This window comes from Streptomyces sp. NPDC001530 (genome assembly GCF_042894545.1).
In the GTDB taxonomy this organism is placed as follows: domain Bacteria; phylum Actinomycetota; class Actinomycetes; order Streptomycetales; family Streptomycetaceae; genus Streptomyces.
Genome location: NZ_JBIAVS010000003.1, coordinates 1 through 49650, shown reverse-complemented (window position 1 = coordinate 49650; position 49650 = coordinate 1). Strand labels below are relative to the sequence as shown.

The following is a 49650-nucleotide window of genomic DNA, read 5'->3' as shown; positions in this document are numbered from 1 at the left end:
GGTCTGTGCGTCAAGGCGATCGTCGGCATGTTCGTACTGATGTGGTGGATGCTCCACGCCGGCTACTGGATCCTGCGGGCCGTGTATTGGGAGGCACCGCGGGCGGGCTACCGGTGGTGGCAGCGGCACCAGGCGGCGTCTCCGCGCTGACGGCGCGACGAAGGTCCCGCCCCAGATTGTGGGGGCGGGACCTTCGTCGTGCGGGGGGTCAGGTGTCGCGTTCCACGGCGCGCCGGCATCCACGGCATTCAGTGATCGTCCCGAGGGTGTAGCCGGAGGCGAGGTAGCCAGTCTTCCCGCAGGCGGCTTCGAGCAGGTCCCACCAGCGTTCGTCGTCGGGCCGACGGGTGCGATGCCAGGTGCGGCCGTTGACGAAGCGGACGCGGTGGATCGGGAACTCGTCGGCGATCGTCGGGGCCGGGGCGCTCATCGGGCAGTCGCGTCACTGTTCTCGGCGGTGGTCGGGTAGTTCACCGCGCAGAAGAGGTTCTTGCTGGCGTGGGTGCATTCGCCGGACAGGCATCGGCGGGACCGGTAGCGCGTGCAGCGGCCGGTCTCGTGGTCGCAGCGGCCCTTGCGGCAGTCGGCAGGCAGGTACGGGTAGTCGTTCACGGTCATTCCTCGTCTCGGTCATACATGTCATCCCAGTAGCGGTCGTCGTACCGGGCTGCGATGTGCGGGTCGTCTTCCCAGTCGCGGGCTGGGGGTTCGGCGAGCGGAATGTCGGGGGCCGCATGCGGGACCGGGATCGGGGACGGCGGGCGGGCGATCACGGCTGGTCCTCCTTGAGGATTCCGGCGAGCCAGTCGTCTCCATCAACGAATTCCGGGCGACGCTCACGCCACCAGGTCAGCGCCTCGTTGAGATTCCGCTCGTGCCACTCGCTCCATCCGTGCATTTGGATGTTCCACCGCCAGGACTCACGGACGGACTCGTAGGACTCGCGGCTGAGGTCGTGCCCGGATGTGGCGTCGATGTCGTCGAGGTTCCGACCCAGGGCGATGCATAGGGCGATCCGGGCGTCGTTCATGGAGGTGCGCTGCTCAACACCCTCGACCGTCTTCAGCGTGTCCCGCTGGCGCGCGACCCGCATGATGCGCAGGCGGGCTTCCTTGATCGGGCGGGCGGCCCGGTTTGTCTGCTGCGCCGCGAAGTTGGTCTAGGCGGCCTCCGCGTAAGCCGCCTGGAAGAAGGCGGGCTGGGCGAGGTGCTTGGTCTGCTTGTAGCTGGCGAGTCCGACGTAGAGGGCGATGTCGAACGGGTTGTAGGCGTGGACGTGGATCCACTTGCCGGTGGTGCGGTGCTGCACCCAGACGCGGACGGGGTCGGTGTCGTTGGCGGCGATGTAGGCCTTCTTGACGTGGCGGCCGTACCAGGACTGGTAGCCGTCCTTGAGGTCTGCGGCGCCGAGCCGGTCGAGGATGTCGCCGGTGCGGACGAGGGCGCCAGTGTCGAGGAGGACCGCGATGTGGCCGCTGATTGCCCGGTAGCGGAGCGCCTTGGGGGCGGTGCGGGCGGCGGCCTGGGTGCGGCGACGAATCTTGGCGGTGGCGATCATCGGGTCCCCCTTGTTCTTGGTGCTCCCCTTGTTCGGGGTGTGACTACACCGTATGCCTACTCAGATCGCGTGTCAACAGAGTTGGCACATTGCATCCGCCTACTGCAATGGCATACTGAAAGACATGGACACCCCCATGACGGATGAAGAGAAGATCGCCGAAATGGCCAAGCGCACCCAGCGCATGGCGGACGACAAGGCGTGGATTTTCAAGACGATCCCCGAGGTCTTCCCCGAGAAGCACGGCGGCGAGCAGGTGCGCGGCCGACTCACCGCCGTCGTTAAGGCCACAGGCTTCACGCGCGAGTACGTTGCCCGCATCCGAGACGGGAAGGTCAAGCCCTCTTGAGCACACGCGCAGCCGAGGCTGCGTTCCGGAGGGCCCAGAACCGGCACTCAAAGTCCGGCAACCCTTGCCACCACTTCACGTACCACCGACTCACCTGTGACGAGTACGACGGGCTGCAAACTCGCGCCGGTGGGTGCTGCGAGATCTGCCGGACGCCCGCCCTAGCGACCGGTGGGCGGCGGCTCGTTGTGGATCACTTCGAATCAACGCACCCCTATCTCCGGATCATTCGAGGGATGCTCTGCGATGCCTGCAACTCCGCCATGTCCTGCCTCGACGGAACCAAGAGATGGGGGTCCAACCGAAGCGAGCTGGAACCCAGGGCGCGCGAGTATCAAGCGAGAGTCCTACGGGATCTCCCCCTGGCCCAACTCGCCCTGATTGAGCGCGTGCAGGAACGGCGTGGACAGCTAGTTGCCGCACCCCGCCCGTAGCGCTTCCCGGATTCCGCCCCGTCTCCCCCACCCCCGCGGGCACACTGCCCATATGGCGATCCGGGTGGGCGTGCAGGCGGACAGTCAGGACGAGTGCGCGGAAGGCCTCGCCCTGCTGGTGGATGCCGGGTTCGTGCCGGTGATGCTGCCGAAGCTGCTAACGGATAGGCGGTGGATGGCCCGCGCAGTGCCTGCACCCACGACGAAGGCCCCGGTCGATGACCGGGGCCCTGGCGTTTCCGGCTAGCGGCTACGGCTGGTCGAGAGTGCTTTCGAGCATCTTGTTCTTGTCGAAGTTGCCGTCGTCGTCGAGCCAGCCGAGATCGCCCATGGCCGCGTTGAGGACGAGCACGTCATAGTCGTCGTCTTTCACGTCCTTGCATGCGGACGGCTTGCCTTTCCCGTTGGCCTTGTACTGGGCGGCGAGTGCCTTCTGGCAGTCCTTGACGATGTCGTCGTAGGACGGGCGGCTGAGCCAGTAGGCCGTCCCGCCGATGGCGAGGGCGACTGCGACGACGGCGGCCACGATCAGGTTGCGGCGCCTCTTCGCGGGCGGCTTAGGCGCGGGCGTGGGCGGGGTGTTGGGCATCGGCGGCAGGTCGTTCGTCATGGTCCCCCCAGGACTGTGTGGAGTCGGGATGCTATCGGCGGATGAGGCTGATGGAGTCCGGGTTGCCGGATGTTCCACCGGTTCGAGCGGGCGCCCCCGACCGGATGCGGCCGGGGGCGCGGTGGTGGCGCGGTCAGAGCGCCGAGTCGAACGTGATCGGCTTGACGGGCCGCCGCCCCGGCACATCGGTGATCCGTCCCGCAGCCCGGACTGCGACAGCCCCGAGCGGGTCGATGGCGGCGAGCGGCGTGTGCGGGCGGCGGACGGGGCGCGGGGCGACCGAATGGTGCGTCGCCGGGGTGATGGGGAGGTTCTTCATGGGGCTGAGTGTCCTCTCAGGGCTTGTTGATCGTCTTGGCCCACACGGCGCGGGTGTTGGTGGTGTGGTGCTCGTGATACTCCGGCCCGTTGTGGTTGTGCACGTCGGGCATGGCGGCCCGCTTGGCCTTGCCGATGAGGCAGCCGAGAGCGGTGAGCACCATGGCCGTACCGGCGAACGGGGCGATGATGATCCACGCGAACCGCTCGAGGCCGGGGACGCTGACCATCGACAGGCCCTTGAAGGCCAGCCAGGCCGCGCAGCCAAGACCGGTCGCTCCGGCTCCGACACCGATAGAAGCGACAGCAATACCGACTGCCCACTGGGGCGCGATCCGCGTGTCGGGCTGCGGGACGGGCGGGGTGTCGCCGATGCGCGCGCCGTCCTTGTGACTGGGCAGGTCCGGGTTGTCGTAGCTGGTCGGCGTCTCGATCTCGTCGATGGCGGCCATCAGACGGCGGACGGTCTCGCGGTCGGCGGACGTTGGGGTGGCCTGCCCGGCCGCGGGGGCGGTGGGCTTCGGCTCGGGCAGGACGGACATGGGGGTCGGCTCTCCTTCGGTTGCGTGCGGGCTAGTTGGTGATGCGCTCGTAGATGCCGCCACCGGAGGTGGTGACGTGGCCCTTCTTGCCGAGGGCGGTGAGGACGTTGCTGACGCTGCCTGCCGACAGTTCCGGGCCACCGTCGCCGTTGACCTTGGCGATGAGGTCCTGCTTCTGCAGTGGGCCGTCTTCGAGGGCGCGCAGGATGCGGGCGGCCGCGGTCAGTTTCGGAGCTGACGGCTTTGCGGGGGGCGCGCCGACAGGCATGCGGAGACCGGCGGTCGTGGCAGGCGTGGCGCTTGCCTCGCCTTGGTCTTCGCCTCGGAGCTTGGCGATGAGGTGGGCCGGGATGTGGGGACGTGCGGCATAGGCCTCGCCGGCCGCGTCGTGGGATTCCTCTTCGAGGCGCGGGGGCTCGCCGGGTCCGTAGAGGGCGAGGATTTCCGGGTCGAGGCCGGGGACGGGTGTCTTGCTGCCGACTCGGAAGTGCCGCATGGGTGCGGTGGGCCGGTCGGAGCCGAGGATGTAGGCGGTGCCTGCGGTGGATCCGGGTGCTGTCTCGGATTCCTCGTCGGGGGTGAAGCGGGAGCGCAGCTGCGGTGGCCCGCTGCGCTTGGGGATCGGGGCGAGCTGGGTACCCGGCGGGAGGAGGCCGTCGGAGACGAGGGACTGCATCATGCTGGACGACCAGCGCAGCAGGGTGACCGAGCCTTCCTTGAGCATCGCGCGCAGAGTGTCGGAGCCGCCGAGCTCATCGATGTGGCCGGCCTGCGCGGCGATGTTGATGCCGACTCCGACGGAACGTCCGGTGCGGCCGACTTCCTTGACGAGGTAGGCGCCAAGGTCGCGGTAGGGGGCGCCCTTCTCCAGGAGCCGGTTGGCTTCGTCGATGTGGCCGACGAGGAGCGGGTCGGGATCGTTGATGGCGAAGTAGCTGCGGCCGAGCGCCTCGTAGCGGTGAGTGCGTTCCTCGATGACCGCAACGAGGGCCAGCAGCATCAGAATGGATCCCTCCTGGGTGGTGACGTGCCAGTCCACGTTGCCTTTGGCCTCGGGCACGGACTGGCCGCCCTTGAGATCGGCGAGCCACGACACGATGCCGGAGCGCTTCTCTGCGGCGAGGCGCAGTTGCAGGGCGCGGGACTTGCCGGCGCCGGTGGTGCCGAACACTGCGGAGCGCTGGGCGCCGGAGCCAGGCTCGTAGAGGCGTTCGCGAGCTGGCCGTCCGTCGTGGTAGAGGCCCTTGGTGATGTAGCCGTCGGCGTCCATGACGAGGTCTTCGGGCCGGGCCGCGGGGATGTTGGCGAGCGGCGGCTCCTTGTAGATGGTGATGAGGGCGCGGGTGAGGCCGTCGGTTTCGACGGCGAGGCAGGCGGGGTCCAGGACGCCGAGGGCGGAGCAGAGGTTGCGCAGGTTGTAGTTGATGACGTCACCGGCGGGGACTTGTACTTCGAGTTCGACGACGTCGATGTCGGCGGGCGCGGTCATGCGATCTCTCCGGTCTTGGTGGAGCCGCGGCGGATCTTGACGAGGATGGAGCCGGGCATGGCCTTGGGTGCGACGAGGCCAGCCCACGCCTGGTGAACGTCGGCGTGCTGGCTGGCCCCTTCGGGGCTGGCGACGGTGAGCTGCCTGCGGCCCGCCCCGCGCCCTTTGACGGGGCTGATTTTGATGAGCTCGGCGGGGATGTCCATGAGGGCGGACAGGCCGTCGGTGGGGATGTCGGGCACGGGCTTGCCGCCGGGGGCGACGATCTCGGCGCGGAAGTCGCGGGCTCCGTGAACGCGCGGGTTTTCGAGGTGGCTGCCGGGGGCGTAGCCGCCGTCGCAGGCAACGTTGCGCTCCCAGAAGTTGATGAGCTGCTGTTCGGCGGTGCGGGCCACGAGGAGCGTCTGCGCGGCCGAGGCGGGTCGGACGGTCGAGGCGGCGTAGCGGGCGGGCCGCACATACCAGACCCCGACCACCCACACCCCGGCTGCAACGGGCTCCCACCAGCGGATGCCTTCGGTGCGTGTGAACACAGCCATCTCGGCGAGGAGGAGGACCGCGGGGGTGCAGTAGACGGCGGTGACAGCACCGGCCATCTCGGTACGCCAGGGCCGGGCGAGCAGCGCGCCCAGCACGGTGGCGCCGATGATCCAGGGCGCGGTGACGGTGAGGGCCTGCGACGTGTAGAGGGATGCGGTGAGGGCGGCCGTCCCGGCGAGGGTGGCGGCGCGTCCGGCCCAGTTGCGGGCCCGCTGGATTTCAGTGCGGATGGCGGGCAGGTTGATCACGGGTTCCTCCTCTCAGAGGTCAGCGGTTGCTGTAGAAGCTGCGGTCAGCCATCGGGACGGGCATGGCGTTGGCGGTGGCAGCTACGGGCCCGTAGTCGGCCTGGTGGTCGTCGGATGCCTGCTGGAAGAGGGTGGACATTTCCAGGGCGGCGGCCTCCATGGAGCGGGCGTGGGCGAGCGCGGACCGCATCACCGTGGCGGCCTGGTGGTGTTCGCCGACGGTGTCGGCGTCGACGTTGAGCGAGGCGGCGGTTTCGGCGAGCTGGTCGACGTTGGAGGCGCAGTCTTCGACGTAGCCGAACGTGGAGTTGGCGAGGCCTGCGAGGTGGCGCAGCTGCATTCCTGCGGCGGCGAGCTGGACGACGAGGATGGTGAAGCGGACGCCTTCGGCGATGACGCTTCCGGCGGCGGCCAAGACGCCTTTGGTGGCGGGCACAACATCTGACATCGGGTTACTCCTGGTGGTATTCGGCTTCGGCCGGGGCGGCATGGCCCATGTCGGCGGTGACGTCGGCGAGGGGCTTGTGGCGTGCGGCGGCGTTGGCGCCGGCGACGGCAATGGCTTCGGAGGATCCGGGCAGCGCGGCGGCCAAGGCCTGGGCAGCGGCGCGGACTTCAGCGGACTTCTCCATCAGCCGGTTCACGCGGCCGAGGAGCAGACCTGGAATCTTCAGCTCCTGGATCTTCATGGCCAGGACTTCGAGGCGCTCGTCCATCACCTCGGTGGCCACCGCGACCTGCTGGGCTTCGTCGACGCGGGCCAGGATTTCGCTGGCCGCGTCGGCGTCGGCCTCGATGAGGTCGTAGATGGTGAGCTCGGAGTCGGCGGACGGCTGGTGCAGGAGCACGGGCGGCGGAGCCGAGGGGCTGACGGGTGCGGGCATGGGCTGGGGTCCTTTCGTGCCGGTGGCGCCGGTCGCAGGCGGTAGGGCGGGGCGCGGAGGTGCGATAGCGGCGGCCGGCTGAGAGGTGGCGGGCGGGTCGTCGCGGGTGAGGGTGACGGTGTACTCGTTGCGCATCCCGGGCGGCGGCGTGAAGCCGCCGGGGCGGGTCCGGGTTCCGCCAGTGGGGCGTGTTCCGGTCTTGGTGTTGGTGCGATGCCAGCGGGCCCGCCGCGTCCACCGGAAGCCCGGCTTCGAGGACGGCTTTTTCCGGCTTCTGGTCTTGCCGGGGTTCGAGCTGGAGGGGCCGCCGCCGGTCTTGGGGGCGAACCAGATGGGTGGTGTGGTGTTCCTGCGGCGCCACCTCAGGCGGCGTGACGTGGCGGCGGGCGAGTTGGTCGGCTTGGGGTTTCCGGCCGGGCCGGTGGTGCTGGCTTTGCCTGGCTTCTTCTGCTTGGGGGTTGTCCAGAAGAACGGCTTCACGTTGTCCTTCCTGGCGCGCTTCTGCCTCTTCTTCCAGCGGCGGGCAGCGGCCCTCTGGGCGTCCTTCTTCAGCGCCTGGGCGAGTGTCGTGCGGCCGGGGCCCTGCTTCTTCAGCGCGCCCCCGCCGTTGCCCTTCTTGAGCGAGGCGGCTTTGGCGGCCTTGTCGCGCCGCTTCGCGCGGACGTCAGCGCTACCCGGCCCCTTCCGGGACCTCTTCGGGGACGAACCGCCGCCGCGGCCCGCGTCGCCCCGGCCGGGCTTGCGGTTCCGCTGCTGGCGCGGGCCGCGGGGCGCCTTCCCGCCCGAGCGCTTCCCGGTTCCACCAGTGGGCGACGTCGCGCTCTTGCGCCCGCCCGCGCCCTTCGCCGACGGCCCCTTGCCTGCCTTCGTGCCGCCCGACTTCCCCAGGCCTGTACCGGAGCGGAACGTCGCCGGCACCTTGCTGCGGCCCGAACCGCCAGAACGGCCGCCAGAACCACCAGCGCCGGAGCCCGACTTGCGGGTCGTTTTGCCGCCGAACTCCGGCCCGGACGGCACCCGCTTCGGCGAACCCGAGTTGCCGCCGCCAGAACCGTTCTTGGCTGCCGCCTTCTCGGCGATGGCGCGGTGGTGGTCGCGGCGCGCCTTCAGCCACGCCACCAGGTGGTAGCTGCCGCGCAGGGCGGCCACCGAGATGGCGGCCAGGGTGAGTAGCGAAAGGGCTGCCAGGTCGCGGCCCGCGCCCGACCCCGGGTCCACGCCCAGCATCGGGGAACGGGCAGTATCCGGTTCCGGGATGGCGGGCAGCGGCGCAGAGACCGGGGCGATCCGGCCGCTGGCCAATTGGGGGAACGTCAGGGCACCGTCGGCTCCCCCGCCCTGCGGGACAGGGTCGGCTTGAGGGCTGAAGAAGGACGGGCGGAGACCGACCCGGGGCAGGTGCAGCACGTTGGAGTCGCTGTCATCGCCGGACATCGGGCCTCCTCTCTGGTGTTGACGGAAAGTGACGGGATCGGGCATCCTCGCGCGCGCGCGTCGCGCGCGCGCCTTGAGCTCCCGTGATGGCTAGTGAAGGGGTGATGATGATGAACGTGAACGTGACGCTTCGTAGTTGACAGTCCAGGCGTGGATCGCCTCGGCAAGGGAGTGCAGGGCTCTCGTATCGCCGTCACGGACCGCCTTCGCCGCCACCGCCCGCGCATGATCGATAGCGGCGGCGAGGATCTCCCGATCGTTCCTCGCCGCCGACTGGCGGGCATTATGGAAGCGGACGAAGTTGATCCTCGACCGCTCGGCGGGCGCGGTCACCCCGTCTTCCTCTGGCTGAACAGGTCGAAGTCGAAGACGCGCGACTCCTCACGCTCCTGACCTGCAGACTCGGCCGGATCGGAAGCCGCTCCCAGCACCTGCTGCGTGGCCCGGTTCAAGCGGTCCCCAGATTGCGCCGCCAGTGCAGCCTGCTGCGACTTCCGCAGCTCCTTCTCGATCGCCTTCTGCGCCCGCTCCTTGGGAAGCTGCACGTAGATGCGGTCGTGCGTGTTCTCCAGCCTCTTCGCCAAGCTGACGACCTGCTGCGTTCGCCGCTCCATCGCCCGCAGGACCCGGGCCACCTTGCGTGCGTGCCACCAGGCCTGCAGCGCGTTGTCGCCCTGGATCGGGCTGTTCTTGAGGTCCTCGTAGGTCTCGACGGCGAGTCCGCGGAAGCCTTCCTTGTGGTCGCGGAACACGAAGCGGACCTGGTCGGCGTAGACGCCCATCCCGCCGGCCTGCAGCAGCTGGTCGGACGTCCACCGGTCGTTGTCGGTCATCGGTCTCTTCTCTCAGTCCAGGGTGGGGAGTTCGGCGCGGTCGAGGATCTCGGTGCGGATGTTCTTGGCGGTGGAGTCGGAGGGGCGACCGTGGCCCGCCTTGCCGATCGCGTCGGCGAACTCGCTCGCGGTCGGGTTGCGCTTCAGCCGCTTGAACTCGGCGTGGAAGATCGGCTCGGCGAGCGTCACCCACTCGGTCATGGACCGCCGCGGGGCCTTCTCGGCGGCCGGCTTCTGGCGCGACTTGGCGGCGGGCTTCCTGCCGCCAGGTGTCGTCTTCTTGGCGGGCGTCTTGGCGGTGTTCTTGTCGTCGCCAGAACGGGCTTCTTGGCGGTCGGAGTTGTCGGCAGAAGTTGTCGTCTTGGCGGGCGGAGTTGGCGGTGCTTCTGTCGGTCGTTCTGTCGCAGTCGGCGGGGCTTCTTGGCGCTGCGTGCTGGCGGTCTGGGGGGCAGGCTTCTGGCGCTCGCGGCGGGCCTTCGGCGGGGCGGTCATGAGGTGGACTCGCCAGAGGATGAGGGAGGCGACGGAGGCGACCATGGCGATCAGCCACCACGTCGGCTTCGCGGTCGGCGTCAGCCCGAACAGGCGGGCGTCCGCGAGGTGGTAGGTGACATTCGCGGCGACCGTGAGGGTGATCGCCTGGATGATGTCGCGGTGCCGCCGGAAGGCTTGGATGACGTAGACGTCGATGACGAACGGCAGCAGCCAGGCGACGGTCTGGTCGAAGCCGACCATGCGGGCGAGCGCGTACTCGCCCGAGGCGGTGAGGCCGACAGTGCCGGCGATGATGGCGCGCGCCGCCCACGTGTCGAGCTTGTCGTCCCGCTTCTGCCGCTGCGCCGCCTCGACGCGGGCCTCCTGCCGGATGCGGTCGGCGTCGGCGGTGGCCGACGACCGGATGCGCCGCGCCTCCTCCTCCGCAGAAGCAACAGCGCGGCGGGCCCTCTCCTGCGCCTCGCCGTGCATCTTGTTGGCCTGCGCGAGGAGCGTGTCGGCTTCGGCGCGCGCCACCGCAGCCCGCTCGTCGACTATCGGCAGCGGCCGGAAGCCGGCCGGGTCGATGCTCGTGCGGACCTCAGGAGAGCGAGGCTGCGGTTCGGCGCTCACGGGAATCGGTGTCCTCTCGTCTCGTCAGTTGGAGCTGGCAGTGGAGTCGGCCACGTCGCGGGGGTCGCGGAACATGGCGGGCAGGTGGGGGTTGGCGTCGGCCCGGGCGACCGCCGAGTTCAGGCACCGGTAGAGGCGGGTCTCACCGGAGCCGCCGCCGAGCTTGGTGGTGACGGCGTGGAGCGCGAGGGCAAGGTCTGCGGCCAGCAGCCACGAGACGGCCGCGGCGACACGGATCGGAGTCGCCATCAGGCAGCCGCCGATCCGTGGCGCGTGTGGTCGGTGGCCATCCCCCGCAGAACCGCGAGCCGCTCGGGCGAGTGGTTTCGGGTGGCCCGGATCTCTACCGAGCAGCCCTGCGCGGAGCAGCGGTACACCTCGGTCGTCGCGGCCTTCGCCACGCGTTCGGTGAGCGTCATGCCCGTCGACAACATCGAGCAGATGACGGACAGCAGGATGAGCGAGCTGACGTCGTGGTCGGCGAGGCTCGCGGCGACGATGCCGGTGACTACAGCGGTTGCGATGCCGCCGATCACGTCGACGGGGTTCGGCTTCTTCATGGGGTCCTCTCTGGGGTCAGTCGTCGGTGGCCGGGGTGAAGGTCAGGCGGCAGCGAGGTAGTTGAGCCCGTCGAGCTCGTCGACGAGGGTCGGGTCGAGGGCGGCGGCGTTCCGGCGGAGGATCCGCATCTGCTCGCGGTCGCCGTCGGACCGGGCCGACAAGTACGAGGCGACGATCTGAGCGTCGGCCGGCATCAGCGCGCGGCGCTTCCTGCCGAGCTCGGTGGCGGCCAGATCGGCGTCGAAAAGCAGGGACGTAGACATAGGGGTGGTTCCTCACTGGTCAGGTGGGGCTGGGATGGGGGTGGAGAGCCGCGGGCGGCGAGGTGGTGGGGAGCCGAAACACCCGCCACCCGCGGCGATTGGGGGTTAGCGCGGCCGGTTCTCGCTGCGCTTGTTCGCCTCGGCGACCTTCTTCGACAGCTCTTTGTGCTGGTCGCCCGTCATGACGCCGCCTCAACGACGAGGTAGCTGTCGCTGGCCAGGTCCATCACCACGTCGACGACCCGCCCGTCACGGCGCAGACCCTGCGCGAACTCCTCCGCCGGCCACGAACCACGCGGGCCGCCAGCCGGGAACCGCTCGATGACACGGCGGCCCGGCTTCGGTACGGGCCGGGTGGTGCGGCGATACGACGCCAGGTCGCGGGCAGCGGCGTCGGCGGCAGCCAGCGTTGCGGTACTCATGCCGTCACCGCCCGCAGTTCGGCCGCGTACTCGCGCCGGGTGCACTGTGGGACGACTGGCGGGGTGGCCGGGAAAACATGGTCGAAGAGGTCAGGCTGGCCGGGGATGAACTGGCAGATCTGGCCGATGCGGGCGGCGTTGGTCATCTCGTCGTCCGGCTGGTCGGCCTCGAGGCTGTCGGCCATCTTGGCCAGAACGCGGGCGACCGCTGCGTGGGGGGTGGGCTGCTTCTTGCTCATGCCGTCACCACCAGGTGCAGCATCCCGGCCTGCTCCAGCTGCTCGTGCCGCTGGGTCAGCTCGTCCTGCGCCTCGACCATCAGGTCGAACTGATAGCCCGACATGTTGCGGGCGTCCATCATGGCCAGCCGGGCGTAGGTCTCCAGGCAGATGCCGTAACGGACCACGGCCTTACGCACCGGCAGCGGGGCGAACGCCAGCTCCAGGCGAGACAGGGCCTCGGCGGCAGCCGGCGGGAGCGGGGCGGTCAGGTGGGTCGGGGTTGCGGTGCTCATGACGCCACCTCCGTAATGGCATGAGCCAGCGAACGGACCTGCTCGGCGAACGCGATGAGGTTGTCGGCGAACTGGCCGGCCTGCTTCGGGTTCAGGTGGTGGCTCTCGGAGCCGTCGCTGACGACGAGGAACGGGTCCTGATCGGCCGGGTCCGGCGCGTAAGAATCAGCGCCGAGGCGTACATGCGCCAGGAGTCGGAGACCGGGTTCGCCGCCCGGTACGACGAGGTCGGTTAGTGCTCCGGCGTGGGCGACGTCTTCGAGGGAGCGCTCGCTCTCGGCGACGTGGTCCGTCACGCACCACGGCAAGCACTCAATGCGGACCGTCCGGCCGTTGATCAGGGCCGGGACGAGGCGGGCGGACGCAGTTGCTGCCATCACAGCGCCACCGCCAGTTCGCTGGTCGGGATACCTCGGTCAGCGACGTACTGCGTAAAGGCGGCGCGCGGAACTCGGATGGTGCCGCGACCTGAACCCACGCGGTAGGCGGGGAGGCGGCCGGCGGCGATCTCGCGATAGACCGTGGCCCGGTCGACGCGCAGCGCGTCGGCGATCGCCTTCACCCGCAGGGGCGGGTTGTTGGGTGCCTGCTGTACCGCAGGCACGGTAAGCTCGTCATGCATCTTCGAGACCCAATCTCTGATGCGCTGGCCCTAGCGGGCTCGGTGTTGGTAGCACCGAGATCACCCCGCTGGGGCCTTTGCGTTGTCCGGAATACAGCAGAACTTGCCGCTTCCGCAGAAGCTGCTGACAGAGACGACGTTATAACAACTAGTACCTATCAGCAAGGCCCGTGACCGACTCGTCACGGGAACGTCTGTAGATGTGCTGGTCAGGCGCATGGTTCACTTGTTGTGACCAATAGACGGAAGGGACACAGTGGCGTACCAGGGCAAGCCGGCGTACCAGCAGATCGCCGATGACATCCGCCAGCGCATCCTCGACGGCCACTACCAGGCCGGGGACCAGCTGCCGACCGAGTCAGATCTGATGGACGAGTACGGCGTGTCCCGCATCGTGGTTCGCAACGCGGTCCAGGCCATCGAAAACGAAGGCTTGGTCACCAAGCAGCGCGGAAAGGGCACGTTCGTCCGCGAACAACGCCCCCTGCAGAAGCGTCTCTCCGTCGACCTATACGGCAAGCGGCCCACCAGTTCACCGATGAAGAGAGCCACCGAAGCCGAAGGCCGTCGATCAGAGTGGGAGTGGCAGACCCGTCGCACCACGGCAACCAAGGCGATCGCCGAGAGGCTGGCCATTCAGTCGGGCGATGAGGTAGTTCGTACCACTTACCGATTCTTCGCCGACGACAAGCCGGTGATGCTGTCGACGTCCTACGAGCCCGATGAATTGACCGCCGGAACACCGGTCGAGCAGCCGGAGGGCGGATCGGTCACAGGCGTAGTGCCCCGCATGGACTCCATCGGCCAGCACATCACGCACGTCACCGAGGACGTCAACGCTCGCGCACCTCGCCCCTACGAGAGCGAGCAGCTGGAAATCGCCCCGGGCGTGCCAGTCATCACGATCATTCGCACCTACTACGTGGACGACCGGCCAGTCGAGACGTGCGACATCGTCGTGGCTGCAGATCGCTACACGCTGAGCTACACGATCCCTATCCCGCCCTTCGGTGAGGCATAACGACCAGCGGCGCAACAAGAAGGCCCCGACCGGGATCCGGTCGGGGCCTTCTTCTGCCGTCAGTCGTCGACGAGGAGCTTGACGAGTTCCTTGATCTGTTCGGGTTCAAGGTTCCGGCGGAGAGCCTTGGCGGCAGCGGCTGGTGTAGCAACGGGGATGCTCACCTTCCGCTGACGGAAGCCGGCTTTGACCATGGCCGCGTGGGTGGACAGGGCGCCAGCGAGGACTTCGGCGTGGAGGGCGGGCACGTCGGTCCCAGCCAGGACGTCGGCCTCTTCCGGCTGCGGGACGTACTCGTACAGGTGCGCGGCGCGGGCGTCGATCTCGTCGAGCTGCAGGCCGGTGAGGCGGTTGGGATCGGTCATGTCGGTTCTCCTGTCGGTGGGTTGATCACGGGTTTGGCGCGCCCCGGGTGAGGGCGGCCGTCAACGGGCGGGGTCGGGCCGGGGCGGCGGGCGGGTGACGGGGGCAGGGGTGGGGCATCAGGCGGCCTCGCGGAGCGCGGCCAGCAACGCGGCCCGGTTGGCGGCCTGCCGGTCCGGCGACAGGGGAAGCCGGCCGGTAGGACGCCGGTAGCCACCCCGTCCGGTGGGCAGCGCTTCGGCGTACAGGCGGCCCAACTTGTCCGCGGGCGGCAGGCGGAGGGCTTCCCGCGCCCGGGAGACGGTGGAGGGCGAGCAGCCAAGGCGGACGGCGATGGAGGCGTTCGTGTGGCCCTCGCGGATCAGGGCGGCGATGTCGGCGCGGACCTTCATGCGGCACCGCCCGCGTCCGCCGCGCTGCCGATGTTGCGCCGCTGGTACCGGTGAACAGCTTCTCGCTGGCATGTACGGCACGTGCGCGCGCCTGACGGACGCACGTAGGTGTTCTCTTCGCTGTACGGGTGGCCCTGCAGACAGAACTCCTTGGCGGCCTGGGCGTTGCGTCCGCGCTCCAAGCAGTCCCGCATGTTCTCGCTGCGCGTTCCGGTGCGCAGGTGATTCGGATTTACACAGGACGGGATGTCGCAGTCGTGGCGGACGTCTGCACCTTCGGGTATCGGGCCGACCAGCGCCTCATACGCCACGCGGTGAGCGGGCCGATGCGTGCCTGCCTTCCAGAAGTTCCCGTATCCCCGGGGGTTCTTCGTGCTCACCCAGAGCCAGCACCCGCTGGGCTGTGCGGCAACCTTCGTCCAAAACCGCTCGGGGAGCCTCTCGTCCCCGTAATTGACCGTGCTCATGCGGCGACTTCCTCGGCTTCCTGGTAGCGGCGGGCGTGGACGGCACCCCGGGTGAGGGGCTGGCCGTTGAGGTGGCACGGGATGCCGGGGGTGACCTGGCAGGTGGGGCAGCAGGCGGTGGTGCGAGCCCAGTTGCGGAGTTTCCGGAGGCGCCGGGCGGGCGGGCGGCGGAGCTTCACGCGGCCACCTCCTCGACCGACGCGGCGATCTCCTTGGGCTGCTTGAGGCGGCGTTCGGCTTCGGCGACGAGGGCGAGGAGGGCGGGCCGGCAGCGGGCGGTGTTCATGGCGCCGGTGCAGTCGGTGGCCGGGGGGATGTAGCCGTTCCACTTGTCGGGTGACGAGAAGCCCACGGGCGGTTCGGTGAGCTTCGCGGCGAGGTCGGGGTAGCGGAGGACGAGGCCGCGGCGGTGGGCGGCGGCGCGGCGGGCTTCGGCCATGTGGTGCTTGATGAACCGGCCGATGTCGCCCTGCTGCTGCAGGGTGCGGGCGTCGGCGAAGGTGAGGGGATCGGTCATGCGACTGCCTCGCTCTCAGTGACGGGCTGGCCGGAGCGGCACGCCCACGGCGAGCAGCCGTCGGGGTCGCCCTGCTCGGCGAGCTCGGCGTCATACACGGCGTCGAACACCGTGTCCTGCTGCCACTCGGACGGCCGGACGCGGTCGATGGGCGCCTCGTCGAGCGGCTTGCGGGAGATGTGCAGGAAGCGTTCGTGGCGCATCCCAGGCCCGCGCCGGTACGCCTTGTCGAAGGCGACCGCCTGCTGCCAGGACTCGGGGTCTTTGTCGCGCATGCGCCGCCACTCGGCGTTGCCGTGGAACGGGCAGCCGATACACGCGGACTTCTCAACCGACGTCCAACCGCGGTGCTTCAGGTACGCGTCGCACTGGGTGCGGGACATGCCCAGCTCCAGCAGCGGATGCCGCGACTTGGAGTACCGCGTGTCGCCTCGGTCCGAGACGCGGCCGATCTCGTCGGTGGAGAACCCGATCCACTGCTCGGCCCACACACCCTTCGGAGGCTGGCCGACCCGGCTGAGGGTGCCGGTGGCGTTGCAGACGGAGCAGGGGCCGGGCGTGCGGTCGTCACGCTTGGCACGCCACGGTGCGACCCTTTCCCCGCTGCCCTCGCAGTAGCGGCACGGGGCGGGGTCGGAGGTGCTGGCGCCGAGGAGAAGCCGGGCCTGCCGAAGGATCGGGGTGAGCTTGTACGTCTGGGTGCAACGCCGGTTCAACATGCCGTGCTCGCCCGTCTCCGGGTCGCGAGTGTGGGCGGGGAGGCTGCGCTGTTTGTCGGGGTCAAGGACGTCCTGCTGAATGCTGCCGACGGAAACGCGGTAGACGGGGATCCTGGCGGGCCCGGCAACCTCGGCCTCCAGCCGGTCGAGGTGCTCGTAGACGGCGGCGGGCTCCCATCCGGTGTCCGCGAACACGGCAGCGTCGACCTTGGGCAGGGTGCCGTCGGCGGACAGCATGAGCAGCGTCGTCGACTGCACGCCCGCGCCGAGGGAAAGGATGCGGAGCTTCGGAGTGCTCATGCCGCCATCCCCTTCCGGCGGTCGTCGCCCTTGAGGGTCACGCGCTCGCACATCTCGGTGAGGCGGGAAGCGATGCGCTCACCGAGCGCGTCCCGCAGCTGCGTCGGGGGCACGTTGCTGGTGAAGATGGCGGGCCGGCACTGCTCGTAGCGGTGGTTAATCAGCCGGTAGGTGACCTCCTCGGTCCACTCGGTGAGCTTGGCCGCGCCAAGGTCGTCGACGAACAGGACGTCCGTGTCGGAGATCGACTCGAAGGTCGCTTCGCTGTCGCGGCCGGTGCGGGGCCGGAGTTGGGCGTACAGGTCGGCGGCGGTGTAGGCGGCCCAGCCGGTGGGACGCCCTATCTCGGCGATGGCGCGGAGCACCGCGTAGGCGTAGTGCGTCTTGCCGGTGCCGGTGGGGCCAACGACCAGTAGCGATCGGGTGTCGTCGGGGTTGGCGACGACGGACTGCGCCCAGGCGCGGGCGATCGGGTTGGGCTGGGCGGACGCGTAGCGGCGCGGGACCTTCGTCTCGAAGTGGGCGATGCACTTCTGTCGCTGCTCGTCGGCGCACTTGAGGAAGTGCTGCCGAACGAACTCGACCTCAGCGGCCTGCAGAGCATCCAGGTCGGCTTCGCGGTGGAGGTAGGCCTCGATGCGGGCGGCGCCTTCGCGAGTGCCTCCGGGGAAGTCGAGGAACTCGGATACCTCGGGGTGCACGTATCGGCCGGGCGGGACACCGAGCGCGGCGAGGTCGAGGCCGCGCCGCTGCTGGCTGGGCGGGATCCACTGGTCGGACATGGGGCTCCTTAGATGAGGGGTTCGTCGTAGACGTCGTGGTTCTCGGGGTTCATGAAGGGCTGCCAGCCACCGGAGACGGCGCGGAGCTGGGGCTTGCCGTTGGGCGCGGGAGCGAACTTGTCCTCGTAGCGGCGCTCGCTGATCCACCGGTCGGACTGCTTGATGTAGCGCCACTCCTGGCCGACCACCTCGCGGGCATAGGCAAGGGCAGCAGCAGTGAGCTCGGTTGGGACGGCTCCACCGATGACGGCTTCGGTCCACGCCTCGAGCGTCTTGTCGTAGTTCTTGCTCTTCGGGTGGGCGTTCCAGAAGCGGCCGAACTCGAGCTTCTCCTCGGCGCTGATCTCCCGAGCCACGACGGCGGAAGAGGCTTCTTCTTCTACGTGGTTCATGTGGTTCTGGTTATGGGGTCCGGTTTCCGGACCCCTAGAGGTCCGGTTTTCGGACCCCTGGGGTCCGGTTTCCGGACCCCTAGCGTTTTCCGCAGAGGTCCGGTTTTCGGACCCCTGCTGTGCGCTAGCAGTCCGGTTTTCGGACCCCTGGCTCTCGCCTAGAGGTCCGGTGACCGGACCCCTAGCGCCGAAGTCGGGACGCACATAGCCGACCGCTCCCGGGATCTTGTAGAGCGCCGGCCGCGTACCGCGCCCCTCCTCGATGAGGCTCAGTTCGCCGGACTTCACGAGGGCATCGATGGCCGTGATGACGGACGACCGGGCGGCGTTACCGAACCGCACGAGCTCGGCCGTGCTGACGCGCGCCTGGCCGTCATCGCCGGTGATGCGGTTGGCGATCGCCAGCATGACGTGCCGTCCAGCTCCCTTGGACTGGGAGTGGAGCCAGACCCAGTACATGGCGTCGATGCTCACGTGATCTCTTCTCTCAGGAGGGTGTCTCTGCTGGTCGTTCGCTGTTTTGAGGCAGCCCTCATGGGGGCGGCGTTGCTCGTGGTGCGGGAGCTTCGCTCACCCCTGAATTGTACAACCCGACGGACATTACAAGCGAGCTCTTGTGTATCCTGGTCGCATGAGTGAGTCCGGGATCCGACAGCTGGGCGTCTCCGATGCCCGCGCGAACATGACCGAGGTCATCGCCGAAGTACGCCTGCTCGGCACGCCCGTCGAACTCACTCGCCGCGACAAACCGCAGGCCATGCTCATTTCCATGGAGCGCTGGCAGGCGGCCGTCAACGACGCCGAAGTCCGGCCGTTCTACGACGAGCTGAAGAGCAAGCTCCAAGCTCTCCTCGAGGACCCGGAGTTCTCCGAGATGCTCGAGCGGAAAGACCACGAGCTCCACTACCTGCTCGAGACCGGCAGCCTCTGACCTCATCGCTCCTCCTTCCTCCAGCCCCGCCTTCCGGCGGGGCTTCGTCGTGTCGGGCTAGGCGGCGGCCGCGAGCTGCGGCTGCTGCTGGGTGATGCCGGCGGCGCCGAGCACGGCCACGGCGAGCGGCGGCGGGACTGCGTTGCCGACCTGCAGGTGCCTCTCGCCGGCGTTGCCGTGGAAGACGAGGCCGGGCTGGAAGCCCTGCAGTGCGGCGCATTCGGCGACGGTGGGCCGCAGGTTGGGGCGCGGCTTCTTGCCGGCGGCGCGCTCCCGGTCTGTGGGCTGCCGGAGCGGGACGTTGCGATCACGCCACAGGGGCCGTCCGTCCTCATCGACGGCGCCGATGGTGTTCGCCATCGCCTGCCGGGTCCCGTTGCCGAATGGTTCGGCGCCGCCGGTGTAGGTGCCTCCGCCGGTGACGGACGGTGCGGGCCGCTGGGTGTAGCCCCAGCCGATGACGTCGGCCATGGCAACGTGCGGCGGCTGGCCGAGTCCGCCGTGGGTCGGCGCCGGCAGCTGCACGTCCCGGCCCTTGGAGGCGATGAGTACGGCCCGCTTGCGGGTCTGTCCGAGCCCGTAGTCCGCGGCGTCGAGGACACCGGTGACGGCGCTGTACCCCCACCGCTCGAGCACCTCGGCGTATTGCTGCCAGACGACGAGCACGGACGGCACCTGTTCCATGCAGATCCATTCGGGCTGCAGGTCGTAGTGCCAGCGCATCGGTTCGGCGGTGAGGATGGACCGCTCGTCGCGGCAGGCGGCGCCGATGGCCGCCCGGGTGTCTTTGCCGCGGGACAGGTCTTCGATCGCCTGGTGGACGAGCGGCAGATCCTGGAGCCCGAGCTTCTTGCCGGACTTGCCGAAGCCGGGGCACGGCGGGCTGTCGATCTTCCCGCTGGTGCGGCCCTTGAACACCCACGTCGGGTACTGGGTGACGTCGCAGCGGATCGTCTTGTGCCCGGCGCCGGCCCGGGTGCGGCAGGCTGCGGCGTCGAGTTCCAGGCCGATCTCGCCTGAGCCGGTCGGGAGCGCTTCGGACCAGCCGATGCCGGCGAAACCGTGGGGGATCATGCGGCCCTCCCGAAGATGGCCCGGTAGCTGTCGCGCATCTGCTGGTCTTCGACGTGCCGCGGGTGGACGCATCCGGCGACCTCGCAGCCGCCGCGGACTTTGCCGACGGGCTGCCGTGTGTGGGCAAGCCCGAAGGCGATGCGGTGGGCGGAGTGGCGCCTGCCGCCGTGGCGGACGCTGGGCGCCTGCGCCGGGTCGTATCCGGGCCACAGGAGGTGGCCGTCGATGGTGGGGATGGTGCGCCGCCAGAACAGGTCTTCAGGGCTGGCGGCGGCCTGCATGCCGGGCTTGTGGTTGGGCAGGCCGAGTTCGGCGCGCAGTTCGCGGGCGCGTCGCCGGGACACGTGGAGTTGCCGCTCGATGGCCTTGTCGCTGTAGCCGGCGCGCAGGAGTTCGACGATGGCGTTGCGGGTGTTCACGCGGCCACCCCCAACTCGGCGGCGGCCTTGCGTCGTTGGCGGTCGGCGGTGAGGTGGTTGGTGCACAGGCCGCGGCCGACGCGGGCTTTGCGGCAGTCGTCGATGGTGCACAGCTGGTCGGGGCTGAGCATTCCGGCGTCGGCTTCCCACTCCCGGATGAGCCGTTCGTAGACGCTGAGCTGGACGGAGATGCGGGCGCGTTCGATGCCGTGGCGCCGCATCCACAGGGCGGCTTCGCGGGTCTCGTCGGGGGTGAGCTCGGGGCGGGGGGTCTCGCCGCTGATGGCGCGCTCGACGGCGTACCAGTCGACGTGCTCGGTGGAGAACTCGTCTTCGGTGGCGGGCGGGATGAAGCCGGGCCGCCGTGAGCGGGCGAAGGCGGCGATGAGGGGCCGTTCGCGCATCTCAGCCATGGGTGTCCCCCTCTCGGGTTTCGGTGGCGTTGAGGATTTGCAGGCAGGTGAGGAGGTCGTCGCTGTCGTTGCCCCATGCGGTGTCGACGGCGGGCGGGTCGTCGCACAGTTGGCGCCAGGCTTTGGCGCGGTCGCGGCGTTCCTGGCGTCGCGCGTCGAGCCGCTGCCAGATCCGGCCAGCGCCCCAGAGGGCGGTGCCGCCGGCGAGGGTGATGGCGATGCCGGGCCCGTAGGTGCCGGCGGCGTCGTGCAAGCCGATGAGCCCGTTGGCGACGGCGTCGATCTGCTCGGGGGTCACGTCCGCCTCCAGATGCGTCGTGCGAGGCGCGCCACGGCGACGGTCAGGGCGAAGGCGGCGATCCAGAGGGGGTAGAGCAGGCCGAGGTTCATGCCGCCCTCCGCTCGTCGATGCGGGCGGCCTGCCGGTCCTCGATGAACTTCCGCCCGGCACGGGTGAGCAGGTAGACGTTGACCCTCTTGCCGTGCGCCTTCGGGTTGATCGACACCTCGTCGCCGACCCTCAGCAGCAGCCGCGGCTCGTCGGGGTGCAGGGCGTCGTGGCCGACGAGGGCGTGGAAGTACAGGCCGGCCTTGCGGCACACGTCGTCGGGGACGATGACCCTGATCTGGTTCATGCCGAAGGGCTGGCCGTGGGAGGCGAGGTGGAGGACGACCTGGTCGAGGACGGCGGTGTCCCAGCGGGTGACGGTCGAGTACAGCTCGCGGAGGTGGGCGGCGGCCCAACTGGCGGCCTGCTCGGGCGTGGTGGTCATGACGCTGCCTCCTCGGGCGTGCCGTGCTGCTCGAGCTCGGCGTCGGTCATCAGGGCGTGCGGGATCAGGCCAGTGCGCAGGGCGTCGCGGACGTCCGCTGCGGCGGTGCGGTAGGTGTGGGCGCGCTCGATCTGGCACCGCTGAAGAGGCGTGGGCTCGTCGACGAGCAGCTCGTCGCCGAGGCCAGGCGCGGACTTCGCCATCTGCTCCCACCGCTCCGCGAGGTCGGCGAACAGCGCCCGGATTTTCCGCTCCTCGGTGAGTGGGATGAGCGGCCACTCGCCGTCGACCACGGCGTAGGGGTCGGTCTTGCGCAGGTGCTTCTGGAACTCGGCTGCCTGCTGCCGCGCCCACCAGGCCTGCCACACGTGCAGCTGCTCGGGATGCACCTGGATCTGCGGGTACTTCTCGGCGATGGCGACGGCCACCTCGACGGCGGCGAGCGCGTCGGCGTCCGCGGTGTGCGCGGCCGCCAGGGTGACGCCGTAGTGGACGGCGAGGGCCTCGAGCTTGCGGGAGCCACTGCGGTACTTGTCGGCCTGCTTGTCGAGGATGTACGGGTCGATGACCGGTCCGGGTGCCGTCTCGCTGCCGAGGCGCTGGTGAAGGGTGCGCAGTTCGTAGCGGCGGAGCTCGCGGTCGAGGACGGTGAAGTCGTAGCGTCCGTTCATGGCGACGACGGGGATGCCGGTAGACAGGGCCGCGGCGAGAACGTCGGCGATCTCGTCGGCGACCTGGGCGGCGGGCCGGCCGTTGGCGCGGGCCTGGTCGGTGGTGACGCCGTGTACGGCGGTGGCCTCGGCGGGGATGCGGATGCCGGGGTTGGCGAGCCACAGGCGGGCGCGGTCGGGCAGGGTGTCGATGCTGTCGCCCTGCTTGTAGTCGACGGCTGCGGCGGTGACGATGCGCGCCGTCTCGACGTTGACGCCGGTGGTTTCCAGGTCGAAGCCGAGGAGGGGTTCGGTGTGCCAGCTCATTCGGCACCTCCGGCGGTGAGCTCCGGCAGCGCCACGTTCACGAGGCGCCCGTCACGCCAGGCGGCCATGACCTGGTCGCGGCCGTCCTTCTTGAAGCGGACGGCGTGGGTGCGGGCGCGGGCCGGGGCGATCTCCACCCCCGGCACCTCGTGCACGACGCCGGTTTCCGTATCGGCCCACTCCGTGGAGTTCGCGGCCGTCATCTCGGCGAGGAGCTTCTTCTCGAACGCGGGCTGCACTGAGGTGACGAACTCGCGCTTGATCTCGCTGCCGAAGTTCTCCAGCACCCAGGCCTTGAACTTCTCCGGGTCGGTGACCTTCGCTGCTCCCTCGCCTGCGGACAGGATGACGGTGGCAATGTCCGGTCCGTCGGGGAGTGTGACGGCGACCTGGCGGGTGCCGCTCTCCTCGGCGGCCTTGTCCAGCTGCAGTTGGGTCTCGGCGCGGGCGGCCTTGTATGCGCCGTCCACAACGTCGAGGAGGGTCTTGAGGTAGGCCTCGCGGGCTGCTGCCTCTTTCAGGCTCATGTGATCTCCTAGGGGTGGGCCGCCCCGATAGCCGCGGGGCGGCCCGGCGTTTGCGGTGGTTAGGCGGCGGAGCCGGTGAGGATGCGGGTCATCTCGCGCATCTGCTGGGCGCCGGCCTCGCGGATGGGCAGGCCGTAGGAGCGCTCGAACTCTTCGTCGAGGTTGGAAAGTCCGGCCTTCGCGGCGGCTGTGCGCAGCTGGTGCTCAGCGACGTCCGCCTCGGACGGGCCTTCGGTGACGGTCTCGACGACCTCGGCGTCCACGACGACGTCGCCGGACGGGGCAGGCTTGGCGAGCTCCTGGCCCCGGCGGATCAGGTAGGCGCCGAGCTCCAGCAGCTCACGGTCAGCGGTCTTCACCGTCTCCGTGAGGAGTCCGGCCGCGTGCGCCTGCTTGTAGACGTCCTTGACCGCCGCCTGGTCGGCTGCGTCGGCTGCGGCATCGGCGAGATCCTGCGCGGGCTGCGATCGCCCATTGGCTGCCACGGTCTGCTGCTGCGGCTGCGGTGTGGCTGTGGCCCACGGGTCGGCCTCGCCCGGCTGCACTGCGCGCAGGTGGCGCTCGTCGCCCGCGTTGTCGGCCTGCGCCATCTCCTCGGCCGTGTACACGCCGGCCAGGTCGTGCGGGAATGCCTTGCGCAGCGCGAGCGCCTCGGCGCACTTCGCGACCTGCCCGGCGGGCATCTTCCCCCACAGTCCGAGGCGCTTGCCCTCCTTCCCGGTCTGCACGTACTCGCGGAAGAGCGCCACGGCAGAGAACCGCTGGCCGTTGCGGAGCACGGTGACCTTCGCCGCAGCTGGCGGCTCTTCGGCCAGCCAGGCGTCGCACCACCGGCCGGAGGCGTCGCACCACAGGGTGTCCTCGTAGCCGAACGTCTCCCCGGACGCGGCGATCACTCGGTGCGCGACTACCCGGTATCCGTCGATGCCGGTCTGCGGGGTGAACACCTCGCGACCCGCGCGCCGGTCGTAGCGGCCGATGAGGTAGATCTGCCGGGAGAACGGGTCAAGCTGGGTGCGCTGGCACAGGTGCAGGAAGCCGGACAGTTCGGCGGCCGTGACCTGGTCACTGATGCCGGACTGGCGAAGGACGGCCCCCTGCTGTTCGGTCCACGCGGTCTGGTCGGGTCGGATGGCGAGCGCCCCGCCGCTCTTGACGAGTTCGTTGCTCATTAGTGGTGCTCCTGTTCGCTGCTGAGGTGCGTGTTCTGCGTGAAATGGGTGCACTGAGGGCGGGTCGCCGACCCCGACCGGGGGGGTGGTGCGGGGCCGGCGACCCTGGGTGGCGGCGCGGAGTGGGGGGCTCACGCGACCGCCGGTCTGGGTTGTTGGTCAGCGGAGTTGGCGGATGCGGCTGGCGGTGACGCCGTACTCGGCGGCCAAGTCGATCGGGGTCTCGCCGTCGGCGAGGCGCCGTGTGATGTCGGCGCGCTGCTCGGTGGTGAGCTTCGACGGCCGCCACGGGCCCTGGGCGTCTTGGCTGCGCCGGTTCCAGACGCGCTGATGCTCGGAGGCCATCAGTTGGCACCTGCCAACGTGACGATGCGGTCGTGGGCTTCGTTGAAGTCGTTGGTGTCGAGGCCCATCCACGGCACGGTGTGGGACATCGCGGTGATGATCTGCAGCGCGTTGAAGCCGTCGTCCTTGAACTCGGCGGCCGCGGATTCGATGTCGGCGTCGGTGTAGGTGCCGTTGTGGGAGACGTCGCCGCGCATGTAGTTGCTGCCGGGCTCGTCGCACCAGGCGTAGCTGAGCTTCGCGTACAGGTCGCGGGCGGTCTTGTCGGTGACCGTGTCCTTGATCGTGTCGGTGTCCTGCGTCCAGTCGATGCCGGACTCGACGAGGATCTCGACGCCCTTGAACGCGTTCTCGCGGCACATCGCTTCGGCGATAGCGAGGCCTTCGTGGTGGCCGATCCGCCAGCGTGCCGGGTTGTTCAGCGACTGGTCGGCGGGCATCCGGAAGACGACCAGGCCGGGCGCCGCTTGTACGGCACCGGAGACGGTGTGCTTCTGCTGGCCGTGGACGATCATCGTGTAGTCGGTGGTCTCACCGATCATCGGGAATCTCCTTGTGGGATCCTGGCGGGGATCCCCGCCCACTTGTCCTGGGCGGGGTTCTTGCGTTGGCGCCGGGTCCGCCGGCCGGTCTCATCCGGCGGCCCGGCGAGTCAGGTGGTGGCGCCCGCGAGTTCGGGCTCGGGCAGCTTCGGGATCGGCGTCTCGACGGTGTCGTCGCTGGCCGCCTTCAACTGGCCGCGCAACTTGACCAGTTCGCTGTCCCGCGCCATGAGCTGCTCGACGTGCTGCTGGAGCTGCTGCTCCTTCGCCTGCAGCCGTCCTTCGGCGACTTCGGCGCGGGCCCGCCAGTAGCGGACCTTGCAGCCGAGTTCGGCGAACCGTTCGTGGCAGTGACGGATGTACTGCCGGTCCTCGCGACGGAGCTGCCGCAGCCGCTTGTTGTCGGCCGCCGCCCGGTGCTTGCCCCGGCCGATCACAGCCCCTCCCGCAGGCACGTCGCCGTGTCGCGCAGCAGGGCGATCGCCTTGGCTTTGCCGTTGCCCCGGTAGTCACACCAGGCGGCGACGGAGGGGGCGTCGATGCTGTCGGCGAGGGCCTTCTCTGCGGCGTGGACGAGCGGGTCGCCGCCGACGTAGCGGGGGGTGCCGTGGACGGCGACGTTGATGGCGCCGAGCACGTCGACCTCGCACTTGGTGAGGGCGAGCCCGGCATTGGCTTGGCGGACGCTGTACAGGTACTTCTTGCAGAAGCCGACGGTGACGATGTGGTCGGCGGCCTTGTCGAGGACGTCGGCGATCTCGTCGGGGGCCGGGGTGGTGAGGGTGGTCACTGCTCCTCCTCGGCGGGCTCGCTGATGCAGAAGGCGCGGATGAAGGCGGCGATGAACCAGCCGCACACCACGACGGGGCAGGCGATCTCAATGGCGGTCTTCACTGCCCCTCCTGGGCGTTGCGGCTGGTGGTGTGCTTGCGGTGGTCGTCGCGGGCGCTGGCGAGGAGCAGGGCCACGGCTGCGATCCCGGCGACGATGGCGGTGATCACGGCTGGCCTCCGTCTCCGTGGGCCCTTGCGGCGGCGCGCCACCAGGCGGCCCACGTCGCGTCGTCCCAGTCGGTGCTGTCTTTCGGGGCGGCGCGGAGGATGCGGCGGTCGTCGATCTGCTGCTCCAGGTCGGCGACGTAGGCGGCCAGGCGGGCGATGCTCAGCCGGACGAGCGCGTTGAACAGGCCCGCGGTCGGCGACAGTTGCGGCGACGGCAGCGGGGCGGTCACGAGGCGGCCTCGGCTGCGTCGAGCGTCTGCTGCGTGGTCTTGGCCTTCACGTGCGGGCAGCGGATGGCGAGGTCGACTTCGGCGCGGTAGCGGTCCCAGCTCATGAGCTCCAGCCGGTAGCCCTGGCGCTGGTACTTGTCGCGCTCGCGCTTGAGCGGGAACGTCTCCTGCCACGCCTGCTGTTCGGTGGCGAACGCCTCGTCGCCGAACGCCGCGGTGAGCGCTCCGCACGGGCAGCCGCACGGCGCCCACGTGATCCACGTGCAGTTCGTCAGCGGCAGAAGCTGGCCGTCGATCTCGACCTTGAGTTCAGGCATCACGCCACCGCCTTGCGCTGCTGCCAGCCGGTGAGTTGGTTGGTGTCGGCCCGCCAGGTCTGCGCCCGGTTCCAGTCGGCGCCCGGGAACGCGCCCTGCATGAGTGCGGCGAGCTGCCGGGACCCGCCGAGCGGAAGCCGGAGCTTGTGCCCGTCGGCGTCGAAGCACTGGGCGAGGTAGTGGCGGTGGGACTCCCCCGTGGTGTCCGTCCATACGGGCGCGAGGAGGACGGTGACGGCGTCGGGGGCGATCTGGCTGATGCGCCACGGCAGCTGGCGCTGATGCCGGCGGCGGCGGGCGGCGGACGCCTTCCGCGGGTGCAGCGGATGCACTTCGCGGTCCATGGCGCGGCGGGAACGCTGCAGTTCGAAGAACTCGCCGCGCACCCCCCGCGACCAGCTGGCCAGGTCCGGGCCGTAGACGGCGCTGTAGTCGGCGTCGAGCTGGACGAGGAGTTCCTCGACGTCGTCGGCGCGGCGGGGCTCGATGACGGTCGCCATCACGCCACCGCCTTAGCGGCCTGCTGCTCGCGCTGCGGAAGCCTCGCGTCGATCGCGTCCAGCAGCGCCCACACGGCACCGGACAGTGCGGCGCAGTCGGTTGCGGTGACCGGCTTGTGGTCCGTGATGGCCTGCGTGATCGGGGCGTGCACTTCGCGCAGGTAGTCCACGACGTTCGCGAGGCCGGAGTCCATGTCGAGGTTGTTCATGACGCTCCCTTGGTGCGGCCGTGCTTGATCAGGTCCGGGAAGGGGTGGACGGTCCAGTCCGGGTCGCCGTCGATGCGCAGGTGCCGGTACTCGGCGAGTTCGCCAGCGGACGCCGGTTCGCCGTGGGCCGTCTCCGGGTGCGCGAGCAGCTCAGCCAGCGGGGCCATGCGCTGCTCGAACTTCTGCCGGGCGAGCTGCTGCTCGGCGGCGGCCTCGCGCTGACGGTCGACCAGGGCACGCATGTCGGTGGTCATCGCGTGACCCCCTCAATGCGGTGGCACTCGGCCTTCGACCCGTGGTCACACGAGCCGCAGATCATCCGCCAGCCGTCGCGCGGGCTGAACCGGTGGTTCTCCAGGCAGCGGGCCGGGTCATCGGCAGGCTGGGGCGGGTGGTACGACTCGTAAGTGCGGCCCACGCCGTCCACGTCCGGTTCCGTGTAGTCGGCGAGCTCGGCCTCCAACTCGGCGACCCGCCCCACCGCCTCGTCGCGCTCCTTGCGGACCGCGTCCAGTTCGGCCAGCAGGTCGGCGAGTGCGCCCGGCGAGGCGACAGCAGCACCCACCGGCGTTGCCCGCACGATCAACTCGCGGATGCCGGCTTCGCGCTCCGGCGACAGGCGCTTCACGACGCACCCCCGGTCGGCATCGGGAGGGCGCCCAGCTCGGCCACGGCAGCGGCCAGCGGGTCGACGCATTCGTGGCCGTCGATGACGTCACGGGCGCCCACCAAGTCGGAGGGCAGGGCATAGGCGTGCGCGCTACGCCATCCACACGGCACGTGCACCAGGTGATCCAGCAGACAGGCAGTGGACCGGGTGGTGGACCAGTCGGAGGGGAGGGTCATGACTGCACCTCGCCATCGCGTGCGGCCCACGTCTCACGGTCGGCCGTGAAGGCCTCCCAGTACGTGTAGAGCAGCTCGTTGAACGCCTGCGGCAGCTCGGACTTCGGCAGCAGATCCCAGGCCAGACGGCCGATTTCCTCGACCTCGAAGCCCTCCGGGCGGGTGGCGAGGAGCTTCTCCTCCGCCGCGGCGAACATCGTCTGCAACGGGGAGACCATCCGGACGCCGGAGGTGATCTCGTCGAACGGGGTCAACGGCTCGAAGTTCATCGCTGGCCGCCCGACTCGCCGAAGCGGATCAGCTCGGACGGGAACGGACCGCCGTGCTTCATCGGGTCGATCTCGTTGGCGGCGTCACGAAGCCCACGAGGCGTGGTCTTCTCCCCTTCCGCCTCCAGCGAGGCGGCCGTCATGCGCAAGTCCTTGGCGGCTTCCTCAACTGCCCGGCCGCCGACGGCCTGCTGGTAGCGCAGGTGCACGTCCTCGGCGAGGCTCTTGGCCAGGAATCGGTGGACCTCGGCCGGGGTGACGGAGAAGCGCGACAGGTACTCGGAGTCGCCGATCACCTGACCGTCGATCTCCAGCTTCGCGAGGAGCCGGGACACCTCGTAGTGGGCGGCAAGCGCCTCAGTGCCCGGGTCCGTTGTGTCGTTCATGAAGGACTGGAGCGAGTCGGCCACGCGCTTTGCGGCGGCGGCGAGTTCGTCCCGCTCGATGCGGAGGCGCTCGATCTCGCGCTCCGGAGTAGTGGATGATGAAGGCACCGATCTGCCCTTCTCTCTTGGATGGTGTGGGTGGATCGCGCGGCGTGTGCCGCGGTGACCCCGGCTGCCGGTGTGCGAACCGGCCGTTGGGGTCGCGGCCGCTCTAAGCGGCGGCGGTGAGCTGCGGTGTCGCGTATTCGGGGATCCGCAGGTACTCGGCGACGGCGCGGGCCGGGAAGCGGTACGTGCGGCGGCTACTGCCGGGGGTGGCGATGTCGATCACGCAGCGCTGGACGAAGTCGGGGTTCTCTTCGATCTGGATGCGAACCCACATGTCGCTGACCTTGAGCCACTGCCGCAGCTCGGTCTTGGTGAGCAGGGGGGATTCGGTGCGCAGCTGCGTGGGGGTGAGGGGCTGCTCCACGAGTCCTCCTTTCATCTGTTGTGGAAGATCTTCCGGCGAATGTGGAAACTGCTGGGACGAAAAGGTCACGTGGGGGTGGGGCCGAAAAGGTCCGTGACGGGTCTGCCGAGCGCCTTCGCCACCAGGTCGGCGGAGCGGCGTTCGAACTCGCCGCGCCCGCTGGGTCCGGTGGAGACCATGTGGCCGACGGCTGAGCGGCTGATGCCGTAGCCGGCGGGGTCGACTTCTTTGGTCTTCTCGGCGAGGCGCTCGATGGACAGTCCGGCGTGGCTCATCGCGTCCCGGATGGGCTTGCCGTTGTCCAGTCGGTGCATGTGGTGCCCCTTCGTGGCCGAGAGTTGATGCCGTGTGACCGAATGTGGAAGCGGTCCAACGGCCTCGTTTCCACATTCAAGGTTGGATGTGGATGGATGTCAAGTGATCTGACTTGGAAAAAAAGTCTTGGCCAGGGCTTCTGCATATGCCAGGGCTTCCGAATGTGGAAATCAAAGCAGGTCAACTGTGCTGCTGTGACTTGTAGCGAATGTGGATAGTGCCCGATGCTTCTACATGTGGATGACCTTGCGAAGCTCATCGAGCGCGTGATGCGGGAACGGGACTGGACTCTGTCCACCCTGGCCCGGCGCTCCAACATCTCCACATCCACGCTGCACTCCTGGAAGAGCGGGGACCGCGCCACCGGAAGCCGCGGCCCCTCCCCCGCCTTGCTGCGCAAGTTCGCCGAGGGCGCCGGCCTGACCGTCGCCGAAGTCTTCGAGGCTGCCGGGCGGACCATCCCCGCTCCCATGGACGCCGAGTCGGAGGGCCGCTTCCTCCACCTGTGGCGGTCCCTGGAAGCCGAGGACCGTCGGGTCATCGAGGCGACGATGCAGGCGATGAGCGAGCGCTCCCAGTCCCGGTCCTGATCCGAAAATCAGGCGTTCGTCGTACAACCTTTTGCGTACTACGTTTTCGCATCACCGATCTCGTATGCGTGCTTCACGAACGGTAGTTGACAGCGGTACTGTCAAACCTCCGCCGTAACCTCCACCTGCGGCCGGGCCAGTTGAGCCGAGTCATAGGCCTCAGGGGGTCGTATGTGCGCAACCGTGATCGTGGAGGATGCTGACCCGATCGCGCCGCGATGGGACCGCGACCGAGTGGCGATCGTCATCGGTGAAGGTCTCGACTATTTCCAGGCGTTGAAGCAAGTCAGGGCCATGTTGATCTGGCTGGGTGCCCCACAGCTCGGGCTGGGTGCGACATGCTGGTGCGGGGAGTTCATAGCGGTCCCGAAGCCGAAGCCGCGGGTCCCCGTCCAGCGAACTGCGCACCGGCGCGAGGAGGTCCGCCATGCCCCGTAAGGCCCGCAACAATCCCAGGCAGATCCGCATCAAGTCGTGCGGCTGCAAGGCGTGCACGGAAGCGTTCCGGCCCGGTGAAGTCCACACCCGCAAGGACTGCACCGGGCCGTGGCAGGCCCGCTACCGGGACCCGTCCGGCCGACAGCGCGCGAAGACGTTCAAGGGCAAGGACGCCAAGAGGCGGGCCGAGGGGCACCTCGACAAGATGCGGGATCAGGTCCGGTCCGGGAGCTTCACAGACCTCGACCGCGGCAAGGTGACGATCGACGAGTGGCATCCCAAGTGGGCGGCGACCCTGCGGATCGGCGACAACACGCAGGAGACCGCGGGCAGCGTGTGGAGCAACCACGTGCAGCCGCACTTCGGTTCGTGGCCGCTCGTGTCCATCGGCCACCTCGACGTCGAGGAGTGGGTCGCGAAGCTGACCACCGTCGTCGGCAAGGGGACGATCGACAAGGCGTTTCAGATGCTCGACCGGATGATGGCTGCGGCCGTCCGGGACCGGCGTATCGCCCTCAACCCGTGCGACGGGGTGAAGTTGCCGAAGGGTCAGCCGAAGCATCCGGACGACATGATGCCGCCGACCTACGACCAGCTCGCAGACATCCGCGCCCAGCTGTCGGAGCACTTCCATCCGATGCTCATCGTCGCCGAGGAGACCGGCCTGCGCTGGGGCGAGCTCGTCGGGCTGCGCCGCTGCTGGGTGAACTTCGAGGACGGCAGCATCCAGGTCCGCGAGACGGTCATCCAGGTGCACGGCAAGCCGGTCCGCAAGGCATACCCGAAGTCGGCGGCCGGCAGCCGGACGGTGCCGCTGTCGTCGCGGGCCGCCCACGTCCTGAAGGCGCACCTGGAGAAGCATCCCGCCTCTCAGGAGCGCACTTCGCCGGGTAGCGGCATGCACGCCGAGGAGCTGGTGTTCCGCGGGGCTCGCGGCGGGGTGCTGGGGCGCTCCAACTTCTGGCGGTTGTGGATTGCGGCCACCGAGGCGGCCGGGGTGGCGCGGCAGGTGGTGAATCCGGTGACGGACCGGGTCGAGCGCTGGCCGCACTTCCATGACGTGCGGCACGCGTTCGCGTCGAGGCTGCACGAGCTGGGTGTGCCGGAGGCCAACGCGCAGAAGATTCTGGGGCACGAGCGCGGCGCGAAGATCACGTGGCTGTACACGCACGCGAGCGCGGACTCGCTCACGAGTGTGCGGGCGGCACTCGATGGCGGCGGGCTGCGACGGGTTGTGTAGCGGTCCGCGCAGAGTCCACAACCCGTCCACGCGCCCACATCCGCTCACATCAACTGACATCCAATATTGCGAGTGGGCACAACCCCTCTGAGCTGGGCTTTTACCGCCCGGGAGTCGTCCACCTGTGTGGATACAGCGTCCACAATCACTGCATCTTTTCCCTGTTCAGGTAGTTGTAGACGGTGAAGCGGCTCACGCCTAGGGCGCTCGCGACGGTCTCCACGCCATGCCGTACGGAGAAGGCTCCGCGCGCTTCCAGTATGCGCACGACCTCCTGCTTGGCCTTGCGGTCGAGGTCGGCCAGCGGCTTGCCCTGCTTGCGCTCCAGGGCGGCCAGGATGTGGTCGAGCGAGTCGGCGAGCTGGGGCAGGCGAACGGCGACGACGTCCACGCCCTCCCAGGACAGCACGACATCGTCGGCGCCGGCCTGGTCGGGCGGCAGCATCTCGCCCCCCATGGCGTCGACCAGCGGCTTGACCGCCGAGACGAAGGGGTCGTCCCCGAATCCGGTCACCGCTCACCCTCCCCGACCGCGCCGACGACGTTCACCTGCAGCGAGACCCGGGTGGCGCCCGCCTCCAGGGCCTTGCGCAGCAGCGCGTCGACCGCGGTGAGCACCGCGTCCGCGCCGCCCTCCGCGGTGTTGCCGAACGGACCGACGTCCACGGCGTCCAGCTCGGCCGCCTCGATGACCTCACGGGCGACCAGCGCGTGCGGGGGCGCCTCGTCGAGGTCGAAGGGCTCGGTCGTGAACTCCACTCTCAATCGCATTGCACTCCCACAACGGACTCGGCTCGGGCCGCCGCAAGGGCGACCCTGGCCCAGACGGGCTTCGCCCCATGATGCACGCCGAACAGAGCCGGCCGGCGAGATGCCGACGACAACCCCGGGGCCGGCGCCCTGTTCGCGTCGGGCCCCGGGCACCGTCAGGCTCCGCAAGGGAGGGCAGCCCACCGCAGAACCGTCAGGCTCCGCAGTGAGGCAGCCCGCCGCAGAACGCGACCATGTCCTCGAAGGCGCCCTGCACATCGACGGGTGCCGCGGCAAAGGCCCCGTGGTACTCGGCGTAGGCCCGGACCAGATTGCCCACCAGCCGTTCGCTGTCGAGGAGTTGGGCGTACGGTCCGGGACCGGCCGCCCGTGCCAGCTCCAGAGGATCGAGCCCGTCGGCGATGCCCGCACTCGCCAGCTCGCGGACCCAGCGCAGATAGTCCGCGTTCGTATCGAGCAGCTCGGGTCCGCACAGCGGGCCGTGCCCGGGTACGACATGCAGCGGTTCGAGCGCCCGCAGCCGGTCCAGCACGCGCAGTGAACCGGACAGCGACCCCATGAGCACGAAGGGGGTCGCGCCGGAGAAGAGCAGGTCCCCGGCGAAGAGCACCCGCTGGTCGGGCAGCCAGACGACGGTGTCACCGGCCGTGTGTCCCGGGCCCAGGTGCAGGAGCTCCACGCGGATGCCCGCGGTCGGCAGTGTCATGCGGTCCCGGTAGGTGACGTGGGGCGCGGTCACCTGTATGCGCCCCCAGTCGACCTGCGGCCACAGGCCGGTCAGTGCCAGGCCGTGTTCGGCCATCTCCGCCGCGGCACGCTCGTGGGCCACGATGGTGGCGCTCGGGGCGAAGAGGTGGTTGCCGAAGGTGTGGTCGCCATGGCTGTGGGTGTTGACCACGGTGGTGACCGGGCGCGGGGAGAGGGTGCGGACCGTCTCGCGCAGCAGACGTGCCCGCGCTTCGGTCGCCGCGGTGTCCACGAGCACGGTGCCCTCGCCGCCGACCACGATGCCGGCGTTGTTGACGCACCAGCCACCGTCCGGCTGGAGATAGGCGTACACGCCCTCGGCCAGCTGTTCGACCTGGTACGTGATGAAGGTGTTTCGGGTCATGGCGTCCATGTCACGCTCCACGGGATGGCGTCAAGAACAGGAGAACCGAATGCGCCACAGAATCACTCAAGCCCGTTCGACACGGGCCGCGCACGGGCACCGAATTAATTGAATAATCCACGAGGCCGACTCCCGGATCACTGAATCGAATCAACACACTTCCCACCTCCCGCTTTCCCTCGCCTTAACAAACAGACGCCGGATCGACACAAGGTGAACTCACCCGAAAAGCGTTGACATGCCGCCCGGTAACTCTTGTAGCCTTCAAATTGCGATGAGACACCGCGCATTTTGACGGGGGAGCGAAAGGTGAACATTGGAATTCTGGGTCCCTTGGTCGTGCGGTCGAGCGGTGGCGACGCCACGCCCTCCGCACCCAAGCCACGGCAGTTACTGGCACTGCTCGCGGCCCGGATGGACGAAGCGGTCTCCATGGACGTGCTGATCGACGAGATATGGGAGGGCCGCCCTCCAGCCAGCGCGGTGACCGTCGTACAGACCTACATCGTGCGGCTGCGGCGGGCACTCGCCGACGCCTTGCGGATCGGCTCCGACGACGTGGCCGACGCGGTACTGCCCTTCACGGGCTGGGGGTATCGCCTGGTGTCGGGTGCGGATACGACCCATGACGTGAAGGCGTTCCTGCGCTGCGCCGAGTTGGGGCGCGACGCTCTGGCCGCGGGGGCGAACGACCAGGCGGCGGTGATGCTGCGCCGGGCGCTGCGCATGTGGCGCGGACCGGCGCTGGCGGGCGTCCGGCTCGGGCCGCACCTGCGCGCACATCGCACCCATCTCGAGGAATGCCGCCTCGCGACCGTCGAGCAGCGTGTGGAAGTAGATCTGCGACTCGGATATCACCACGAACTGATCAGCGAATTGTCCGGGATGGTCCTGCAGCATCCGCTCCATGAGAATCTTCATTCCCTCTTCATGGTTTCGCTTTACCGGTCAGGGCGGCCCGCGCAGGCCCTCAGCACTTTTCAGAAACTTCGGAAAAATCTCCGTGACGAGCTGGGAATAGACCCTTCACCGCGCCTGAACAATCTGCATCAGGCGATTCTTGTGGCCGATCCCTCACTGGACGCAGAAATACAGTCCAGGCTGTTCAGGCTGGAGCTGGACCTGCCGTCGGGACGCGTCCTGTGAGACCGTCGGCGGCCGGATGAGACCGTCGACGGCCTGCCGGTTCGCTAATCCATGCCGCGCTTCCCGGGTGTCCAGTACGGCTTGACCCGTACGGACCTGCGCGGCCACTGGCGCTCCCTCACCAGCTGATCCCGTACGGCCTGGCACGTGCGGGCCTCGCCGGCGAGGTACGCGACCCCGGGTTCCTCGGGCAGGTCGAGCGCGCGAACGGCCGCGACCAGCGAGGCGGACCGGGTGGCTGCCGCGCTTCCCCGGAAACCCCACGTCAGCTCCGAGGACCTCGGCAGCGCCAACCGGTCCTGCGGGCCGGCGACTTCGACGGCGCCGTGGACGCGGGCGCTGTCCGGCAGCGCCCGCAGCATCGCGCCGAAGGCCACCGACGCTGTCTCCTCCCCCACGAACAGGTGGTACGCCGCCGACTCGGCGGTGACGAACCGCCCCTCGGGCTTGCGGAAGGTGACCTCGTCCCCCACCCGGAGAGAACGGGACCAGCGGGCACCGGGACCGTCCCCGTGGTCGAGGACGCACAGCTCCAGCCCTTCCCCGTCGTACGACCACACGGAGTAGGTCCGCAGCACATCGCGCAGGGCCCCGGCCCAGAGCGGGGCCTGCACATCCTTCACATGCACCCTCACGTGCTGGCCCGGTGCCCAATCCAGCCCGCACACGTTCCGCCCGGTGATACGGATCAGGCGCATGCGCGGTGTCGCCTGCTCGAGATGCTCGACCCGTCCGCGTACGAAGTACAGATCGAGCAGCGGGTCGAGGACGAGGTCGACCGGACGGCGCCGAGTCGGGTTCGCTTCGGGTGGCATCCACACACTCCCTGGTTGGTGGGAAGATCGGGGACTGTCGGGAAGAACGGGTCCGATCCGGGTCGGCGCCGGCTACGGCGAACACCCCGCCCGCAGCGGCTCGCCGGGCTCCGCGCGCGGGGTCGCGTCGAGAACTGCCTGCCGCAGATTGCGTACACGCGGTGAAGGGTCGATTCCCAGTGCCTCACGGAGGTTCGTTCGCAGCCGCTCGAAGGCGTCGAGGGCGCGGGCCGGCTGTCCGGCGCGGTAGAGCGCGATGATGAGGAGCGCGCACAGGTTCTCGTGGAGCGGATGTCGCTCCACCAATCCCGTCAGCTCGTCGATCAGTTCGTGATGCCGTCCGATGCGCAGATCCGCTTCCACGCGCTGTTCGATGACGCCGAGCCTGCTCTCCGTCAGGCTGGTCCGGTGCGCCAACAGGTGCGCCCCCACGCGCACATCCGCCAGCGCGGGCCCCCTCCAGACCTGCAGCGCCCGGCGCAGCAGCGCGGATGCCTGGTCGTTCTCGCCGTTGAGCAGTGCGCGTCGGCCCTGCTCCGCGTACCGGGCGAACACGCTCGCGTCCGACCGTTCACGGTCGACGACCAACCGGTATCCCCATCCGGAGTACGGGAGTATCTCGCGGGCCACTTCGGCGGTGCTGGCTCCCCGTGCGCGGGCCAGCGACTGGCGCAGCTGCATGATGTAGGTCTGGAGCACGGTCAGCACGTGGGCCGGCGGGTCGTCCTGCCACAACTCGTCCACCAGCAGGTCGACGGGAACCACCAGGCCCGCGCGAGCGGCCAGCAAAGCGAGCAACTGCCGTGGTTTGGGGGCGGTCGGCACCGCTTGTCCGCCGGTGGACCGTACCGTCAAGGGGCCGAGGATTCCGATGTCCACCTTGCTCACCTCCCCGCGTACCAGGGCGGCCGGGCCGACCGGGCGGGCGACTGTGCTGTCGCCCCACGAGTCGGCCGAGCCGCCCCGCGAACTTCTATTCCGACAGGTCAACGGTGGGCCGTTGACCGGATATCACGTCGTCGAAGTCATATCCGAGGTCGCTGAGAATGGACCGGGCTCCGGCTCTCGCCCCGCCGGTGACCCCTGATCCGGGGTGTGTGGACGGCCCCACCAGATAGAAGCCCTCCGCGGGCAGTCGGTAGCCCATGTTGGGCAGGGGCCGGTATCCCATGAACTGGAAGAGCTGCGAACCGAAGTGACCCGGGTCGCCGTTCGGCCACGACGCGTTGAACCGCTCGCCGTCCACCGGACTGTCGATCACCCTCGCGAGTACCTTGTCGGGGCCCATGTTCGTGGTGAGGCCGCAGAAGGTCTCGAATACGCGGTCGAAGAGTTCTTCCTTGCGCTCGTCCCAGCTCCCCTGCTCCAGTTCGAGGGGGGCGTAGCTCAGCAGGTAGAGGGTGTGCTGCCCGGCCGGCGCGCGGGTCGGATCCCAGGCGCTCGCCACGGCGATACTCGGCATGTTGCTGATCGGAACGCCGTACTTCAGGCCGTCGAAGGTCCGCATCAGCTCGGGCAGGGGAACCGCGATCTCCTGGAAGCCCGCGCTGCCCACCTCGGGACCGGCCTTGAACATGGGCGCCTCGCTCAGCGCCAGATGTCCGGTCAGCAGGGCGAAGCCGACCGGTTTGATCCGCCTCACCTTGCGTTCCCAGTCGGCCCCGAAGCGATGGTCGACCATCGCGGGAAGCTGTTTGATGTTCACGTCGGCGACGACCGCCCGCCGGGCCTCGATGTGTTCACCCGAGCGCAGGGCGACCCCGGTCACGCGGTCGCCCGCGAAGAGGAACCGTTCGACGGGTGCCGCGGTCCGGATGGTCCCGCCGTATTCCTCCACTGCGTCGACCAGTGCGGTCGTCAGCGACCCCGACCCACCGACCGCGTAGCCGAGTCCATAGCGGTGGATGACGGGCACCATCATCAACAGGAAGGCGCCGGTTCCGCCTTCTTCCGGCGCGGCCAGGATCTCCGAGACCCATCGGGCCAGCGCGGCGCGGACCTTCGGGCTCTCGAACCATTCGTTGACGACGTCCAGGTAGCTCATCATGAGCATGCGCAGCAGCTCCTGGCCGACCTCGGTCTGGTCCAGCCCGCCGAGGAACGCTCCGAGCGGGGGCGGCGGTTCGAACAGGCTCGCCATGAGCATGTCCAGCAGTTGATCGGCGAACGCGTGGAAGCGCAGATAGCTCTCCGCGTCCCGCGGCGAGATCCTGGCAATCGTCTCGGCCGTCTTGTGCACGTCCCGGTAGAAGGCGATGTAGTCGCCGTCCGCGAAGGTGACGGCGATGCTGGGGTCCGGGAACACGTACCGGAGTCCGTGGCGCGACAGCAGGCCCAGCTCGTCGTTGCGGATCAGCGGATTGCCTTGGATGAAGATGTGCGCGATCGCGTGCAGATCGTGGTGGAACCCGGGCAGGGTCACCTCGCGCGTGATCACGCCACCGCCCACGTAGTCCTTCGCCTCCAGCACCACCACGTCCAGGCCCGCCTTGGCGAGGTAGGCCGCGGCCGTCAGTCCGTTGTGACCGCCGCCGACCACCACCACGTCATGCTGCGTCATGGGAAGTCCCCTCGACCTCGGCCGCGCGCGGCGGCGGGCCGTTCCCGCGATCGCGCTGGAAGCCCCCGTCGATGTCCCAGACCGATCCGGTGACATAGCTGCTGACATCACTGTCCAACAGGGTCACCGCGGGTCGCGCGATCTCGTCGGCGGTCGCGATCCGCTTGATCAGATTCGTGGCGATCACCGAGTCCTCGAGACCGGGGATGTGCTGGGCTCCGACGCGCAGACCGGGGGTGTCGGTGATGCCCGCGCACACGGCGTTGACGCGGATCCCCAGGGGCGCCAGTTCGATAGCCCAGGTGGGCACGAGATAGTGCAGTGCCGCTTTGGTGGCTCCGTAGATGCCCATTCCGGGCGTGGGCGTGCGGCCGATGGACGACGAGACGACCACGGCGGAGGCACCTGGACGCTCCGCCATCGCGGGCACTGCCGCGTTCATCGTGGCGATGGTGCCGCGCAGATTGACCGTGATCACTCGGTCGACCTCGCTCAGGGGCTGCTGCGCGAGCGCTCCCGGGATCAGGATCCCCGCGTTGCAGACCAGCAGGTCGAGGCTTCCGTGCACATCGACCGCGTGGTCCACGGCGCGCTGCGCCGATTCCGCGTCCGCCATGTCACCGGCGACCCAGGTTGCCCAGGGGCCCAGCCGTCCGGCCGCGGCGGCCAGCGGTCCCTGCCGCCTCGCTGTCAGCACGACCTGCGCGCCTGCCTCGATCAGCGCTGCGGCGATGGAGAACCCGATGCCTTCGCTCGCGCCGGTGACCAGCGCGGTCTTCCCTGCGACGGCCATCTCAGGCGGCCCTCCGTCGACGGTGGCGCCCATACTCTGCGTACCGCCCGTGCGGGCGGGTGACCGGCATCTGATCCGGCATGGCTTGTCCTTCCGGAGGGTGGTCCTTACGACGGTGCGTCGGCGGACACGGGCTGCTTCCGCCGGCGCCGGGAGGCGGCGGAGAGCAGCCTGCCGTCGCGGGCGTTGAGCCCCAGCAGCGTGATGTTCACGGCGCCGCCGATGAGTTCGACGGTCTGGATCAGCGAGAACTGCGTACCGAAGTCACGGTCCGCGGCCAGTGACTGCAGGGTGACGGCGCAGGGAACGAGCACCAGGAGTCCCACGGCGGCGGCCGCCGCCGTGCGCCGCTGCTTGCGGCGGATGAGCGGGGCGCGGCGGCGACCGCTGCTCAGGGAGCGGCCGGAGGCTCCGGCGATCGCCATGCTCGGCACGAGAACCAGCAGCGCCAGGGCGATGGACGTCTTGACGACCGACACGGCGTGGTCGTCGCCGAAGATCTCGACGAGGACCGAAGACGTGAAGAACAGCGTGATGAGTGACAGTGCGAGCACTCCGGCGGCGGCGTGCACACGTGATTTCACGGTCTTCTCCCCAGTGCGATGGACGAGACGGATCTTCCTGACGTCTCGTTGTGCGTCAAAGGGGGCCACCGACCTTGCGGGAGGTCAGGGACTCCCGGTGGACTCCAGGGTTTCGATGACGCGCGCGATCGTGCTCAGCAGCGTGGCGATCTCCGAGGCGTCGAGACCGCCGGTCGCCAGATCGTTGACCTCGTGTGCGGCGGCGATCAAAGGCTCCTGGAGCTCACGGGCACGCTCGCTCAGCAGCACCTGTGCCTGGCGTCTGTCCCGCGGATCCGGGACACGGTGGATCAGTCCGTCCCGCTCCATCCGCTGGAGGGTGTTCGCCATCGTCGGCTGTTCGATCTGTACGCGGTCGCACAGCTCCCGCTGGGTCAGTCCCTCCTGCTCGTAGAGCGCAAGCAGTTGGGCGAACTGGCCGGGCACGACGCCGTATCGCTCGATCTTCAGCCGCAGGGCGCGTTCCAGCAGGCGCGCGAGGTGGTTGACCTGGTAGCCGAGCGATGCCTCACGCGGCAGCTGGTTCGACTGCTGGATCGCCACGCCTTCGGGTCCGACCGCCACAGCCACCTCCGTGCACAGGTTCTGTCGAGTCGATTAGCCCATAGCTTGCTATGTATGTCAACGCGGCCCGCCCCGTGCCCGGCCCGGGTCAGCGCGCCACGACTCCGAGCCGCTCGGACATCCAGTCGCAGAAGCGCGGGATGAAGTCGCCGAAGTAGTTCGTGGCGACATGGCGCTCGCCGGGGTAGCGGATCAGCTCGGTCTCTCCCGCAGCCCACTCCAGCATCCGTTCGCAGGACTCGATCGGGATGATCGTGTCGAGTTCTCCGTGGATGGCGAGCAGCGGGATCTGGAGGGGCGGGATGCCGCGCAGGTTCAGCGACGTACGGGCGAGCTCGTCCATCGCGGCGTCGTCGACCTGGTCGAAGACGAACCGGAAGTCCTTCTTCACCATCGCGTTGACGTCGCGGTAGGTGTCGTGGTCGAAGCCCCCGGAGAGGTTGACGCACGCCCGGAAGCCGGGGACGGTCGCGGCGGCGCGTGCGGCGAGATAGCCCCCGAAGCTCACTCCGAAGATCCCCATCCGGTCGGCGTCCACCTCCGGCCGCCGCACGACGTGCTCCATCACCGCGGCCACGACCCGCTCGAAGTCGACCGCCATCGGTGTCCTGCCGATGTGCACTCCCTGCCCCGGCCCGTCGAAGACGACCGCGCCCATGCCGCGGGCGATGAACTCGCGGGCGAAGGCGTAGAGTTCGACCTCCTTGGCCGAGTCGAGGCCGTTGACCAGTACCACGCACGGCCACGGGCCCTCGCCGCGCGGCAGCATGAGATATCCGGGTACGTCGAGTCCGTCGCTGGTGATGTCCAGGGGGTGCACCACCTCGTTCAGATACGGGATGGCGCGCTCGAACACCTCGGTGACCCGGTCCCGGCTCGCCCACTTGGCCTCCGCGTCGTCGAAGTAGAAGAACTCCGCGTAGTGGTGGCAGGCGGCGGCCTTGCGCTGGGCGGTGCGGGCGGTCTCCAGATGGCCCGCCGCCAGTGACTCCTCGGCGCGTCCCTCGTAGTGCACACCGAGTGCGGACCACCGGCGGTGCCAGTCGGCCCAGTCGTCGTGCGTGCTCTCCTTGCGCAGGTCCTTGAGCACCATGGTGATGTCGCCCCAGTCGAGGCCGGCGAGGCCGAGCCGGCTGAAGAACAGCTCACAGTTCTCGAACGTCGCCGCCGAGATCCCGTTGCCGGCGTTCCTCGGTCCCCACGCGTCGCGCAGACTGTCGCCGTCGGCGTCCGCCACGAGGTCCCGGCCGGCCTCGAGCCACTCCTTGAGTGCGGCGAGCACGTTCTCGGTGGTCCTGAAGAGCGCGTCGGCGATGCCGGACGTGCTCTTCGCGTCGTCCTGCCGCGGGACGAAGGTGTGCACGATGGCGAGACGTGCCCCGCCGTCGGCCGGCTCGATGGTCCAGCTGCCGTCCATCGCGGCGATCGCCGGGGGCAGCGTCACCATCCGGAAGTCGATACGGAACTGGTCGGGGCGGTAGCGCCGGTGCGACCGAACGCTGTTCTCACCCAGTTCGTTCGAGACCCTCATGTCCATCACCACCTCGTTGGCGCCGACCTCGGTGCGGCGGACCTCACGGGTGGTGGGGAAGATGCTCGGCCAGCGCTCGATGTCCGTGCACGAGCGCCAGAGGCGGTCGGCCGGGACACCGATGACCACGGTGTTGACGACGGAGTTCTTCACTTCGGATGCGGAGTTCTTCACTTCGGATGCCGTGTGCGTACTCAAGGAGTCCTCACATCGCGTTGATGGTGCCGGTCTCGTGACGGGGTCCCGCGCTACCGGGAACCGCGGTGCGGCGAGGTGAACGCTCTCGGGCTTCGCTCAAGGACGACTACAGGCCGACTCAAGGGCGCCGCGACCCAGGTCGGACGACCGCACCAGTGCGGCCCGACGGCCCCTTGAGCGGTCCTTGACCCGTCCTTGAGGGCACGTGGGTCTGCTCGGTGCCGCCGGACCGGTCGTCAGGCCGGCGGCACCGAGCAGACCCACGTCCCCGCGCACCGTCCCGGAGCGCGGCCGAGACGGGGACTTGGCCACGAAAGGCAACCCACATGTCAGCGACGGACTCAGCTGTGGACGCCCGCCGCACAGGCGGGCCGGGAGGCACGTCCCCGGGCCCGCGCCGGGTGGTCATCACCGGCGTGGGCGTCATCGCGCCCGGCGGCACGGGCACCAAGGCGTTCTGGGATCTGATCACTTCGGGGCGCACCGCGACCGGGCGCATCTCCTTCTTCGACCCCGCCGCGTACCGCTCCCAGGTGGCGGCCGAGTGCACCTTCGATCCGGCGCAGCAGGGCCTGACGCCCCGCGAGATCCGCCGTATGGACCGGGCCACGCAGTTCGCGGTCGCCGGGGCCCGGGAGGCCGTGCAGGACAGCGGCCTCGACTTCGGAACACCGGACCCGGCACAGATCGGCGTGACGATCGGCAGCGCGGTGGGCGCCACCATGGGGCTCGAGGAGGAGTACGTCGTCCTGAGCGACAGCGGGCGCAAGTGGCTGGTCGACCACTCCTACGGAGTGCCGCATCTGTACGGGCACTTCGTGCCCAGCAGCATCGCGGCCGAGGTCGCCTGGGCCGTCGGAGCCGAAGGTCCGGCCGCCGTCGTCTCGGCCGGCTGCACGTCCGGCATCGACTCGGTCGGCTACGCCCGCGATCTGATCGCCGAGGGCAGCGTGGACATCATGGTCGCCGGTGCGACCGACGCCCCGATCTCCCCGATCGCGGTGGCCTGTTTCGACGCCATCAAGGCGACCACTCCGCGCAACGACGAGGCGGAGCACGCCTCCCGCCCGTTCGACAAGAGCCGCAACGGCTTCGTGCTCGGCGAAGGGGCCGCGGTCTTCGTACTGGAGGAGTACGAGCACGCCCGGCGGCGCGGCGCCCATGTCTACGCGGAGATCGCCGGCTTCGCGTCCCGCTGCAACGCCTTCCACATGACGGGGCTGCGGCCGGACGGCCGGGAGATGGCGGTCGCCATCGAGACCGCCCTGGTCGAGGCCCGCACGAACCCCGAGGACGTGTCGTACGTCAACGCGCACGGCTCCGGCACCAAGCAGAACGACCGCCACGAGACCGCCGCCTTCAAGCGCAGCCTCGGGCAGCACGCCTACGACGTGCCGGTGAGCTCCATCAAGTCGATGATCGGGCACTCGCTCGGAGCGATCGGCTCCATCGAGATCGCGGCCTGCGCGCTGGCGATCGAACACGGTGTCGTGCCTCCCACCGCGAATCTGCACACCCCGGATCCCGAGTGCGATCTCGACTACGTCCCCCTCGTCGCCCGGGAACAGCGGGTGGACACAGCCCTCACCGTCGGCAGCGGATTCGGCGGGTTCCAGAGCGCCATGGTGCTGACCCGCCCCGCGGAAGGGAGCGCCATATGACCGAGAACGCGGTGGTGACCGGGCTCGGCGTGCTCGCGCCGAACGGCCTCGGCACGGAGGAGTTCTGGACGTCGACGCTCAAGGGCATCAGCGGCATCGACCGCATCACCCGTTACGACCCGAGCGGTTACCCCTCGCCGCTCGCCGGAGAGGTCCTGACCTTCGACGCGGCCGACCACCTGTCGAACCGCATCCTCCCGCAGACCGACCGCATGACGCAGATGGCCCTGGCCGCATCCGACTGGGCCCTCGCCGACGCCGCCGTGGACCCGGCGACAGTGCCGGAGTTCGACATGGGGGTGGTGACCGCCAGTGCCTCCGGCGGTTTCGAGTTCGCCCAGCACGAACTGCAGAAGCTGTGGAGCAAGGGCCCCGAGTACGTCAGCGCCTACCAGTCGTTCGCCTGGTTCTACGCCGTCAACACCGGTCAGATCTCCATCCGCCACGGGATGCGCGGCCCGAGCGGCGTCCTGGTGACCGACCAGGCCGGCGGCCTCGACGCGCTCGCCCACGCACGACGGCACATACGCAAGGGCACCGGCCTCGTGATGTCCGGCGGCGTGGACGCCTCGCTGAGCCCCTGGGGCCTGGTCTCACAGATCACCACGGGACGCCTCAGCCGCTCCACCGACCCCGAGCGCGCCTACGCGCCCTTCGACGTCTCGGCCGACGGGTACGTGCCCGGCGAGGGCGGGGCGATTCTCGTGCTGGAGAGCGAGAGGGGCGCCCGGGACCGCGGCGCACGGATCTACGGCACGCTCGCGGGGTACGGCGCGACCTTCGACCCCGCACCCGGCTCCGGTCGGCGGCCCGGACTGCGCCGTGCCGTCGAACTGGCCCTGGCCGACGCGGCGGTGACCCCGCCGGACGTCGACGTGGTCTTCGCGGACGCGGCCGGGGTGCGCACCCTCGACCGGACCGAGGCCGAGGCCCTGGCCGCCGTGTTCGGCCCGCACACCGTGCCGGTCACCGCGCCCAAGACGATGACCGGCCGCCTGTACTCGGGCGCCGCGTCCCTCGACGTGACGGCGGCGCTGCTCGCCATGCGCGACGGCGTCGTCCCGCCGACCCTCCACGTCCCGGACCAGGCGGCGGACTGCCCGATCGCCCTGGTCCGGGACACCGCACGCGAGATGACCGTACGGACCGCGCTGGTCGTCGCCCGTGGCCACGGCGGCTTCAACGCGGCGATGGTGCTGCGCGCTCCGGACGGCGACTGACCGGCCGTATCGACAGCGACTGATCCGCCGGATCAGCGGCGGCACGGCAAGAGACACACGAGAGTGAGGACATCACCCATGGCGGCACGCGAGCTGACCCTTGCGGACCTGACCCGCATCCTTCGGGAGAGCGCCGGCGAGGACGAGGGCATCGACCTCGAAGGCGACATCCTGGACACCACCTTCACCGACCTCGGCTACGACTCGCTGGCGCTGCTCGAAGCCGCCAGCAGGGTCGAGCGCGAGCTGGGCGTCAAGCTCTCCGAGGACACCGTCGGCGAGGCCGAGACGCCCCGGCTCTTCCTGGCCCTGGTCAACGAGCCGGTCGCGGCGAACACATGAACCACGGGCCTTCCGGCACCCCCCAGCCGGAAGGCCCGTACCCGTTCCAAGGCCCCACCCCCGCAGGACGGACACGAGGAGAAGACAGCATGGCGAACGACAGCGCCGACGTGGTGGTCGTCACCGGCGGCACCAGCGGCATCGGCCGGGCCGTCACCGAAACCCTGGCCGAACACGGAGCGAAGGTGTTCCTCTGCGCACGCCACGAGGAGGACCTGGCCGTCACCATCAAGGAGCTGCGCGAGCGCGGGCTGGACGTGGACGGGGTCCGCTGCGACGTCCGGTCGCGCGCGGAGGTGCGGGCCTTCGTCGAGGCCGCGGTGCAGCGGTACGGCACGATCGACGCCCTCGTCAACAACGCCGGCCGCAGCGGCGGCGGAGTCACCGCCGACCTCGCGGACGAGACCTGGTACGACGTCATCGACACCAACCTCAACAGCGTCTTCCTGATGACGCGGGAGGTGCTCACCACGGGCGGCATGCGCGAGAAGCAGCGTGGCCGCATCGTCAACATCGCCTCGACGGGCGGCAAGCAGGGCGTCGTCCTCGGAGCGCCCTACTCCGCGTCCAAGCACGGAGTGGTCGGGTTCACCAAGGCGCTGGGGCTGGAACTGGCGAAGACCGGCATCACCGTGAACGCCGTCTGCCCGGGCTACGTCGAAACGCCCATGGCGCAGCAGGTGCGCACCAACTACGCGCGGATCTGGGACACGGACGAGCAGGCGGTACTGGAGCGGTTCGAGACCAAGATCCCGCTCGGCCGCTACTCCACCCCGGGGGAGGTGGCCGGTCTGGTCGGCTATCTGCTCTCGGATATCGCGGCCTCCATCACCGCGCAGGCCCTCAACGTGTGCGGCGGACTGGGCAATTACTGACACCGCCGCCCTCATCGGCCCGCCCCTCCCCGATACGCCCGACACGAAGGACGTACGAACCATGACCGACGTGCGACATGCAGTCACCGTGTCCGCAACGCCCGAGACCGTGTACGGACTCCTCGCCGACACCGCCCTGTGGCCCGTGAACTTCCCTCCCACCGTCCATGTGGAGCAGCTGGAACGGGGCGCGGAGGCGGAGCGCATCCGGATCTGGGCCGTCGCCGGGGACACGGTCAAGACCTGGACCTCCCGGCGGGAACTGGACCCCGCGGGCCTGCGCATCACCTTCCGGCAAGAGGTCTCCCAGCCGCCCGTCGCGGCGATGTCCGGAGCATGGATCCTCCAGCCGCTTCCGGACGGGGGAACGGAGGTGGTGCTCGAGCACACCTACCGCGCGATCGACGACGCCCCCGACGCCCTCGCATGGATCACCGACGTCACCGACCGCAACAGCCGCTCCGAGCTCGCCCACCTCAAGGCGCTCGCGGAGCAGGCGACGGACCGGTCGGAACTGCAGCTGACCTTCGAGGACACCATCGTCGTCGACGGCGAAATGGCCGATGTGTACGACTTCCTCTACAGGGCCCAGGAGTGGCCGGACCGGCTGCCGCACGTCTCCCGCATGGACCTCACGGAAGACGAACCGGGCGTACAGATCATGGAGATGGACACCATCACCGCCGACGGCGCCATGCACACGACCAAGTCGGTGCGTGTCTGCTTCACCGATGAACGCATCGTCTACAAGCAGGTCGTGGTGCCGCCGCTGATGACGGCCCACACCGGTGAGTGGCGCGTGTCCGCCGTACGAGGCGGAGTCGCGGTGACCTCCCAGCACACGGTGGCGATACGCCCCGAGGCGGTGGCCGGCATCCTCGGCGAGGGTGCCACGGTCGCCGACGCCCGGGAGTTCGCCCGCAGCGCGCTCAGCGGCAACAGCAGGATCACCTTGGAGCACGCCAAGGCGTTCGCCGAGAGCAGCACCGCCCGCTCGCAGGTCTGAGCAGATCCGCGGGGAGGGGGCCGTCGTCGTCCGATGGCAGGGCAGTACGCGGGAGCGGCGGCGCCCTCCCCCGACCGTCGATGTCGCCGAAAGCCTTGGAGTGGAACACCATGCGTACGGTTGAGCAGACCGCCTCGGACATCCCCTCGGGCATCCCTGGGCAGGCGTCCGGGTCGAGCCTCCGGATGGCCCCCGACCGCCCGGACGAGCACCCCCCGGACGAACGAAGCGTGCACGAACGGCTCACGGAGCTCGGCGAAATCAAGGAAACGGCGCGTCGGGGACCGGACCCGGGCGCCACGGAGCGCCAGCACTCCAAGGGCAAGCTCACCGCCCACGAGCGGATCGAACTGCTGCTGGACGACGGGTCGTTCACCGAGGTCGAGGCGCTTCGCCGACACCGCGCCACCGGCTTCGGCCTGGAGCGACGGCGACCGCACTCGGACGGGGTGGTGACCGGCTGGGGAACCGTCCACGGCCGGACCGTCTTCGTCTACGCGCACGACTTCCGCATATTCGGCGGCGCGCTGGGCGAGGCGCACGCCGAGAAGATCCACAAGCTGATGGACATGGCGGCTGGCGCGGGTGCTCCGCTGGTCTCGCTGAACGACGGGGCCGGAGCCCGGATCCAGGAAGGCGTCTCGGCGCTGGCCGGCTACGGCGGCATCTTCCGGCGCAACACCCGCGCCTCCGGGGTGATCCCGCAGATCAGCGTCATGCTCGGACCGTGCGCGGGCGGCGCCGCCTACTCCCCCGCGCTGACCGACTTCGTCTTCATGGTGCGCGGTACCTCGCAGATGTTCATCACGGGACCGGACGTGGTGCATGCCGTGACCGGCGAGGAGATCTCCCAGAACGGCCTGGGCGGCGCCGATGTGCACGCCGCCACTTCTGGCGTCGCGCACTTCGCCTACGACGACGAGGAAGCCTGCCTGGAGGACGTGCGCTTCCTCCTCGCGCTCCTCCCCGCCAACAACCGTGAACTCCCACCCGTCGTGGCGTGCGACGACCCGGCCGACCGGCGTACCGAAGCGCTCGTGGACCTGGTCCCCCACGACCCGGGCCGGGCCTACGACATGCGTACGGTCATCGGGGAGATCGTCGACGACGGGGAGTTCTTCGAGGTGCACCCCGCCTGGGCGACGAACATCGTCTGCGCTCTGGCCAGGCTCGACGGCCATGTGGTGGGGATCGTGGCCAACCAGCCCGCCTCTCTCGCGGGTGTCCTGGACATCGAGGCCTCCGAGAAGGCGGCGCGCTTCGTCCAGATGTGCGACGCCTTCAACATCCCGTTGGCGACACTCGTGGACGTGCCGGGCTTTCTGCCCGGTGTGGGTCAGGAGCACGACGGAATCATCCGGCACGGCGCGAAGCTGCTGTACGCGTACTGCAACGCGACCGTGCCGCGCGTGCAGCTGATCCTGCGCAAGGCCTATGGCGGCGCGTACATCGTCATGGACTCGCGCTCCATCGGCACCGACTTGTCCCTCGCCTGGCCGACGAACGAGATCGCGGTGATGGGCGCGGAGGGCGCCGCCAATGTCATCTTCCGTCGCGACATCGCGGCCGCCGCCGATCCCGAGGCGGTACGGCAGCAGAAGATCAAGGAGTACAAGTCGGAGTTGATGCACCCGTATTACGCGGCTGAGCGGGGCCTGGTCGACGACGTCATCGATCCGGGCGACACCCGGTCGGCACTGATTCGCTCCTTCGCGATGCTGCGGACCAAACACGCCGACCTGCCGTCCCGCAAGCACGGAAACCCTCCGCTGTGACGGCGGGCGGCCATCCGGACCACCGCGCTCGTGAGAGCGAAGGGAGCCATCGTGCGCAAGGTGCTCATCGCCAACCGTGGCGAAATCGCTGTCCGCGTGGCCCGGGCGTGCCGGGATGCCGGGATCGCGAGCGTTGCCGTCTACGCCGACCCGGACCGGGACGCGTCGCATGTCCGCGCCGCGGATGAGGCGATCGCGTTGGGCGGTGACACCCCGGCCACCAGCTACCTGGACATCGCCAAGGTGCTGCAGGCCGCCAAGGACTCCGGAGCGGATGCCATCCACCCCGGCTACGGCTTCCTGTCGGAGAACGCCGACTTCGCCCAGGCCGTCCTCGACGCGGGCCTGATCTGGATCGGCCCGCCCCCGCAGGCCATCCGCGACCTGGGTGACAAGGTCGCCGCCCGGCACATCGCGCAGCGCGCCGGTGCCCCGCTCGTCGCGGGCACCCCCGACCCGGTGAGCGGCGCCGACGAGGTCGTCGCCTTCGCCCAGGAGCACGGGCTGCCGATCGCGATCAAGGCCGCCTTCGGCGGCGGCGGACGCGGCCTGAAGGTCGCCCGCACCCTGGAGGAGGTCCCCGAGCTGTACGAGTCCGCCGTCCGCGAGGCGGTGGCCGCCTTCGGCCGCGGCGAGTGCTTCGTGGAGCGCTACCTCGACAAGCCCCGGCACGTGGAGACCCAGTGCCTGGCCGACAGCCACGGCAACGTGGTCGTCGTCTCCACCCGCGACTGCTCCCTGCAGCGCCGCCACCAAAAGCTCGTCGAGGAGGCCCCCGCGCCGTTCCTGTCGGGCGCGCAGGTGGCGGAGCTGTACTCCTCCTCCAAGGCGATCCTCAAGGAGGCCGGCTACGTCGGCGCCGGCACCGTGGAGTTCCTCGTCGGCGCGGACGGCACGATCTCCTTCCTGGAGGTCAACACCCGCCTCCAGGTCGAGCACCCGGTCACCGAGGAGGTCGCCGGCATCGACCTGGTCCGCGAGATGTTCCGCATCGCCGACGGCGAGGCCCTGGGCTACGACGACCCCGAACT

The 49650-nt window shown here is 69.4% G+C and carries 80 protein-coding genes (1 of these 80 only partly in view); 16 read left to right on the top strand and 64 right to left on the bottom strand.

The window, feature by feature from the left end; all coding sequences use genetic code 11:
* Nucleotides 1-150: the 3' portion of a hypothetical protein gene (locus ACFY0T_RS05705; RefSeq protein ID WP_388864911.1), read on the top strand. Its footprint begins 33 nt before the window's first position; 150 of the gene's 183 nt are visible here — the last part of the coding sequence; its start codon lies beyond the left edge, outside the window; it ends in the stop codon at nucleotides 148-150.
* A gap of 58 nt (nucleotides 151-208) precedes the next feature.
* Here ACFY0T_RS05705 and ACFY0T_RS05700 read toward each other — a convergent pair whose 3' ends face one another.
* The 5 genes from ACFY0T_RS05700 to ACFY0T_RS05680 all read right to left on the bottom strand — a co-directional run bounded on the left by ACFY0T_RS05700 (nucleotide 209) and on the right by ACFY0T_RS05680 (nucleotide 1558).
* On the bottom strand, nucleotides 209-430 hold the full coding sequence (locus ACFY0T_RS05700) for a hypothetical protein (protein ID WP_388864909.1): 222 nt from the start codon (nucleotides 428-430) through the stop codon (nucleotides 209-211).
* The gene (locus ACFY0T_RS05695) at nucleotides 427-612 is read right to left on the bottom strand and encodes a hypothetical protein (protein WP_388864907.1); all 186 of its coding nucleotides are present in this window, start codon (nucleotides 610-612) and stop codon (nucleotides 427-429) included. The genes ACFY0T_RS05700 and ACFY0T_RS05695 overlap by 4 nt, the downstream gene beginning before the upstream one ends.
* 2 nt (nucleotides 613-614) lie before the next feature.
* Nucleotides 615-773 (bottom strand): hypothetical protein, encoded by a 159-nt coding sequence (locus ACFY0T_RS05690; protein ID WP_388864905.1) that lies wholly within the window; start codon nucleotides 771-773, stop codon nucleotides 615-617.
* On the bottom strand, nucleotides 770-1093 hold the full coding sequence (locus ACFY0T_RS05685; protein WP_388864903.1) for a hypothetical protein: 324 nt from the start codon (nucleotides 1091-1093) through the stop codon (nucleotides 770-772). Before ACFY0T_RS05685 ends, ACFY0T_RS05690 begins: the two co-directional genes overlap by 4 nt.
* A gap of 66 nt (nucleotides 1094-1159) precedes the next feature.
* Nucleotides 1160-1558: a hypothetical protein gene (locus tag ACFY0T_RS05680; protein WP_388864901.1), complete on the bottom strand. Its 399-nt coding sequence runs from the start codon at nucleotides 1556-1558 to the stop codon at nucleotides 1160-1162.
* Between the two features lie 124 nt (nucleotides 1559-1682).
* On the opposite strand from ACFY0T_RS05680, the gene ACFY0T_RS05675 reads away from it, so the two are divergent.
* Genes ACFY0T_RS05675 through ACFY0T_RS05665 form a run of 3 tightly spaced genes read left to right on the top strand, consistent with a single transcriptional unit; the run spans nucleotide 1683 to nucleotide 2588 of the window.
* Entirely contained in the window at nucleotides 1683-1907 is a 225-nt protein-coding gene (locus ACFY0T_RS05675) for a hypothetical protein (RefSeq protein ID WP_388864899.1), read from the top strand.
* Nucleotides 1904-2341, top strand: a complete 438-nt coding sequence (locus tag ACFY0T_RS05670; RefSeq protein ID WP_388864897.1) for an endonuclease domain-containing protein — start codon at nucleotides 1904-1906, stop codon at nucleotides 2339-2341. The genes ACFY0T_RS05675 and ACFY0T_RS05670 overlap by 4 nt, the downstream gene beginning before the upstream one ends.
* 52 nt (nucleotides 2342-2393) lie before the next feature.
* On the top strand, nucleotides 2394-2588 hold the full coding sequence (locus ACFY0T_RS05665) for a hypothetical protein (RefSeq protein ID WP_388864895.1): 195 nt from the start codon (nucleotides 2394-2396) through the stop codon (nucleotides 2586-2588).
* 3 nt (nucleotides 2589-2591) lie between these two features.
* Here ACFY0T_RS05665 and ACFY0T_RS05660 read toward each other — a convergent pair whose 3' ends face one another.
* From ACFY0T_RS05660 to ACFY0T_RS05575, 18 genes are all read right to left on the bottom strand, one after another.
* Nucleotides 2592-2951: a hypothetical protein gene (locus ACFY0T_RS05660; RefSeq protein ID WP_388864893.1), complete on the bottom strand. Its 360-nt coding sequence runs from the start codon at nucleotides 2949-2951 to the stop codon at nucleotides 2592-2594.
* A 133-nt stretch (nucleotides 2952-3084) separates the two neighbouring features.
* Nucleotides 3085-3270 carry a hypothetical protein gene (locus tag ACFY0T_RS05655; protein WP_388864891.1) on the bottom strand — a complete coding sequence of 62 codons (186 nt, stop codon included), beginning with the start codon at nucleotides 3268-3270 and terminating at the stop codon, nucleotides 3085-3087.
* A 16-nt stretch (nucleotides 3271-3286) separates the two neighbouring features.
* Nucleotides 3287-3811 (bottom strand): hypothetical protein, encoded by a 525-nt coding sequence (locus ACFY0T_RS05650; protein WP_388864889.1) that lies wholly within the window; start codon nucleotides 3809-3811, stop codon nucleotides 3287-3289.
* 31 nt (nucleotides 3812-3842) lie between these two features.
* Nucleotides 3843-5300, bottom strand: coding sequence for a transfer protein (locus ACFY0T_RS05645; protein WP_388864887.1), 1458 nt, complete (start codon nucleotides 5298-5300; stop codon nucleotides 3843-3845).
* The gene (locus ACFY0T_RS05640; protein ID WP_388864885.1) at nucleotides 5297-6088 is read right to left on the bottom strand and encodes a hypothetical protein; all 792 of its coding nucleotides are present in this window, start codon (nucleotides 6086-6088) and stop codon (nucleotides 5297-5299) included. Before ACFY0T_RS05640 ends, ACFY0T_RS05645 begins: the two co-directional genes overlap by 4 nt.
* 19 nt (nucleotides 6089-6107) lie before the next feature.
* A complete protein-coding gene (locus tag ACFY0T_RS05635; RefSeq protein WP_388864884.1) occupies nucleotides 6108-6536 on the bottom strand; it encodes a hypothetical protein in 429 nt (142 codons plus the stop codon).
* Nucleotides 6537-6540: 4 nt separating this feature from the next.
* On the bottom strand, nucleotides 6541-8406 hold the full coding sequence (locus ACFY0T_RS05630) for a hypothetical protein (protein ID WP_388864882.1): 1866 nt from the start codon (nucleotides 8404-8406) through the stop codon (nucleotides 6541-6543).
* A gap of 90 nt (nucleotides 8407-8496) precedes the next feature.
* On the bottom strand, nucleotides 8497-8739 hold the full coding sequence (locus ACFY0T_RS05625) for a hypothetical protein (protein ID WP_388864880.1): 243 nt from the start codon (nucleotides 8737-8739) through the stop codon (nucleotides 8497-8499).
* Nucleotides 8736-9239: a hypothetical protein gene (locus tag ACFY0T_RS05620; protein WP_388864878.1), complete on the bottom strand. Its 504-nt coding sequence runs from the start codon at nucleotides 9237-9239 to the stop codon at nucleotides 8736-8738. The genes ACFY0T_RS05625 and ACFY0T_RS05620 overlap by 4 nt, the downstream gene beginning before the upstream one ends.
* A 12-nt stretch (nucleotides 9240-9251) precedes the next feature.
* Nucleotides 9252-10346, bottom strand: coding sequence for a hypothetical protein (locus ACFY0T_RS05615; RefSeq protein WP_388864876.1), 1095 nt, complete (start codon nucleotides 10344-10346; stop codon nucleotides 9252-9254).
* Nucleotides 10347-10370: 24 nt separating this feature from the next.
* Nucleotides 10371-10595 (bottom strand): hypothetical protein, encoded by a 225-nt coding sequence (locus ACFY0T_RS05610; RefSeq protein ID WP_388864875.1) that lies wholly within the window; start codon nucleotides 10593-10595, stop codon nucleotides 10371-10373.
* The gene (locus ACFY0T_RS05605; RefSeq protein WP_388864873.1) at nucleotides 10595-10906 is read right to left on the bottom strand and encodes a hypothetical protein; all 312 of its coding nucleotides are present in this window, start codon (nucleotides 10904-10906) and stop codon (nucleotides 10595-10597) included. Before ACFY0T_RS05605 ends, ACFY0T_RS05610 begins: the two co-directional genes overlap by 1 nt.
* 42 nt (nucleotides 10907-10948) lie before the next feature.
* Nucleotides 10949-11170 (bottom strand): hypothetical protein, encoded by a 222-nt coding sequence (locus tag ACFY0T_RS05600; protein ID WP_388864871.1) that lies wholly within the window; start codon nucleotides 11168-11170, stop codon nucleotides 10949-10951.
* A gap of 179 nt (nucleotides 11171-11349) precedes the next feature.
* Nucleotides 11350-11547: a hypothetical protein gene (locus ACFY0T_RS05595; protein WP_388865657.1), complete on the bottom strand. Its 198-nt coding sequence runs from the start codon at nucleotides 11545-11547 to the stop codon at nucleotides 11350-11352.
* Between the two features lie 41 nt (nucleotides 11548-11588).
* Complete coding sequence (locus ACFY0T_RS05590; protein ID WP_388864869.1) at nucleotides 11589-11831, bottom strand: hypothetical protein; 243 nt, start codon at nucleotides 11829-11831, stop codon at nucleotides 11589-11591.
* The gene (locus ACFY0T_RS05585; RefSeq protein ID WP_388864867.1) at nucleotides 11828-12106 is read right to left on the bottom strand and encodes a hypothetical protein; all 279 of its coding nucleotides are present in this window, start codon (nucleotides 12104-12106) and stop codon (nucleotides 11828-11830) included. Before ACFY0T_RS05585 ends, ACFY0T_RS05590 begins: the two co-directional genes overlap by 4 nt.
* A complete protein-coding gene (locus tag ACFY0T_RS05580; protein ID WP_388864865.1) occupies nucleotides 12103-12483 on the bottom strand; it encodes a DUF6907 domain-containing protein in 381 nt (126 codons plus the stop codon). Before ACFY0T_RS05580 ends, ACFY0T_RS05585 begins: the two co-directional genes overlap by 4 nt.
* Entirely contained in the window at nucleotides 12483-12728 is a 246-nt protein-coding gene (locus ACFY0T_RS05575) for a helix-turn-helix domain-containing protein (RefSeq protein ID WP_388864863.1), read from the bottom strand. Before ACFY0T_RS05575 ends, ACFY0T_RS05580 begins: the two co-directional genes overlap by 1 nt.
* Nucleotides 12729-12984: 256 nt before the next feature.
* Between ACFY0T_RS05575 and ACFY0T_RS05570 the strand changes: the two genes are divergently transcribed.
* Nucleotides 12985-13749 (top strand): GntR family transcriptional regulator, encoded by a 765-nt coding sequence (locus tag ACFY0T_RS05570; protein ID WP_388864861.1) that lies wholly within the window; start codon nucleotides 12985-12987, stop codon nucleotides 13747-13749.
* Nucleotides 13750-13808: 59 nt separating this feature from the next.
* Here ACFY0T_RS05570 and ACFY0T_RS05565 read toward each other — a convergent pair whose 3' ends face one another.
* The 8 genes from ACFY0T_RS05565 to ACFY0T_RS05530 all read right to left on the bottom strand — a co-directional run bounded on the left by ACFY0T_RS05565 (nucleotide 13809) and on the right by ACFY0T_RS05530 (nucleotide 18155).
* Entirely contained in the window at nucleotides 13809-14114 is a 306-nt protein-coding gene (locus ACFY0T_RS05565) for a hypothetical protein (RefSeq protein WP_388864860.1), read from the bottom strand.
* A 117-nt stretch (nucleotides 14115-14231) separates the two neighbouring features.
* Complete coding sequence (locus ACFY0T_RS05560; protein ID WP_388864858.1) at nucleotides 14232-14504, bottom strand: helix-turn-helix domain-containing protein; 273 nt, start codon at nucleotides 14502-14504, stop codon at nucleotides 14232-14234.
* Nucleotides 14501-14971, bottom strand: a complete 471-nt coding sequence (locus tag ACFY0T_RS05555; protein WP_388864857.1) for an HNH endonuclease signature motif containing protein — start codon at nucleotides 14969-14971, stop codon at nucleotides 14501-14503. Before ACFY0T_RS05555 ends, ACFY0T_RS05560 begins: the two co-directional genes overlap by 4 nt.
* Nucleotides 14968-15150, bottom strand: coding sequence for a hypothetical protein (locus ACFY0T_RS05550; RefSeq protein WP_388864855.1), 183 nt, complete (start codon nucleotides 15148-15150; stop codon nucleotides 14968-14970). The genes ACFY0T_RS05555 and ACFY0T_RS05550 overlap by 4 nt, the downstream gene beginning before the upstream one ends.
* Complete coding sequence (locus ACFY0T_RS05545; RefSeq protein ID WP_388864853.1) at nucleotides 15147-15488, bottom strand: hypothetical protein; 342 nt, start codon at nucleotides 15486-15488, stop codon at nucleotides 15147-15149. Before ACFY0T_RS05545 ends, ACFY0T_RS05550 begins: the two co-directional genes overlap by 4 nt.
* Nucleotides 15485-16507 (bottom strand): hypothetical protein, encoded by a 1023-nt coding sequence (locus ACFY0T_RS05540; RefSeq protein WP_388864851.1) that lies wholly within the window; start codon nucleotides 16505-16507, stop codon nucleotides 15485-15487. The genes ACFY0T_RS05545 and ACFY0T_RS05540 overlap by 4 nt, the downstream gene beginning before the upstream one ends.
* On the bottom strand, nucleotides 16504-17289 hold the full coding sequence (locus ACFY0T_RS05535; RefSeq protein ID WP_388864849.1) for an ATP-binding protein: 786 nt from the start codon (nucleotides 17287-17289) through the stop codon (nucleotides 16504-16506). The genes ACFY0T_RS05540 and ACFY0T_RS05535 overlap by 4 nt, the downstream gene beginning before the upstream one ends.
* Nucleotides 17290-17297: 8 nt before the next feature.
* Nucleotides 17298-18155: a hypothetical protein gene (locus tag ACFY0T_RS05530; protein WP_388864847.1), complete on the bottom strand. Its 858-nt coding sequence runs from the start codon at nucleotides 18153-18155 to the stop codon at nucleotides 17298-17300.
* Between the two features lie 157 nt (nucleotides 18156-18312).
* On the opposite strand from ACFY0T_RS05530, the gene ACFY0T_RS05525 reads away from it, so the two are divergent.
* Nucleotides 18313-18612 (top strand): type II toxin-antitoxin system prevent-host-death family antitoxin, encoded by a 300-nt coding sequence (locus tag ACFY0T_RS05525; protein ID WP_388864845.1) that lies wholly within the window; start codon nucleotides 18313-18315, stop codon nucleotides 18610-18612.
* 57 nt (nucleotides 18613-18669) lie between these two features.
* Here ACFY0T_RS05525 and ACFY0T_RS05520 read toward each other — a convergent pair whose 3' ends face one another.
* The 23 genes from ACFY0T_RS05520 to ACFY0T_RS05410 all read right to left on the bottom strand — a co-directional run bounded on the left by ACFY0T_RS05520 (nucleotide 18670) and on the right by ACFY0T_RS05410 (nucleotide 29398).
* On the bottom strand, nucleotides 18670-19686 hold the full coding sequence (locus tag ACFY0T_RS05520; RefSeq protein WP_388864843.1) for a DNA cytosine methyltransferase: 1017 nt from the start codon (nucleotides 19684-19686) through the stop codon (nucleotides 18670-18672).
* A complete protein-coding gene (locus ACFY0T_RS05515) occupies nucleotides 19683-20105 on the bottom strand; it encodes a hypothetical protein (RefSeq protein WP_388864841.1) in 423 nt (140 codons plus the stop codon). The genes ACFY0T_RS05520 and ACFY0T_RS05515 overlap by 4 nt, the downstream gene beginning before the upstream one ends.
* Nucleotides 20102-20518: a hypothetical protein gene (locus ACFY0T_RS05510; protein ID WP_388864839.1), complete on the bottom strand. Its 417-nt coding sequence runs from the start codon at nucleotides 20516-20518 to the stop codon at nucleotides 20102-20104. Before ACFY0T_RS05510 ends, ACFY0T_RS05515 begins: the two co-directional genes overlap by 4 nt.
* The gene (locus ACFY0T_RS05505) at nucleotides 20511-20816 is read right to left on the bottom strand and encodes a hypothetical protein (protein WP_388864837.1); all 306 of its coding nucleotides are present in this window, start codon (nucleotides 20814-20816) and stop codon (nucleotides 20511-20513) included. Before ACFY0T_RS05505 ends, ACFY0T_RS05510 begins: the two co-directional genes overlap by 8 nt.
* Before the next feature lie 88 nt (nucleotides 20817-20904).
* The gene (locus tag ACFY0T_RS05500; protein ID WP_388864836.1) at nucleotides 20905-21291 is read right to left on the bottom strand and encodes a hypothetical protein; all 387 of its coding nucleotides are present in this window, start codon (nucleotides 21289-21291) and stop codon (nucleotides 20905-20907) included.
* Nucleotides 21288-22268: an exonuclease domain-containing protein gene (locus ACFY0T_RS05495; protein ID WP_388864834.1), complete on the bottom strand. Its 981-nt coding sequence runs from the start codon at nucleotides 22266-22268 to the stop codon at nucleotides 21288-21290. The genes ACFY0T_RS05500 and ACFY0T_RS05495 overlap by 4 nt, the downstream gene beginning before the upstream one ends.
* Nucleotides 22265-22795, bottom strand: a complete 531-nt coding sequence (locus ACFY0T_RS05490) for a hypothetical protein (protein WP_388864832.1) — start codon at nucleotides 22793-22795, stop codon at nucleotides 22265-22267. Before ACFY0T_RS05490 ends, ACFY0T_RS05495 begins: the two co-directional genes overlap by 4 nt.
* Before the next feature lie 59 nt (nucleotides 22796-22854).
* Nucleotides 22855-23967 (bottom strand): phage recombination protein Bet, encoded by a 1113-nt coding sequence (bet, locus tag ACFY0T_RS05485; RefSeq protein ID WP_388864830.1) that lies wholly within the window; start codon nucleotides 23965-23967, stop codon nucleotides 22855-22857.
* Nucleotides 23968-24126: 159 nt separating this feature from the next.
* Nucleotides 24127-24312, bottom strand: a complete 186-nt coding sequence (locus tag ACFY0T_RS05480) for a hypothetical protein (protein WP_388864828.1) — start codon at nucleotides 24310-24312, stop codon at nucleotides 24127-24129.
* Nucleotides 24312-24854: a hypothetical protein gene (locus ACFY0T_RS05475; protein WP_388864827.1), complete on the bottom strand. Its 543-nt coding sequence runs from the start codon at nucleotides 24852-24854 to the stop codon at nucleotides 24312-24314. The genes ACFY0T_RS05480 and ACFY0T_RS05475 overlap by 1 nt, the downstream gene beginning before the upstream one ends.
* Before the next feature lie 110 nt (nucleotides 24855-24964).
* A complete protein-coding gene (locus tag ACFY0T_RS05470; RefSeq protein ID WP_388864825.1) occupies nucleotides 24965-25291 on the bottom strand; it encodes a hypothetical protein in 327 nt (108 codons plus the stop codon).
* The gene (locus ACFY0T_RS05465; protein ID WP_388864823.1) at nucleotides 25288-25644 is read right to left on the bottom strand and encodes a hypothetical protein; all 357 of its coding nucleotides are present in this window, start codon (nucleotides 25642-25644) and stop codon (nucleotides 25288-25290) included. Before ACFY0T_RS05465 ends, ACFY0T_RS05470 begins: the two co-directional genes overlap by 4 nt.
* 207 nt (nucleotides 25645-25851) lie before the next feature.
* The gene (locus tag ACFY0T_RS05460) at nucleotides 25852-26085 is read right to left on the bottom strand and encodes a hypothetical protein (protein WP_388864821.1); all 234 of its coding nucleotides are present in this window, start codon (nucleotides 26083-26085) and stop codon (nucleotides 25852-25854) included.
* Complete coding sequence (locus tag ACFY0T_RS05455; protein ID WP_388864819.1) at nucleotides 26082-26402, bottom strand: hypothetical protein; 321 nt, start codon at nucleotides 26400-26402, stop codon at nucleotides 26082-26084. Before ACFY0T_RS05455 ends, ACFY0T_RS05460 begins: the two co-directional genes overlap by 4 nt.
* Complete coding sequence (locus ACFY0T_RS05450; RefSeq protein ID WP_388864817.1) at nucleotides 26402-26902, bottom strand: hypothetical protein; 501 nt, start codon at nucleotides 26900-26902, stop codon at nucleotides 26402-26404. Before ACFY0T_RS05450 ends, ACFY0T_RS05455 begins: the two co-directional genes overlap by 1 nt.
* Complete coding sequence (locus ACFY0T_RS05445) at nucleotides 26902-27111, bottom strand: hypothetical protein (RefSeq protein WP_388864815.1); 210 nt, start codon at nucleotides 27109-27111, stop codon at nucleotides 26902-26904. Before ACFY0T_RS05445 ends, ACFY0T_RS05450 begins: the two co-directional genes overlap by 1 nt.
* Nucleotides 27108-27365, bottom strand: a complete 258-nt coding sequence (locus ACFY0T_RS05440; protein ID WP_388864814.1) for a hypothetical protein — start codon at nucleotides 27363-27365, stop codon at nucleotides 27108-27110. The genes ACFY0T_RS05445 and ACFY0T_RS05440 overlap by 4 nt, the downstream gene beginning before the upstream one ends.
* Nucleotides 27362-27739: a hypothetical protein gene (locus ACFY0T_RS05435; RefSeq protein ID WP_388864812.1), complete on the bottom strand. Its 378-nt coding sequence runs from the start codon at nucleotides 27737-27739 to the stop codon at nucleotides 27362-27364. Before ACFY0T_RS05435 ends, ACFY0T_RS05440 begins: the two co-directional genes overlap by 4 nt.
* Complete coding sequence (locus ACFY0T_RS05430; RefSeq protein WP_388864810.1) at nucleotides 27736-27957, bottom strand: hypothetical protein; 222 nt, start codon at nucleotides 27955-27957, stop codon at nucleotides 27736-27738. Before ACFY0T_RS05430 ends, ACFY0T_RS05435 begins: the two co-directional genes overlap by 4 nt.
* The gene (locus ACFY0T_RS05425; protein WP_388864808.1) at nucleotides 27954-28226 is read right to left on the bottom strand and encodes a hypothetical protein; all 273 of its coding nucleotides are present in this window, start codon (nucleotides 28224-28226) and stop codon (nucleotides 27954-27956) included. Before ACFY0T_RS05425 ends, ACFY0T_RS05430 begins: the two co-directional genes overlap by 4 nt.
* On the bottom strand, nucleotides 28223-28720 hold the full coding sequence (locus ACFY0T_RS05420; RefSeq protein WP_388864806.1) for a hypothetical protein: 498 nt from the start codon (nucleotides 28718-28720) through the stop codon (nucleotides 28223-28225). The genes ACFY0T_RS05425 and ACFY0T_RS05420 overlap by 4 nt, the downstream gene beginning before the upstream one ends.
* Nucleotides 28721-28823: 103 nt before the next feature.
* On the bottom strand, nucleotides 28824-29084 hold the full coding sequence (locus ACFY0T_RS05415) for a hypothetical protein (RefSeq protein ID WP_388864805.1): 261 nt from the start codon (nucleotides 29082-29084) through the stop codon (nucleotides 28824-28826).
* Between the two features lie 65 nt (nucleotides 29085-29149).
* Nucleotides 29150-29398 (bottom strand): XRE family transcriptional regulator, encoded by a 249-nt coding sequence (locus ACFY0T_RS05410; protein ID WP_388864803.1) that lies wholly within the window; start codon nucleotides 29396-29398, stop codon nucleotides 29150-29152.
* A gap of 237 nt (nucleotides 29399-29635) precedes the next feature.
* Here ACFY0T_RS05410 and ACFY0T_RS05405 point away from each other — a divergent pair, with 237 nt between their 5' ends.
* Nucleotides 29636-29989 (top strand): helix-turn-helix domain-containing protein, encoded by a 354-nt coding sequence (locus ACFY0T_RS05405; protein WP_388864801.1) that lies wholly within the window; start codon nucleotides 29636-29638, stop codon nucleotides 29987-29989.
* Nucleotides 29990-30416: 427 nt separating this feature from the next.
* On the top strand, nucleotides 30417-31667 hold the full coding sequence (locus ACFY0T_RS05400; protein ID WP_388864799.1) for a tyrosine-type recombinase/integrase: 1251 nt from the start codon (nucleotides 30417-30419) through the stop codon (nucleotides 31665-31667).
* 145 nt (nucleotides 31668-31812) lie between these two features.
* Here the strand turns inward: ACFY0T_RS05400 and ACFY0T_RS05395 are convergent, their stop codons facing one another.
* The 3 genes from ACFY0T_RS05395 to ACFY0T_RS05385 form a co-directional block, all read right to left on the bottom strand.
* Nucleotides 31813-32181 (bottom strand): helix-turn-helix domain-containing protein, encoded by a 369-nt coding sequence (locus ACFY0T_RS05395; RefSeq protein WP_388864797.1) that lies wholly within the window; start codon nucleotides 32179-32181, stop codon nucleotides 31813-31815.
* Nucleotides 32178-32438, bottom strand: coding sequence for a hypothetical protein (locus ACFY0T_RS05390; RefSeq protein ID WP_388864795.1), 261 nt, complete (start codon nucleotides 32436-32438; stop codon nucleotides 32178-32180). The genes ACFY0T_RS05395 and ACFY0T_RS05390 overlap by 4 nt, the downstream gene beginning before the upstream one ends.
* Before the next feature lie 193 nt (nucleotides 32439-32631).
* Nucleotides 32632-33558: an MBL fold metallo-hydrolase gene (locus ACFY0T_RS05385; protein WP_388864793.1), complete on the bottom strand. Its 927-nt coding sequence runs from the start codon at nucleotides 33556-33558 to the stop codon at nucleotides 32632-32634.
* A 300-nt stretch (nucleotides 33559-33858) separates the two neighbouring features.
* Between ACFY0T_RS05385 and ACFY0T_RS05380 the strand changes: the two genes are divergently transcribed.
* Nucleotides 33859-34695, top strand: coding sequence for a BTAD domain-containing putative transcriptional regulator (locus ACFY0T_RS05380; RefSeq protein ID WP_388864791.1), 837 nt, complete (start codon nucleotides 33859-33861; stop codon nucleotides 34693-34695).
* 44 nt (nucleotides 34696-34739) lie between these two features.
* Here the strand turns inward: ACFY0T_RS05380 and ACFY0T_RS05375 are convergent, their stop codons facing one another.
* From ACFY0T_RS05375 to ACFY0T_RS05345, 7 genes are all read right to left on the bottom strand, one after another.
* Complete coding sequence (locus ACFY0T_RS05375) at nucleotides 34740-35510, bottom strand: siderophore-interacting protein (protein ID WP_388864789.1); 771 nt, start codon at nucleotides 35508-35510, stop codon at nucleotides 34740-34742.
* Between the two features lie 72 nt (nucleotides 35511-35582).
* Complete coding sequence (locus ACFY0T_RS05370) at nucleotides 35583-36389, bottom strand: BTAD domain-containing putative transcriptional regulator (RefSeq protein ID WP_388864787.1); 807 nt, start codon at nucleotides 36387-36389, stop codon at nucleotides 35583-35585.
* Nucleotides 36390-36483: 94 nt separating this feature from the next.
* Nucleotides 36484-38070 (bottom strand): phytoene desaturase family protein, encoded by a 1587-nt coding sequence (locus ACFY0T_RS05365; RefSeq protein WP_388864785.1) that lies wholly within the window; start codon nucleotides 38068-38070, stop codon nucleotides 36484-36486.
* A complete protein-coding gene (locus ACFY0T_RS05360) occupies nucleotides 38057-38863 on the bottom strand; it encodes an SDR family NAD(P)-dependent oxidoreductase (RefSeq protein WP_388864783.1) in 807 nt (268 codons plus the stop codon). Before ACFY0T_RS05360 ends, ACFY0T_RS05365 begins: the two co-directional genes overlap by 14 nt.
* A 107-nt stretch (nucleotides 38864-38970) precedes the next feature.
* Entirely contained in the window at nucleotides 38971-39447 is a 477-nt protein-coding gene (locus ACFY0T_RS05355) for a hypothetical protein (RefSeq protein ID WP_388864781.1), read from the bottom strand.
* Nucleotides 39448-39531: 84 nt separating this feature from the next.
* Nucleotides 39532-40011, bottom strand: a complete 480-nt coding sequence (locus ACFY0T_RS05350; RefSeq protein ID WP_388864779.1) for a MarR family winged helix-turn-helix transcriptional regulator — start codon at nucleotides 40009-40011, stop codon at nucleotides 39532-39534.
* 88 nt (nucleotides 40012-40099) lie between these two features.
* Nucleotides 40100-41740 carry an alpha/beta hydrolase gene (locus ACFY0T_RS05345; RefSeq protein WP_388864777.1) on the bottom strand — a complete coding sequence of 547 codons (1641 nt, stop codon included), beginning with the start codon at nucleotides 41738-41740 and terminating at the stop codon, nucleotides 40100-40102.
* Between the two features lie 326 nt (nucleotides 41741-42066).
* Here ACFY0T_RS05345 and ACFY0T_RS05340 point away from each other — a divergent pair, with 326 nt between their 5' ends.
* The 7 genes from ACFY0T_RS05340 to ACFY0T_RS05310 all read left to right on the top strand — a co-directional run.
* The gene (locus ACFY0T_RS05340) at nucleotides 42067-43401 is read left to right on the top strand and encodes a beta-ketoacyl-[acyl-carrier-protein] synthase family protein (protein ID WP_388864775.1); all 1335 of its coding nucleotides are present in this window, start codon (nucleotides 42067-42069) and stop codon (nucleotides 43399-43401) included.
* On the top strand, nucleotides 43398-44621 hold the full coding sequence (locus tag ACFY0T_RS05335; protein ID WP_388864773.1) for a ketosynthase chain-length factor: 1224 nt from the start codon (nucleotides 43398-43400) through the stop codon (nucleotides 44619-44621). The genes ACFY0T_RS05340 and ACFY0T_RS05335 overlap by 4 nt, the downstream gene beginning before the upstream one ends.
* A 78-nt stretch (nucleotides 44622-44699) precedes the next feature.
* Nucleotides 44700-44963: an acyl carrier protein gene (locus ACFY0T_RS05330; RefSeq protein WP_388864772.1), complete on the top strand. Its 264-nt coding sequence runs from the start codon at nucleotides 44700-44702 to the stop codon at nucleotides 44961-44963.
* Nucleotides 44964-45052: 89 nt separating this feature from the next.
* Complete coding sequence (locus ACFY0T_RS05325; protein ID WP_388864770.1) at nucleotides 45053-45838, top strand: SDR family NAD(P)-dependent oxidoreductase; 786 nt, start codon at nucleotides 45053-45055, stop codon at nucleotides 45836-45838.
* Nucleotides 45839-45899: 61 nt separating this feature from the next.
* A complete protein-coding gene (locus ACFY0T_RS05320) occupies nucleotides 45900-46844 on the top strand; it encodes an aromatase/cyclase (protein ID WP_388864768.1) in 945 nt (314 codons plus the stop codon).
* A gap of 185 nt (nucleotides 46845-47029) precedes the next feature.
* The gene (locus ACFY0T_RS05315) at nucleotides 47030-48619 is read left to right on the top strand and encodes an acyl-CoA carboxylase subunit beta (protein WP_388865654.1); all 1590 of its coding nucleotides are present in this window, start codon (nucleotides 47030-47032) and stop codon (nucleotides 48617-48619) included.
* A gap of 51 nt (nucleotides 48620-48670) precedes the next feature.
* A partial coding sequence (locus tag ACFY0T_RS05310) for an acetyl/propionyl/methylcrotonyl-CoA carboxylase subunit alpha (RefSeq protein WP_388864767.1) occupies nucleotides 48671-49650 on the top strand: 980 nt, incomplete at its 3' end.

Bases quoted from the DNA above. Each gene is read 5' to 3' on its own strand.
- ACFY0T_RS05325 (WP_388864770.1), top strand. From the start codon at position 45,053: ATGGCGAACGACAGCGCCGACGTGGTGGTCGTCACCGGCGGCACCAGC.
- ACFY0T_RS05495 (WP_388864834.1), bottom strand. From the start codon at position 22,268: ATGAGCTGGCACACCGAACCCCTCCTCGGCTTCGACCTGGAAACCACC.
- ACFY0T_RS05490 (WP_388864832.1), bottom strand. From the start codon at position 22,795: ATGAGCCTGAAAGAGGCAGCAGCCCGCGAGGCCTACCTCAAGACCCTC.
- ACFY0T_RS05655 (WP_388864891.1), bottom strand. From the start codon at position 3,270: ATGAAGAACCTCCCCATCACCCCGGCGACGCACCATTCGGTCGCCCCG.
- ACFY0T_RS05525 (WP_388864845.1), top strand. From the start codon at position 18,313: ATGAGTGAGTCCGGGATCCGACAGCTGGGCGTCTCCGATGCCCGCGCG.
- ACFY0T_RS05425 (WP_388864808.1), bottom strand. From the start codon at position 28,226: ATGAACTTCGAGCCGTTGACCCCGTTCGACGAGATCACCTCCGGCGTC.
- ACFY0T_RS05600 (WP_388864871.1), bottom strand. From the start codon at position 11,170: ATGTCTACGTCCCTGCTTTTCGACGCCGATCTGGCCGCCACCGAGCTC.
- ACFY0T_RS05700 (WP_388864909.1), bottom strand. From the start codon at position 430: ATGAGCGCCCCGGCCCCGACGATCGCCGACGAGTTCCCGATCCACCGC.
- ACFY0T_RS05340 (WP_388864775.1), top strand. From the start codon at position 42,067: ATGTCAGCGACGGACTCAGCTGTGGACGCCCGCCGCACAGGCGGGCCG.
- ACFY0T_RS05330 (WP_388864772.1), top strand. From the start codon at position 44,700: ATGGCGGCACGCGAGCTGACCCTTGCGGACCTGACCCGCATCCTTCGG.
- ACFY0T_RS05555 (WP_388864857.1), bottom strand. From the start codon at position 14,971: ATGAGCACGGTCAATTACGGGGACGAGAGGCTCCCCGAGCGGTTTTGG.
- bet (WP_388864830.1), bottom strand. From the start codon at position 23,967: ATGAGCAACGAACTCGTCAAGAGCGGCGGGGCGCTCGCCATCCGACCC.
- ACFY0T_RS05455 (WP_388864819.1), bottom strand. From the start codon at position 26,402: ATGCCTGAACTCAAGGTCGAGATCGACGGCCAGCTTCTGCCGCTGACG.
- ACFY0T_RS05440 (WP_388864814.1), bottom strand. From the start codon at position 27,365: ATGACCACCGACATGCGTGCCCTGGTCGACCGTCAGCGCGAGGCCGCC.
- ACFY0T_RS05390 (WP_388864795.1), bottom strand. From the start codon at position 32,438: ATGCGATTGAGAGTGGAGTTCACGACCGAGCCCTTCGACCTCGACGAG.
- ACFY0T_RS05320 (WP_388864768.1), top strand. From the start codon at position 45,900: ATGACCGACGTGCGACATGCAGTCACCGTGTCCGCAACGCCCGAGACC.
- ACFY0T_RS05680 (WP_388864901.1), bottom strand. From the start codon at position 1,558: ATGATCGCCACCGCCAAGATTCGTCGCCGCACCCAGGCCGCCGCCCGC.
- ACFY0T_RS05510 (WP_388864839.1), bottom strand. From the start codon at position 20,518: ATGGCTGAGATGCGCGAACGGCCCCTCATCGCCGCCTTCGCCCGCTCA.
- ACFY0T_RS05605 (WP_388864873.1), bottom strand. From the start codon at position 10,906: ATGAAGAAGCCGAACCCCGTCGACGTGATCGGCGGCATCGCAACCGCT.
- ACFY0T_RS05520 (WP_388864843.1), bottom strand. From the start codon at position 19,686: ATGATCCCCCACGGTTTCGCCGGCATCGGCTGGTCCGAAGCGCTCCCG.
- ACFY0T_RS05675 (WP_388864899.1), top strand. From the start codon at position 1,683: ATGGACACCCCCATGACGGATGAAGAGAAGATCGCCGAAATGGCCAAG.
- ACFY0T_RS05665 (WP_388864895.1), top strand. From the start codon at position 2,394: ATGGCGATCCGGGTGGGCGTGCAGGCGGACAGTCAGGACGAGTGCGCG.
- ACFY0T_RS05610 (WP_388864875.1), bottom strand. From the start codon at position 10,595: ATGGCGACTCCGATCCGTGTCGCCGCGGCCGTCTCGTGGCTGCTGGCC.
- ACFY0T_RS05315 (WP_388865654.1), top strand. From the start codon at position 47,030: ATGGCCCCCGACCGCCCGGACGAGCACCCCCCGGACGAACGAAGCGTG.
- ACFY0T_RS05650 (WP_388864889.1), bottom strand. From the start codon at position 3,811: ATGTCCGTCCTGCCCGAGCCGAAGCCCACCGCCCCCGCGGCCGGGCAG.
- ACFY0T_RS05635 (WP_388864884.1), bottom strand. From the start codon at position 6,536: ATGTCAGATGTTGTGCCCGCCACCAAAGGCGTCTTGGCCGCCGCCGGA.
- ACFY0T_RS05430 (WP_388864810.1), bottom strand. From the start codon at position 27,957: ATGACCCTCCCCTCCGACTGGTCCACCACCCGGTCCACTGCCTGTCTG.
- ACFY0T_RS05585 (WP_388864867.1), bottom strand. From the start codon at position 12,106: ATGAGCACCGCAACCCCGACCCACCTGACCGCCCCGCTCCCGCCGGCT.
- ACFY0T_RS05660 (WP_388864893.1), bottom strand. From the start codon at position 2,951: ATGACGAACGACCTGCCGCCGATGCCCAACACCCCGCCCACGCCCGCG.
- ACFY0T_RS05375 (WP_388864789.1), bottom strand. From the start codon at position 35,510: ATGCCACCCGAAGCGAACCCGACTCGGCGCCGTCCGGTCGACCTCGTC.
- ACFY0T_RS05535 (WP_388864849.1), bottom strand. From the start codon at position 17,289: ATGTCCGACCAGTGGATCCCGCCCAGCCAGCAGCGGCGCGGCCTCGAC.
- ACFY0T_RS05590 (WP_388864869.1), bottom strand. From the start codon at position 11,831: ATGAGCAAGAAGCAGCCCACCCCCCACGCAGCGGTCGCCCGCGTTCTG.
- ACFY0T_RS05560 (WP_388864858.1), bottom strand. From the start codon at position 14,504: ATGAAGGTCCGCGCCGACATCGCCGCCCTGATCCGCGAGGGCCACACG.
- ACFY0T_RS05630 (WP_388864882.1), bottom strand. From the start codon at position 8,406: ATGTCCGGCGATGACAGCGACTCCAACGTGCTGCACCTGCCCCGGGTC.
- ACFY0T_RS05685 (WP_388864903.1), bottom strand. From the start codon at position 1,093: ATGCGGGTCGCGCGCCAGCGGGACACGCTGAAGACGGTCGAGGGTGTT.
- ACFY0T_RS05360 (WP_388864783.1), bottom strand. From the start codon at position 38,863: ATGGCCGTCGCAGGGAAGACCGCGCTGGTCACCGGCGCGAGCGAAGGC.
- ACFY0T_RS05450 (WP_388864817.1), bottom strand. From the start codon at position 26,902: ATGGCGACCGTCATCGAGCCCCGCCGCGCCGACGACGTCGAGGAACTC.
- ACFY0T_RS05580 (WP_388864865.1), bottom strand. From the start codon at position 12,483: ATGGCAGCAACTGCGTCCGCCCGCCTCGTCCCGGCCCTGATCAACGGC.
- ACFY0T_RS05575 (WP_388864863.1), bottom strand. From the start codon at position 12,728: ATGCATGACGAGCTTACCGTGCCTGCGGTACAGCAGGCACCCAACAAC.
- ACFY0T_RS05400 (WP_388864799.1), top strand. From the start codon at position 30,417: ATGCCCCGTAAGGCCCGCAACAATCCCAGGCAGATCCGCATCAAGTCG.
- ACFY0T_RS05500 (WP_388864836.1), bottom strand. From the start codon at position 21,291: ATGACCACCACGCCCGAGCAGGCCGCCAGTTGGGCCGCCGCCCACCTC.
- ACFY0T_RS05335 (WP_388864773.1), top strand. From the start codon at position 43,398: ATGACCGAGAACGCGGTGGTGACCGGGCTCGGCGTGCTCGCGCCGAAC.
- ACFY0T_RS05545 (WP_388864853.1), bottom strand. From the start codon at position 15,488: ATGACCGATCCCCTCACCTTCGCCGACGCCCGCACCCTGCAGCAGCAG.
- ACFY0T_RS05445 (WP_388864815.1), bottom strand. From the start codon at position 27,111: ATGAACAACCTCGACATGGACTCCGGCCTCGCGAACGTCGTGGACTAC.
- ACFY0T_RS05365 (WP_388864785.1), bottom strand. From the start codon at position 38,070: ATGACGCAGCATGACGTGGTGGTGGTCGGCGGCGGTCACAACGGACTG.
- ACFY0T_RS05540 (WP_388864851.1), bottom strand. From the start codon at position 16,507: ATGAGCACTCCGAAGCTCCGCATCCTTTCCCTCGGCGCGGGCGTGCAG.
- ACFY0T_RS05475 (WP_388864827.1), bottom strand. From the start codon at position 24,854: ATGATCGGTGAGACCACCGACTACACGATGATCGTCCACGGCCAGCAG.
- ACFY0T_RS05645 (WP_388864887.1), bottom strand. From the start codon at position 5,300: ATGACCGCGCCCGCCGACATCGACGTCGTCGAACTCGAAGTACAAGTC.
- ACFY0T_RS05480 (WP_388864828.1), bottom strand. From the start codon at position 24,312: ATGGCCTCCGAGCATCAGCGCGTCTGGAACCGGCGCAGCCAAGACGCC.
- ACFY0T_RS05565 (WP_388864860.1), bottom strand. From the start codon at position 14,114: ATGACCGATCCCAACCGCCTCACCGGCCTGCAGCTCGACGAGATCGAC.
- ACFY0T_RS05385 (WP_388864793.1), bottom strand. From the start codon at position 33,558: ATGGACGCCATGACCCGAAACACCTTCATCACGTACCAGGTCGAACAG.
- ACFY0T_RS05620 (WP_388864878.1), bottom strand. From the start codon at position 9,239: ATGACCGACAACGACCGGTGGACGTCCGACCAGCTGCTGCAGGCCGGC.
- ACFY0T_RS05410 (WP_388864803.1), bottom strand. From the start codon at position 29,398: ATGCACCGACTGGACAACGGCAAGCCCATCCGGGACGCGATGAGCCAC.